Below are 56,259 nucleotides of genomic sequence, written 5' to 3'. Positions count from 1 at the left end.
GCTCGCCGCCGCGCTGCCCGGCGTCACCTTTGATCAGGCCGGCGCCCTGCTGGCCCGCGTCGGCGGCAACCCGGGCTTTCTGGTGGACCTGATCGCCTATGCGCGCACCACCCCGGACACCTTCGAGCAGGACGACCCGTCCGCGGCACTCACCCTGGAAGGGTTCCAGGACTTGCTCGAAACCTCCGCGCTGGATCAGCGGAACCTCATCGAGAAACGCTTCCGCGAGCTGGACAAAGACCTTCAGCAAACCCTGGCGCTCGCCAGCTACCAAGGCGCCCGCTTCCTGGAGGAACTGCTGCTGGAGGCCGCACGACGCCTGGAGGATGCGCGCTGCTCAGGCGACCAACTGCGGCGTGCCCATGACCCACACGCGGTGATCGAGCGCGTCACCACCGACCCGACGCCGCCCGCCAGCGAGTTCCGGCACCGCAGTTGGTACGAGGTCGCGAACGACTACCTCGGCAAGCCGCAGCAACGGACGCGCAGCCGCGCCTTCGCCGAGCAGCTCCGGGCGGTGCTCACCGACTGGCGCACCACCGGCCGCCTCGCCGAGCTGGACGCCCGCGACCAGATCCTCGCCCTGAACCTGCTCGCCGGCGAGCTGCGCCGCGCGCTGGATATCGGAGCTAGTGTTGCCGATGCGCAGACTCCGCATCTTCTCCGAGCCACACGCGCGGACCTGGTGCGCTTGCACCAGGCTGCCGGCGATACGCGCCAAGCTGCCACGGCCGCCGGCGAGCTGCTGCAAGGCACCTGGGACCGGGTCCAGGCCGGCCAGCCCCAGTTGCTGGTCTTGAAAGGAGAACCCGGCCTCGGCAAAACCCGGCTGGTTCAGGCCATCTACGAGTGGCTGAGCACAGCGCAAGACGCCCGCGATCCGGACGGATACTGGCCTGACCGCATGAGTATCAGTAGGCGCCCGCTGGATACCAGTCACCGCCTGCTGGATGTGAACCCGGAGCTTTCGGTAACCGACGGCCCTCCCGCCCGCATCCCCTGGCTGTGGTGGGGTCTTAAGTTCTTCGACAATCGCTACCTGCGAGGCTTCGCCACGCCCTGCGCGCTGGTGGACGCCATGGCCTATCTGCAACCTCACCTGGAGCCCGTGGTCCGAGTTCGGCATGGCCGCGAATCGACGACCGAGGCTGCCAAGACCACCGTCCGCATCTGCGCCAGCCTCGGCATCGTCGGCACCGCCTTGGACGCACTAGGCGTCGGCGACGTCAGTCGCCAGCCCGCCACGCTTGGCTCGAGGCTACCTTCGATCGGCGAGCAACGTTCCAGCACGCGCTTGGATGTTGTAGACAAGTTGCGTGCTCTGTTCCGCGACGTGCTCTGGTGCGGTGGCGCGAGCGCGCGTGATATGTCCAAGAAGGACTCCATCCCCTGCATTCTGGTCCTCGACGACGCCCAATGGGCGGACGTCGACACGCTGCGCTTCGTCGAGAGCCTTTACTACGATGCCCTGCGCGACCGGTCACCGCTGCTCGTGCTCTGCACCCTCTGGCAAAGGGAATGGGACCTGCAGCAACAGCAGGCGCGCACGCCGAATCCCGACCCAGAGCCACGCTCTATCGCCGACCTCTGCCAGCGCATCTCTGCCCTGCCCGGCAGGGGAGCCACCGACTGCTGCGAGGTCATCACGCTGCACCCGCTGCCTCACCAGAACCTGCGCCCGGTGCTGGCTGCCGCACTACCCGGCGTCTCCGAGGCTCACGCCGACGTGCTGCTCGCCCGCATCGGCGGCAACCCCAGTTTTCTGATGGACCTGATCGCTTACGCCCGTTCGAAGCCGTGGCTTTTCGAGCGCAAAGACACCAGCGCAGCACTCACGCCGAAGGGGCTCCGGGAGTTGGTTGAGACAACGGATCTGGACCATCTCCATCTCAGCGAGAAACGTTCCCGCGAACTCGACGGAAAGCCATAACGAAACCTTGGGGCTTGCGAGCAAGGCATGCGCTTGCACCTCGCGACACCGCTCCCGCGGTGTCGCGCCTCTGTGGGCGCTCCGCGCCTTGGGCAGCAAGACCCGCCAGCACGCCCGCCCGAGCAGACGGCGCATGGCGCGGAGCGCCGACGGACGGGTGACACCGTGGAACGGTGTCACCAGATGCCGAGTCGGGGGCGGTCCGCGCCTCGAACCCCATGCCCTTTGCCAACCGGCACCCGGTCTCCCCGGAGTGTATGCTGACCCGCAACCTGCTGAACGCGAGGTAATACCGATGACGCAAAAGACCGAACAGGTGCTGGCCGATGCCCTGCGGCTCGACGCAAACGCGCGGGCCTTGATTGCGGAGACGCTGCTGGAAAGCCTCGATGGTGAGAGCGACGCCGAGGTCTCCGACGCCTGGCGGACAGAGATCCTCCGTCGCGCCGCGGAGCTCGACAGCGGCGCCGTCACGGCGCTTGACGGCGACCAGGTGATGCGGGAGCTGAGGGCCAAGTACGGCCGATGAGAGTCCACTGGCACCCGAGTGCCCGTGACGAGGCCGACCTGGCTGCGGCCTTTTACCAGCGTCAGCGGGAGGGCCTAGGCAGGCGCTTTCTGGACAGCCTGGACGACGCGGTGGCCAGAGCCTCCGCACGACCCGGCATCTACCCAACGCTGGCGCCCGGCATTCGCAAATGCAGGCTTAAGACCTTCCCGTATGCCTTGGTCTTCCGAGGCGAGCGCGAGATCCAGATTCTCGCCGTCATGCATGCCAGGCGCACACCGGACTATTGGCGGAATCGCGCCTAGTTGCTGGCAACTCGCGACACCGCTGCCTCGGCGTCGCGCCGCTGCTTTGAGCATCAACCTCACCGGAGTTGCCATGCACAACATCATCACACCCCACGCAGTCGTCGCTCTCACCAAAGACCTGCCGGAGCATGGCCTGCTGGCCGGCCAGGTGGGGACCGTGGTGGAGACGCTCGGGCCGGAGATCTTCGAGGTGGAGCTCAGCGACGACGAGGGCCGCGCCTACGCCTTTGCGCCGGTGTCGGCGGACCGGCTCTTGCTGCTGCGCTGGTCACCCGCGGCGGCGGCGGCGGACTGAAGTCCGCCATCCCCGGGTGCCGACTGAAGTCGGCGTACCCGGGAGCGGGCGCGCTACGCTCCCGCGCTCGTGCTGCGGCTCTGCCGCGGCATTCCGTCCCGGCGGCGCTGCCGCCCGCGTCGCGCCCTTTGCGGCGGAGCCGCCAAGAGGCCCTGCCGAGGCAGGCTCGCCACCAGTCCCAACATCGCCGGTGTCCCCGGCTACTCGCCCGTCGGATCGAAGTGCCCCAGCACATCCATCCGCTGATGCAGCACGCCGATGATGTCGATGCCACCATCGCGGATCAGATAGAAGATGACATGCGCGCCCTGCGGGAAGCTGTGGTATCCGGCCTTGATGTCCGGGTGCGGCTTGCCGAGCCCGGGATGCTCGGCCAGCCAGCGAAACTGCTTTGTCGATCTCGCACAGTTACGTGTCGCGCTGCTTTCGGCCCCAGGTCTTGAGGGTGTAGCGGGCGATGTTGCGCAGGTCCTTGCGTGCCCTCGGCGTGACCCGTAGCGCCGCGCTCACGCCTCCCGGTCCGATTCCGCCAATACGGCTTCGATGGAATAGTCTTCGACGATCTCACCGTTCAGCGCTTGGGCTTCGCCCTCGGCGAGGTGTGCACGCAGCGCCGCGAGCTTGCTGTTGCGCTCCTCCATGTGCCGCAGTGCGTCGCGGATGACATCGCTTGCGGAGCCGTAGCGACCGCTTGCGACCTCGCGCTTGATGAAGGTCTCCCAGTGCTCGCCCGGGCTCAGACTCGTGCTTGCCATGGTCGGGTTCTCACTAGCTTGCTTGACGGCGCCAGATGTTTGCTGATGAGTCAAGTTTCGATGGGGCGTCGGACTGGCGAGCAGGGCAATCGCATCAGATTCTTATCATATACTTTTAGACTTGACTGGAGGAATCTCACATACTCGCCTGATGTTAAGAACCTTGTGAGGGCTTGCCCGTGGAACTAGTCGCTCCGGACCGCTCGCTTGTGGGCCACTTCGAGTCGCTTGAGGACCCCCGCTGTCCGCTCAAGCGGCGGCACATCCTCCACGAGATGATCGTTATCGCCATCGCCGCGATCCTGTGCGGGGCCGACGGCTGGGTCGCGATTGCCCAGTGCGGGCGCTCGAAGCGGACCTGGTTCGAGGGCTTTCTGAGGCTGCCCCACGGCATCCCCTCGCACGATACCTTCGGGCGCGTGTTCGGCCTGCTGGCGCCGGCGGCGTTCGAGGCCTGCTTTCGCGCCTGGGTGGAGTCGATTCGCGCGCTGCTGCCCGGGGAGATCGTGGCGATCGACGGCAAGACGCTGCGCCGCTCGCACAACCGCGGCGCCGGACTGGCGGCGTTGCACATGGTCAGCGCCTGGGCGACGCACAACCGCCTGGCGCTCGGGCAAGTCGTCACCGACGCGAAGTCCAACGAGATCACGGCGATTCCGCGCTTGCTCGAGCTGCTGCACATCGAAGGCTGCATCGTGACCATTGACGCCATGGGCTGTCAGACCAAGATTGCCGCGCTGATCGTCGCCCGCGGCGGCGACTATCTGCTGGCGCTCAAGGGCAACCAAGGCACGCTGGCCGCGGAGGTGGAGGAGACCTTCATCGACGCCGACGCCAAGGACTATGACGGACTGCCCTCGCAGGTCGTCGAGACCGTCGAGCGGGGTCACGGACGCCGCGAGCGGCGGCGCTACCGCACGCTCGGGCAGCTTGACGGCCTCTCCAACGGCGCCGCGTGGAAGGGCCTGAACATGCTCGGCATGGTCGAGTCCGAATGCGAGCGCGACGGCAAGATCACGCGCGAGACGCGCTACTACATCGGCAGTATCGGCCTCGATGCGCAGACCTTCGCCAGCGCCGCGCGCGGGCATTGGGGTATCGAGAACAGCTTGCACTGGTCGTTGGACGTCGCCTTCCGCGAGGACGAGTCGCGCGTGCGCGACGAAAACGCCCGCGAAAACCTGGCGGTTCTGCGCCACTTCGCGCTGAATCGACTCAAGAACGACGACACCAAGCTCGGCATCGCCAACAAACGCCTGCGCGCCGGCTGGGACGATACGTATCTGCACAAGCTGCTCTTCGAACCACCCGACCTGCGGACGAAAATCAAAACATCAGCATCTCCGAATATTCGTGCCGGTTGATGCGATCGCCCTGGACTGGCGAGGCGCGTCGGGATCGGGGTCGAAATCGAAATCGAAATCGAACCGAGTGCCAACCGATCGCGATCCCGATCCCGATAGCGATTTCGACAGCGATGAGCACGACTCGTCGGTCTGAGGCTCTGCCTCGCTAGTCGTTTTGCGCAAAGACGAATATCGAGTTTGCGTTGCGATCGTGTGCCGCGCAAGCCCAGAGGGGCTTGAAGGGCTTGGCCAACAGCGCTTCCGCGTTGGTGCTGCGACACGCCGGCGCTACCCCCGCGCAACAACGCACGCCCGCGTCCGCGATGCCGGCGCCGCACCACGTGTCAGCAATATTCGAGACCTAACATTGACAGTGTCAGGTTCGGCGCCATACTGACCAAACGCCGCAGCGAAGGTTGTCTGCCGGCAAGATTCCAGCGGAGGTTCGACAAGTGGCTCAAGCCCTTCATATGTCCGAACAAGACGTTACGCCAAAACTGCACGCCCTGCTGCGCGAGCATCGCGACGAATGGCGCGGTTTTCTCGATCGCTTTGCGCCCCCCGGATCGTGGCTTCGGGCGCTCTGCCGATGAACGCCCCCGGCCTGCTGGACCGGGCCGATGCACGCGAGCTTGGCGCGCGCCTCAAGGCCGCGCGCACCGCCGCGGAGGTGACGCAGGAGGTCGCGGCAGCGCGCATCGGTGCAGCCCGCACGACCATCGTCGCCATCGAGCGCGGGGACCGGCGCCTCGGCGGCGAGGAGCTGCTCGCGCTGTGCGAGCTGTATGGCGTTTCCGTCGGCCGGATGCTGCGCGCCGACACGGTGCGGGTGGACCTGGCGCCGCAGTTTCGGCGCACGGCCCAAGCCGAGGCGGACCCGGCGGCCGGCGAGGCGACGCGCCTGTTGCAGGAGTCGGCGACGCGCTACGTGGAGCTGGAGCGGCGGCTCGGGCGCCCGCTGGAGCCGGACTATCCGCCGCCGCGGCGCATCCAGCGCGGCCAAGCGCCGGAGCAGGCGGAGGACGCGGCGGCCGAGCTGCGCGCCCGGCTCGGCCTCGGTCAGTCGCCCATCCCGGACCTGCTGAGCCTGATCGAGTCGGAGCTGCGGATTCGGCTGTTCGTGCTGCCGCTGCCGGCACGCATCTCGGGCGCCTATGCCTGCCACGAGGAGATCGGCGCCTGCATCCTGATCAACGCCAACCATGCGCCCACGCGACAGGCCTGGACCGCGGCACACGAGCTTGGTCACTTCATGACCGACCGGCACTCGGCCGAGGTGCTGCGGGCCGATGCCGGCTTTGATGACCCCGCGGAGCAGTTCGCGAATCGGTTCGCCTCCGCGCTGCTGATGCCGGCCCCGGCGGTCCGGAGTCGGTTTCGGGAGCTGACCGAGGCGCAGGGTAGGTTCTCGCCGCGCGCGCTGGTCTATCTGGCGTTGGCGTTCCACGTCTCGGTCGAGGCGGCGGCACGGCGGTTGGAGCAATTGCGCTTATTCAAGAAAGGCACCTTCGAAGCGCTGCAAGCGGCCGGGCTCAACGCCGCCGCCGTGCGCGGCATCGCCGGCAACGGAACGGACGCAGCACCGGCGTCGGCAGCGGTGGGCCGATTCCTGCCGCGCTATACGCAGATTGCGTTGGAGGCGTACGAGCAGGAACTGATCTCCGAGGGCGAGCTTGCGCGCATGCTGCACCTCGGGCGGATCGAGACGCGCGAGCTGCTGGATGAGCTCGATGCCTGGATTGATGCGGTGGACGACGCGCAGGGTCTGAACGGGTCGGCAATCGGTGAGGCGGTCCGGCATGCCGGAGCCTAAGACGGAGCCGGCCCTGGTCATCGACGCCAGTGTCCTGATCAATCTGTTGGGCTCTGGCGCGGCCGAAGCGCTGCTGCAGGCGCTGGCGCCCGCGATTCTGATCGAGCAGCGCGCATTCTCGGAGGTCTTGCGCGATCCCAGCCGCAATCTCCCCGCCCGCGACAAACGAGCGTTGTTGCTGGAACGACAGCTCCTCCAGGTCCGGCAACTGGCGGGAGACGCGATCGAATGCTTCCTGGAGCTGGTCACGGAGCCATACGGCCTCGATGACGGGGAAGCGGCAACCATCGCCTGCGCCGTCGATCTCGGCGCCGTCGCGGTGCTGGACGAGCGCAAGGCGCGACGCGTCGCCCGCGAACGGTTCCCGTCATTGGCCGTCACCAGCACGGCCGGGCTGTTTCGCGCCTTGCTGGAACAGGAGCGAATGGAGACCGGGCATGTTCGAACCGTGCTGCTCGCGGCGCTGCAACGCGCCCGCATGTCTGTCCCGAGCGACGAGATCGACTGGGTCATCGGCTTGCTCGGCATCGAGCTGGCCAAGGAATGCCCGTCCATCCGCCGCAGCGCGATTCGACGCTTCGCTCGGGGCTAGCTCCCACGCGCCGCGCTGGCTGACTGCGGGCCGATTGCCCGGCGGCAGGCGACCCCTGTACGTCGCCCACGGCCTCGGCGATGCGGCATCAAACGAGCTCATGAGCCGCGGGGTGCAAGCTCACCGACCTCTTCGACGTGCTGTCGGAGGAGGCCGCGAACCCGGAGCTTCGCGCAGAGATCGCAAAGATCAGGGCGCTCGGCCTGAGCTTGCTGAAAGGTGAGCCCATCGCGGCGTAGCCATTGATTTTGAGGCCGTTCCAGAGCTCCTGCGAGTATCCCGCGACGACCGACGTCGGCGGGCAAGCGCGTCGCCCCAGCACACCGCCGCCGGCACCCCGGGAACGAGAGGCTGCCGCGCGGTCAATCACGGACAGGGCGCCTCGGGCAGCCAGCTCGCGAGCGAGTCAGCGGTGACCCCCGCGGCGGCAGGTGCCAAGCACACGACGTTTTGGCCGATGATGCCGATGGCGACGAGCGCGCCGGCTTCCGCCCCCTTCAGCTCCATCTTCGGGATGCGAAACTCGATCGTGCTGCCGGCCGCCGCTTGACCCGGCCGGTCCACGGCGAGCACCTCCGCCCGAACCACCTGCGCATCGGGCAGCGAGCCCCCGAGAGATGGCGACCGACCGATGCCGAAGAGGCCACCGCCCTCCCGCTTGACACGTGTAAGCCGAATACCCGCGCGCTGCTCCAGGGCGCGCTCGGCGCGCCACTCCCATCCGAATCTTGTCAATGGATCGGCCATGGCGAAGGGTTCCTCTCCAAAAAGGTTCAATAGGGTCAGCCCTGGGATAAGCAATGCCGCGGCCAGGCCGCGAAACCGCCGGCGGTGCACGCTCATGGCGCTGCGATGACAATGGCCATGTTGCCCCCCACTGGAGTGAAGCCGACATGCCCCGAATAGCTTTGGCAAATATCGGCCCGCTGCCTGACCAGCTGCTTGTAGAGGTTATCCGGCGTATCGAGCCCGGGGATGCCGGAAGCCAGAATCTCGGCATGGCGGAACGCGCCCGACGCGCGGGTCGAGCAATTCTTGCCGAGCAGGCGGAACGTACCGGGGTCCTCGGCCAAGCGGTCCCAATAGTCGTCGAAGCGCCCCGCCTGTGCGCTGGAAACGCGCACCACAAGCGCCGTCGAAACCAGACCGGCGCCACGCGCGACCGCCGCATCGACGTAGTAGGGTCGATGCACCTTGAACGCGTCCAGGTCGTAAACCTCCCCGCGAATACCGATAAGAACCGCGGCAAAGATGTAGCCGCTCCCCTCGCCAGCCTCGCCGAAATAGCCTACCGGCTGGCCGTTCGAGCGGGCACAATCCGCGTGCTGTTCCAGCTTGCCGGGCGAATGTTCGGCGGAGGTCTTTCCTCGCACGATCAGCGCCACCTTGTCACCCGCAAACGTGATGTATTGGTCAGCCAAGCCAATGCCCTCCCGTAAACGTAACCTAAGCGATACCGCGCAACGGAAACATGAACTACAGCGAACCGCAAGGGCAATAGTTACTTGCGCCGACCGATGCCCATGCCCTGAGACGCCTGCGTGAGCGCCGTCCCCGCCGCGATGCGGCAGCCAGGCCGGCCGCCGCCCGGACACCACTGCGCCGGGGATGAGGTCGGGGGCAGACGTCGTCCAAGCGCCCCCGCAAATACCCTCGCCCCCCAGCTGGCATCGATCGACATCCCCCTATGCCAACGGAGGCCAATCCGGCATGAGCGTCGAGCAAACACAAGCGCCGACAGCACAGCTCCCCGCCCCACGCACCGCCCGTCTGTTCCGCAACGGTGCCAACCAGGCCGTACGCCTGCCGCGAGACCTGAAGATCGACGCCGACGAGGTGCTGATTCATCGCGAGGGCAACCGCATCGTACTGACGCCGAAGCCCCGCTCCGGGGACGGCTACTTCGCCGGCGCGCGGCGACTCGGGGACGATTTCCCCGACACCATTGGCGACGCGCTAGCGCAACCCAGAGAGAGTCTCTGATGCGCTGGATGCTGGATACGGACATCTGCATCTTCATCATGAAGCACCATCCGCCACAGATCCGCGTACGACTGCGGCAGCGGGCTCACGCTCACGACGGTACCCGCACTGCCCAAAACCCCCTAAGCTGAGCCCATCGCAACCGGCAAGCAGAGGCTGCGCAATGCCCACGGCGACCGCAAGCTCACCCCAAGCCGCCCCCCGCTCACGGCCAAGGATCTCTGGCAGCACGGACCAAAGGTATCGGGAGAGCTCGTCCGCGGGAGATTTATCGAGATGCCACCCACCGGCCATCCGCACGCCAGCATTGAAGCAAATGTCGCGCTGGAGCTCGGAAACTTCGTGAAGCAACATGCGCTCGGCCGGGTCATGACCGGCGAAGTCGGCATCATCACGCAGTACAACCCCGACAGCGTTCGCGGCGCCGATGTCGTTTTCATCTCCAACGAACGCCTTGCCCGAGTGCAGGCCGAAGGCTACCTCGACGTTCCCCCCGAGCTGTTCGAGTAGGCGATGGAGAACCGCAGCCTGTTGCCGATGATTTCGCGAAAGCACAAGATCGACCTGGCGACCTACCCCCGCCGCGGCCTGTTCAATGCCTTCAAAGACCGGGACATGCCCTGCTTCAGCCTGACCTGCAACCTGGATATCGCGCCGCTCCTGGCGCGGCTGCGAGGCAGCGGGCATCGGTTCTCCATCACCATGAGCTACCTGCTGACCGTGGCGGTGAACCGCGTGCCGGAGCTGCGCCACCGGCTCATCGATGGGGAGCCGTGGGAATTCGAGCGGGTGGACCCGGGCTGGACGGTGCTGCTGGCGGACAAGACCTTCTCCTTCTGCGATGGCGTATTCGACGCCGACTTCGACACCTTCCATGCGGATGCCGAGCGGCGCACCGCCGCGGTGCGCGAGCGGCCGGACCATGCCACCGGCGACAAGCACCACATGTTCTTCATCACCAGCATCCCCTGGCTCAGCTTCACCGCGATCAATCACCCCTACGACGCGCAGTACGCCAGCATCCCGCTGCTGACGCTCGGCAAGTACTTCCGGCAGGGTGAGCAAGTGCTGCTGCCGCTGGCAATCCAGGTCCACCATGCGCTCGTGGACGGCTGGCATGTGGCACGCTTCTACGACGAGATGCAGCAACTGGTGGCGGACGCTGCCATCCCCTCGGCAGCCGATCGCGGCCGGCCCTGCCGGGACGGCGGGTGAGTAGGAAGGCAGGTTTCTGCCGCGCTCCGAATCGGCTGCCGCACGCGCCGCAGGAGCGGCGCGCAGATGTGGGACACCCCTGGAGAGACTGGGCAAGATTCGGTCATCGGGTGGGCACTGTGTGAGCATGCCCACCATGGGGCGTCCACAACTTACTGAAAGATGGGCACGCTTCGCTTTGCCCATCCTACCCTGGGGCCGCGGATCGGGCGTCTTCGCGAATGCTTGCCCGGTCTCTGGAGCGGTGCCACGAGCGGGTCTCCGGTCTTTCCGTCCGGCCCGGGTGCCCCGGCTACCCGCCTGCCGGATCGAAAGTGGCTGAGAACATCCATCCGCTGATTCTGGAGCGCCGCTCGCAGGGCCTCGGTCGGCGAGAGCCGCGCGCTGCTTGTCGCCAGCCTGCGGCCGGCGGCGCGGACTGAAGTCGGCGCACCGAGCGCCCGGCGCTAGGGCAGCGCGGCATCGATCGAGTCGGCGGTCAGCGCGCGCTCGAACCAGTCCAGCAGCGTCTCGGCATCGGCGGCCTCGATGCGCTCGCGCACGGCGTCGCCGGGGCGACCGAATCTCTGCTCGAGCAGGCGCAGCAGCATTGCGGCCTCGCCCTGCTGGCGGCCGAGGTCGATGCCCTGCTTGATGCCTTGCTCACGGCCTTGCTCACGGCCTTGCTCACGGCCTTGCTCGCGGCCTTGCTCGATGTAGCGGTCGATGAAGGTTTGCATGATTGGCTCTCCGGTTGCGGTCTGTTGCAAGAGCTCACGGACGTCGGGCTCGTCCACGCGCTTGGTGCCCTGGACGTAGTAGCGCAGCAGCGATTCGAGGATGTCGACCGCGGTGTCGCGGTCTTCGATCTGCTCGATCAGCCTGATGAGCTGCCGCAGCCGCTCGATGGGCTCGCGGCTGAATATCCAGCGCAGGGCCAGTTGCACCAGTCGGGTCAGCACCGCGCCCTTGACCTCGGCATCGGTGTGCTCGGACAGATCGACCAGGTCGTAGCTGAAGCTCGGGATCAGCCCTTCGATATCCCGCGGCAGCGGCTTGACGAGACTGTGGAAGCTGGCAGGCACCTTCCATGCTTCCTTGCCGTGGTAGATGACGATCGGATAGACCGGCGGCAAGCTGTCGGCGTCGGGGCGCTGCTTGCGGTATTGGTCGCCCTGAGCGGCGATGTAGCGAAGGAGCTGGAGCAAAGTCCAATACTCCGGATGGGACTTGTGCTCGAACAGCAGGTAGATAAAGAGCTCGCCGTCGCGGTGGCGCACGCGGTAGACGAGGTCCGAATAGGCCGTGCGCAGCTCGCGCGAGACGTAGGTGTCTTTCGCGATCTCAAGCGAATCGAGATCGATCTCGGCCAGCAGGCCGGGCGGCAAACGGCTGCGCAGGAAGTCGCGGGCGACCTCGCGGCGGCCGAAGCTCTCGCGGAAATAGGTATCGTGGGGGGAGGAAATTTGGTCCATGGCGGGGATTTTAGCCGTTCAGGCGCTCGCGTCGATCCGAAAAGCCTCCGCCGGAGGCTCGAGAAGCGGCGCAAGCGCTTCAGATATCCGTGCACGGCCCGTACCGCCACTATCGCCAGCGAACGGGGAAATCGGCGCCTCGGCCGGGAGGCACCGCCGGCCCAGTGCGCCGTAGATTGCGGTTAAGCTGTCGATCCATCCGGCCGCTGCCGCGGCAAGCTCCGCCGCCACGCAACCGCACGGATGTCGGCAAGTCCAACCTCGGCGCACACGTGCTTCGACAGCTCCCCGGCGAAGACCGCATGCACACCCTGTTCGACCGCCTCCCGGAGCGCCTGTTCTCGCCCCTGGCCGGCGCCAACCGGCGCATCTACGGGGCCTTGCTGCTAGACCTCTATCCGCTATTCTTCGATCAGGTGCATGCAGACGTGTTTCCGTCGCGGGAGACGGTGCGCCACGAGATCGAGGAGCGGCTCGCGGTGCAGGCCGTGGTCTGGCAGCAGGAAACGGACACCGACGACGCGCCGGACCGGGCCGAGCCGCCGGCAGAGCTGACACCGGCCGCGGCGGCCTACCGCCGCCTGCTGGACGCGGGCTGGCTGGAGGAGGAGCTGGACGGCTATCGCACCCGGGTCACGGTGCCGCCGGCGGTGGGCGTGCTGTGGGCGGCGCTGGTGGAGATCGCGCGGCCGGATCGGGTGTTCTACGGCGGCATGGTCCTGTCCATTTACAACAACCTCCAACGCGCCTTCGAGGAGCCGGCCGAGCAGGTGCTGGCCCTGCGCCAGGCGGCGCGCGAGGCGCAACGCTTTCTGACCCACCTGAACACCATGATCTACGGGCTGAAGGGCCTGCTCGGCGAGATCGCGGCGAGCCGCGACCATCGCACGGTGCTGAGCAGCTTCTTCGACAGCTTCGTCGAGCGCATCCTGGTGCAAGACTACAAGCGTCTCAAGACGCGCAACAACCCGTTCCGCTTCCGCCAGCAGATCCTGCACCGGGCGCGCGAGCTGGAATACGACCCCGCCCGCCGCGCGGCGCTGGTGGACGGCTTTCTCGCGCAGACGGGCGCCAGCGACCGCGCCGAGGCGCAGACCGCCATCGACGCGGACATCCGCCGGCTGCGGCAGGTGTTCGAGCAGCTCGACGGCCACCTCGCGCGCGTGGACCGCTATCGCGAGCGCCTGGAGCGGCGCGTCGCCGACACGGTGCGCTATCTGGATCATGGCCGCCCCGGCCAGGCCGCGCGCATGGCCGAGCTGTTGCAAGGGCTCGGTCCGGTGCTGGTCGACCTCGACGACGGCGACGACGCCCCCGTGCCCCTGCCGGTGCTGGCGCTGCTGCCACTGGCGCCCCACGGCTTAAAGGAGCCCGCCCGTCAGCGCACCCCGCCGCTGCCGCGCCCGCTGCGCAGCCGGCCGATGGACCCCGCCGCCCGCGCCCGGCAGCAGGCCTTGCGCGCGTACCTGGACCGCCGCCGCATCGACCCCGCGCGCATCGCGCGCTACCTGGACGCCCAGCTCGGCGTGCGCATGAGCGTGCACGGCGCACAGCTTCGCATCAGCGGCGTCGAGGACTTCATCGCCTTCACGCACTGCCGGCACCTGGCCTACCTGCCCGGTGGCGAGGCGCTGCGCCGCGCTTACCGCATCGAGCACCCGCCCGGCGACATCGACAACGCCTGGGTGCGTTGCCCGGCCTTCATCGTGCACCGGCGAGGCCCGCCGCATGCTCCGTGACCTGCGCCAGGTCTGCGAGCGCGACGAGTCCGGCGAGCCGGAGGATTTCCGCGCCGCCGCCCGCGCCCTGCTGACGCAGCAGTTCCTGCTGCTGGAGCGGCCCCGCGACCGCGGCGCCTACCGGCTGGTGGCGAACCACTTCGACTACTTCACCGACCTGCTCGACGCGCTCGGCTGGACGCTGCACCGCGACGACCAGCTCGGCATCATCGGCGTGCTGCCGCTGGAGAGCGAGGCCCACGCGCGGCTTCGCCTCGCCGACACCCTGCTGCTGCTCTGCCTGCGCCTGCTCTACGAGGAGGGCGTGGAGCGATTCGAGGTCCGCGACGGTGCCGTCTACACCGCCACGGAGACCCTGCTCGGTCGCTATGAAACCCTGCTCAAGCGACCGCGGCCGCGGCGGCCCGAGCTGATGGACATCCTCGCGCGGCTCCGCCGGCACGCCCTGATCGAGATCGGCGACGAGGACGAGACCGGACTACCGCTGCTGCGCATCCTGCCCACCATTCGCCTGGTCACCGGCACGCGCGTGGCCGAGCGCATGCGCACCTTCATCGACGCGGCGGCGGCAGCCGAGGACGGCGGCGACGAGGCCGAGGACGACGGCGACGGCGACGGCGACGGCGACGGCGCCGAGGACCGGGACGAGGCCCCCGACGCAGCATGAAGCGCCTGGTCCGCCTGCTGCTCATCAACTGGTACCGCATCGAGCAGGCCAGCATCGCCATCGACGGCCACACCGCCGTGATCGGCCCCAACGCCTCCGGCAAGTCCTCGCTGCTCGACGCCGTGCAGGCCGTGCTGGTGGGCGCGGACAAGCGCTGGTGGCAGCCCAACGCCAGCGCCGGCGAGAAGAGCACCCGCAGCCTGCGCGACTACTGCCTGGGCGTCGTGCGCGACCCCGACAGCGCCGAGCTGTCGGCGGCCTTCCGGCCGCGCGAGCAGGCGCTCACCTACCTCGCGCTGGTCTTTCACGACGACGGCGGCGGTGCGCCGGTCAGCATCGGCCTCGCGCTGCATGCGCGGCTCGATGAGTCGCAGGAAGCCATCGACGGCCGCTTCATCGCCGACGGGGCCGACCTGCTGCTGCCGGACCTGCTGGACCGCACCGAGTCGGGCCACCAGCCGAAGCCCTGGAAGCGCCTGCGCGAGGAGCTGCGCGGGCGCCTCGGCGAGCGCCTGCGCGTCTACCCGCAGGCCGGCGAATACCAGCGCAACCTCTGCGCCGTGCTCTCGGACGGCCGCCGCTACCTGGACGAGCGCCGCTGGCTGCGGGCGCTGCGCAACGCCATCACCTTCGCGCCCATCCGCAACGTCTCGGACTTCGTGCGCGAGTACGTGCTGGAGCGCCGCCCCATCGAGGTTCGCGCCCTGCAGCAGGCGCTGGCCAACTACCGCGACATCCAGACCCGCACCCGGGAGGCGCGCCAGCGCGAGGAGGCGCTGGCCGGCATGGACAAGGACTACCGCCGTGCGGAACAGGCCGAGCGGCTCGCGCTGGCGCTGCGCTGGGTCGCCGCCGAGGCCGGCTTCAATGCGCTGGAGGCCGAGGCCGTGCCGCTGCGCGATGCCCTGTCGGCGCTGGCCAAGGCCATCGCCGAGCTGGCCGAGCGCATCGGTGCGCTGGAGCAGCAATGGCAGGCCGCGGACGCTGCCCTGCAACAGGCAACCGAGCGCCTGGCCGCCACCGACGTCGAGCAGCAGCGCGCGCGCATCAAGGCCCAGCGCCAGAGCGCGACCCAGGACCTGGCCCGCATCGAGCAGGCCATCGACGGCGCCCGCCGCGGGCTCGGCAAGGTGCATGCCTTGCTCGATCAGGCGGCGCAGCTCCACGACCCGCCGCTGGTCGCCGCACTCCAAGCCCTGACCCGGCAACTGCCGCGGGACGACGCGCTGCTCGCCGCCACCTGGCCGATGGCGCCGGCGGACGTGATGGCGGCGGTGCACCCGCTGCAACCGCTGCTGGCACAGGCAGTGGAGCGGCTGCGCGAGCGCCTGGAGACCCTGGTGGTGGAGGAGGCCGAGCTGCGCCGCGAGCTGACCGCGCTCAAGGCCCGCATCGACCGGCTGGAACAGGGCGCAAGCGATCTCAAGCCCGCCACCGAGCGGCTGATCGGCCTGCTGGCCGAGCACGGCATTCCCGCGGTGCCCCTCTGCGACCGGCTCGACGTCGGCGAAGAGCACTGGCGCGACGCCCTGGAGGCCTTCCTCGGCGGTCTGCGCGAGGCACTGCTCGTCGCACCGGAACAGGTGCGCGAGGCGATCCGGCTCTACCGCAACGAAGGGCGACGGCTCGGCATCCACGGCAGCCGCGTCATCAACACCTTGAAGACCGACGACTGGCGCCACCGCCGCGAGCCCGGCAGCCTGGCCGAGATCGCCGTCAGCGATGATCCGCACGCGCTGGCCTACCTGAACCGCCAGGCCGGCAACGTGCTGCGGGTCGACACCGAGGACGAGCTGCTGCGCTGCGAGCGCGCCATCACCGCCGACGGCATGCTCGCCAGCGGCGGCTCGGTGCAGCGCTTGCGCCCGGAGGAGCCGATGCTCGGGCGCGCGGCGCGCGCCCGGCGCCTCGAACAACTGAAACAACGCTTCGTCACCGACGGCGAGGCCCACTACGCCAAACAGCAGGACAAGCAGGCGCTGCAACGGCTGCGCGAGGAGCAGGCGCAACCCCTGGCCCGGCACATCGACGGCCTGCCGGACCTCACCGCGCTCGCGGCCGAGCGCGACGACCGGCAGCGGCGCCTGGAGCAGCTCGCCGCCGAGGAGCAGGCCCTGCAGGACGACACCGAGTACCAGCGGCTCAAGCAGGCTGTGGCGGACCGGCGCGCCGAGCGCGAGGCGCTGCGCGCCGCGCAGGATCAGGCCAAGTCCGCGCACGCCGAGCACGGCAAGCGCCAACAGGCCATGCAGCTCCGAGCGGACGCCCTGGCAGCGCAGGCCGAAGCAGCCGCAGCGCAGCGGAGCCTGCTCCAGCAGACCGACGGCTTCGACGCCCAGCTCGCCGCCGAGCGGCTGGAGCAGCTCCAGACGCAGGCCCTATTCCAGAACGAGAACGCCGACGCCTGGCGCGCGCTGGGCGCCGAGGCGCAGCGCCGCGCCGGCACCCAAGAGAGCACGGCCAACAAGGCCCGCGAGCGCGCCCGCGACGCCCTCAACGAGTATCTGCACCGCTGGTCCGCCGAGGACCGGCCGGCGGTGCTCGGCGGCGACGATCACCGCGCCCGCTCCGCCTGGGTCGCAACCGAGCTGACCCGCGTGCGCGACACCCAGCTCGCGCGCTACGAGACCGAGGCCGAGACGGCGCTGCGCGAGGCCGAATTCGCCTTCCGCGCGGACTTCGTCGGCAAGCTCCAAGAGAGCTTCGGCCTGCTCGACGAGCAGCTCAAGGAGCTGAACCGCAACCTGCGTAACCGGCCCTTCCACGGCCAGTATTACCACTTCACCAAGCAGCCGGAGCCGGACCTGAAGGACGTGCTCGCCTGGGTGCAGGCCTGGAGCCCCGAGCAAGGCGGCGACGTCGGCGGCCTGTTCGATGCCGCCAACGACCCGAGCCATCCGCACCGCGAGGCCATCGCCCGCGTGCGCAGCCTGCTGATGGAGGCCGGCGGCGCCGATCCGGCCGCCGGCTCGGTTGCGGACCGCGCCGGCGCCGGGCGCGCCGGCCGGGACTGGCACGAGCGCCTGTCGGACTACCGCAGCTATTTCCATTTCGACGTGCGCATGAGCGACCGGCGCGACGGCGGCGGCAACCCGGAGCTGCTCTCGCGGCGCCTCGGCAAGGGCTCCGGCGGCGAGCACCAATCGCCCTTCTACGTGGCCATCGGCGCCGCGCTGGCGGCGGCCTACCGCATCGAGCGCGACGCGGCCGAGGGGCTGCGCGGCGGCATGGCACTGGCCATCTTCGACGAGGCCTTCTCGAAGCTCGACGTGCAGAACAGCGCCGCCGCCCTGGGCTTCCTGGACGGCCTCGGCCTGCAGGTGCTGCTGGCCGCACCGGATGAGAAGTACGGCCAGATCGCCGAGCACGTGGACAGCATCGTCAACGTCTACCGCGACGGCGGCGACGTGCACATCGACACCGAGCGCATCAAGCCCGAGGCGCGCCGGGCGCTGGCCGCGGACAATCCACTGCGCACCGCCGCGGAGCCCGTGGATGACCGCGACCCGGGCAACGAATCGAGTCCCGCCTCGTGACACCGCTCTGCGTGTCGCGCGACATCGCCTGGCGCGCAGGCGTCTCGTCGCCAACTGGGACCGCCGGCTTTCCAGCCGGCTCGCCGCCGGCGCGGCTCGATGCCGCGCCGGCGGCGTCGGGCCAAGGCGGGATGCGCAGTACCCTGTCTGGCAGCACTGCATGGGTCATCCATTGGCCCCAGCGCGCGCGGCCGGCTGAAAGCCGGCGCTCCCAGTGGGGCCGACTCTCCGTCCATGCTGATTGACCAGCAAAGCCAACGACATGCACCCCGTCGCCCGCGACCTCCTGCGCAAGCTCCCCGATCAGGCCGACCGCGGCGGGCGCCCCAGCGTCGCGATCACCGAGCGCTCGGCCCGCGCGTACTTCCAGCTCCCGAGCCCAGCCGAGCGCGAGCTGATCCACGCCGCACTCGAAAACGCGGAGGCCGCCGGCGCCGTCACCCTCGACCGGGGTCGCGGCGCCGCCTCCCGCGACCTGCTCCGCATCCGCCTCGCCGATGCCGACCGACTGGCCGCGCAGCTCGGCGAGCCGCGGGCGGCGGAGCTGGCCGAACGGGTCCGAGATCAAGTACTACCCCTGCTTCAGGGCGCCCCGGACTGGCTGCGCACCGCCCTAGACGACGCCCTCGCCCGCTGGTGCCGCGGTGCCAGCGCCTTCGGAACACCGGCGGCGGACACCGAAACGGCCCGGCGCCTGTTCCAGGTCGCACGGGCGGTCGCGGCCGGCGAGCACCGCGAGCTGGACCTCCGCCGGTTCAGCGTCCGCCTGCTCGGCGACACCAAGGCGGTGGAGCGGCTCCTCGGCCGGCTCACGGGCCTGCTGCGCCGCAATCCGGACTGGGCCGACATCGACGACGATGCGCAGCTCCGGCAGGCCCTGGGGCTGGAGAAGTTCCCGCCGCCGGTCTTTCTCAAGGGTCCGTTGCGGCTGCGCTACGGCGCCGACGCAGCGGGCGCCTGCGACTTCAACCTGGCACCGCTCCAACCCTATGTGGCCATTGCCCCGGACGCCGTCCACGCAGTCGGGCTCAACGCCGCGCCGCCCTACCTGCTCACCATCGAGAACCTCGCGAGCTTCCAGCGCCACGTGCGCGAGGTGGCCGACCGCGGCCTCGTGCTCTACACCGCCGGCTTCCCGGCCCCGGCGCTGGTGCGCTTCCTCGGCAAGCTGGACGCCGCGCTGCCCGCGGCCTGCCCGTTCTTCCACTGGGGCGATCGGGACCCCGGCGGCCTGGGCATCCTCGATGCGGTCGCCAAAGCCTGCCCGCGACATCCGGTGCAGCCGCACCTGATGGACACCAGCCTGCCGGATTGCCCGGCCTTCACGCCCGAGGAGCTGCACCGACTGCAACGCCTGGCCGCCGGCGACAGCCATGTCGCCGCCATCGCGCGCCGCTGGATCGAGACCCGTCCGGGTCGCCTGGAACAGGAGGCGGTCGACCCGACATCGCCGGTCGCCGGCCGCGCCTGATCTTGGCGCAGCGTTCATGGTAACTGGCGACCAGCGCCACCCCGGAGCATGAAGGCGCTGCTCGCCATGGCCGTTAGCGGGCAATCTTCACGCGCAAGCGCGATGCGCCCCGGCACGGTGTACAAGACACGCTCGAGCATCCGCCGCGGCGCATGGATCGGCGGGCTGATCGGGCATGAGCCCGCCGCCGGCATGGACCCCATCGCCCGCGGCTCCGACGTTGGTTCTTTTCGCACGCTGCCCGGTTCAGAGCAGCCGCCGCAGGGCGGCGACGCCTTTTAGGAACCTTTTCAGAACAACTGATACCCCGGACGCTCACGTTAGGCTGCCCCGTCGTCGCGATCGCGATCGGGATCGGGATCGGGATCGGGATCGGGATCGGGATCGGGATCGAAAGCCTGCCCCTAGCCGCATCACGCTCGAACACGCGTCTCGTACAAGGCAGCTCAGCGTCGATTTCGATAGCGATGGCCCACCGTCGGGTTCCGCCACGCTGACCGGGTTGACAAGTGTACTGGTTGTTTACCAATTCTCTCTTATCGATCCCGGGCTTCATGTCCCCACCGACTCCCGACCTCGCCGGCACGGCCGTTGCTTTGATTTGGAGCGGCAGCCTGCCAAACCCTGCGCGGGCGTGGCCGGCAGTGCACACATGCATCGCGCCGCCCGCGGCCGGTACCATCAGGAGCAAGTCATGACTGAAACCATTTCCACCTACGGCTCGGCCCGGCGCCCCGGCGTCGCGGCACCGACCGATCGGCCACTGGCCTGGGATAATCTCGAGCACGTTTCCTGGGGCGCGATCTTCCTGGGGCTGGTGATCGCCCTCGCGGTACAGGTCCTGCTCGGACTACTCGGCATCGCCGTCGGCTTCGGCGTGCTCGACCCGTCCGATCCAGCCGGCGCCGAGGCCTGGGGCGTGGGCAGCGCCATCTATTTGATTTTCGTGCAGATCGTGTCGCTGTTCCTCGGCGGCTACATCGCCGCGCGCCTGAGCCCGGCCTTCACCGATCGCAGTGCGATGCTGCACGGGGCGTCGATTTGGGCGCTATCGACCGTGATCATGGTCTGGCTCGGCACCACCACCGCGGGCATGCTGCTGACCGGCATGAGCAACGCCGTGGCGAGCATCGGCAACGCCGCGGGCCAGACGGTGCAGGCGGTGCTGCCGGACGATCTGGAGCTGCCGCAGATCGGCTTCGACGACCTGCCTCCGGACATGCAGCAGGCGCTGCGCGAGCGCGGCATCACGCCGACCAACCTGGAACAGGAGGTCGGGCGCATCGTCAACCAGGTCGTCTCGCCGCAGGAGCGCCAGGCGGTGATGCAGGCGCTGCAAGAGGCCGCGGTGGACATCGCGCAGAACCCGGGCGATGCCGGGGCGCGGATCGACGAGACCGTGGACGAGATCTTCGGCCAGGGCGGCGTACTGACCCAGCAGGACGTGCAACAGTTGGAGCAGGCGCTGCAGACTCGTCTCGGGCTCAGCAACGCCGAGGTCCAGCAGATCAGCAACCGGATCGAGCAGGCCGTCGAGGACGCCCGCCAGGGTGCCCGCGACGCCTTGCAGAGCGCGCAGCAGCAAACACTGGCGGTGGCGGAGGGTGCGAGCGACACCGTCGCCTCCGTCGCGCTGTGGACCTTCATCGCCAGCCTGCTGGGCTTGATTGCCGCGGTCGCCGGCGGCTGGCTCGGCGAGGTCAAGCAGCCCCGCACGCGAGCCATTTGACCCACCCCCGTGGCCCGGCAGAGCTCCCGGCCTGCCGACGCACCGACAAAGGCCGCCTCGCGGCGGCCTTGTGACCTGAAACGATGCCGGCCTTCGGGCTGGCGTCGGCTTCCGGGCGCCGTCGTCAGTTCTTCGACTTGTCCACGAGCTGCTTCTCGCGAATCCACGGCATCATCTCGCGCAGGCGCTCGCCCACCTGCTCGATGGCGTGCTCTTGTCCCAGGCGGCGCATGGCCTTCAGCGACGGCGCGCCGGCCTGGTTCTCGGCAATGAATTCCTTCGCGAAGGTGCCGGTCTGGATCTCGGTCAGGATGCGCTTCATCTCGGCCTTGGTCTCGGCGGTGATGACGCGCGGGCCGCGGGTCAGGTCGCCGTACTCGGCCGTGTTGCTGATGGAGTAGCGCATGTTGGCGATGCCGCCCTCATAGATCAGGTCAACGATCAGCTTGACCTCGTGCAGACACTCGAAATACGCCATCTCGGGGGCGTAGCCCGCCTCGGTGAGGGTCTCAAAGCCGGCCTGGATCAGCGCCGTGAGACCGCCGCAGAGCACGGCCTGCTCGCCGAACAGATCAGTTTCGCACTCCTCGCGGAAGCTGGTCTCGATGATGCCGGCACGCCCGCCGCCATTGGCGCTGGCGTAGGCCATGGCGATGTCCCGCGCGCTGCCGCTCGCGTCCTGGTAGACGGCGATGAGGCTCGGCACGCCGCCGCCCTGGGTGTAGGTGCTGCGCACCAAGTGGCCCGGGCCCTTCGGCGCGATCATGATCACGTCCAAGTCCGCGCGCGGCTCGACGGCGCCGAAGTGGATGTTGAAGCCATGCGCGAAGGCGAGCGCCGCGCCCTGCTTGATGTTCGGCGCGATGTGCTCGCGATAGAGCGAGGCCTGGTGCTCATCTGGCGCCAGCACCATCACCACATCGGCCCCGGCGACGGCTGCGGGAATGTCCTGCACCTCCAGGCCCGCGTTGGCGGCCTTGGCGGCAGAGGCACTGCCCGGACGCAGGCCGACGACAACCGACACGCCCGAGTCCTTCAGATTATTGGCATGGGCGTGGCCCTGGGAGCCGTAGCCGATGATGGCGACCTTGCGCCCCTGAATCAGCGAGAGGTCGGCGTCTTTGTCGTAGTAAACGTTAATGGTCATGTGACGGGATCCTGGTTCGATTCTGAACGGTGATGGGAGGTGCAGGGCGGGCTGGCGGTGCTTTTGACGAGGGCCGAGGGCCGAGGTTCGGGCCGTCGCCTCGGCCCTCGGCCCTTACTCAAACCGTCAGCCCCTTTTCACCGCGGGAAATGCCGGTGGCACCGGAGCGCACGACCTCGGTGATGAGCGCCTCCGGCACGGCCTTGATGAAGGCATCAAGCTTTTTCGATGCGCCCGTGAGCTCGACGACGAAGCTGAGATCGGTCACATCGATGATCTTCGCGCGGAAGATGTCGACCAGCCGCATCAGCTCATCGCGGTCCGGGCGGGCGGCCCGCAGCTTGATCAGCATCATCTCGCGCTCGATGTGCTCGCCCTCGGAGAGGTCTTGCAGCTTCACCACGTCGATGAGCTTGTTCAGTTGCTTCTTGATCTGCTCGACGATGTCGTCGTTGCCCCACGTGACCAGCGTCATGCGCGAGAGCGTCGGCTCATCCGTCGGCGCGACGGTGAGGGACTCGATGTTGTAGCCGCGGGCTGAAAACAGTCCGGCAATGCGCGACAGCGCACCGGACTCGTTCTCGACCAGCATGGAAAGGATATGTCTCATTCGTTCGATTCTCGGCGATTTGGGCCGTCGTTGGCGCTACGGCGATGCTTGGCAGTCAAGTGCGCAGTGCGTCGGCGGGGCGGCCCGCACTTCGCACAACGCACTTCGCACTTTGCCGCCAAGACAGAGTGCGACGGCCACTGCCCTACTCCAGAGTCATTCCCGTTGGGCTCTATGCTAGCTCCCGCTCGGACATCGTCGGCGGCAGCTCCATCTCGTGATGGCCCTTGCCGGCGGCAATCATCGGGTAGACGTTCTCGGTGGGGTCGACGATGACGTCGAGGAACACGAAGCGATCCCGCATCGCGAAGGCTTCGCGCATCGCGGACTCCAGCTCGTCGGGCTGTTCGACCCGCATGCCGACGTGACCGAAGCTCTCGGCGAGCTGCACGAAGTCCGGCAGCGCATCAACGTAGGAATGCGCGTAGCGGCTCTCATAGAAGAACTCCTGCCACTGCCGCACCATGCCCATGTAGCCGTTGTTGAGCAGGATGACCTTGATGGGCAGGCCGTACTGCTTGCAGGTGGCCATCTCTTGGATGCACATCAGGATGCTCGCCTCGCCCGAGATGCAGGCGACGGGCGCATCGGGATACGCGAGCTGCACGCCCATGGCCGCCGGCAGGCCGAAGCCCATGGTGCCCAGCCCCCCGGAGTTGATCCACCTGCGCGGCTTGTCGAACGGATAGAACTGCGCCGCGAACATCTGGTGCTGACCCACATCGGAGGTCAGAAACAGCTCGCCGTTGGTGACCTTGTACAGCGTCTCCACGGCAAACTGCGGCTTGATGACCTGGCTCGTGCGGTCGTAGCGCAGGCAGTCGATGCCTTTCCACGCGTCGATCTGCTGCCACCAGGCCGCGAGCGCGTCCTGATCCGGCGTCCGCCCGAGCTCAGCGAGCACCGCGAGCATGTCGGTCAGCACGCTCTGCACCGGACCGACAATGGGCACGTGCACCTTGACCGTTTTGGAGATCGAGGACGGATCAACGTCCACATGGATGATCTCGGCGTGCGGGCAGAAGTGCTCGATCTTGCCGGTCACGCGGTCGTCGAAACGGGCGCCGATGGCGATGAGGCAGTCCGTCTCGTGCATGGCCATGTTGGCTTCATAGGTGCCATGCATGCCGAGCATGCCGAGGAACAGCTTGTCCGTCATCGGATAGGCGCCCAAGCCCATCAGCGTGCTGGTGATGGGGTAGCCCAGGGCCCGCACGAGCGCCGAGAGCTGCGCCGACGCATCCCCGAGCACGACGCCGCCGCCGGTATAGATCACCGGGCGCTTGGCGGCGAGCATCTTCTCGACGGCCTTCTTGATCTGCCCATGGTGGCCGCGCAGCGCCGGGCTGTAGGAGCGCATGTGCACCGCGGCCGGATACTCGTAGGGGATCTTGATGTTGGGGTCCGTCACATCCTTCGGGATGTCCACCACCACCGGGCCGGGCCGGCCGGAGCTCGCGATGTAGAACGCCTTCTTGATGGTCAGGGCGAGGTCCTCGACCCGCTTCACCAAAAAGTTGTGCTTCACGCACGGGCGCGTAATGCCGACGGTGTCGACTTCCTGGAAGGCATCGCTGCCGATGACCGGCGTCGGCACCTGACCCGTGATGACCACCATCGGGATGGAGTCCAGGTGCGCCGTGGCGATGCCCGTCACGGCATTCGTCGCGCCGGGGCCGGAGGTGACCAGGCACACGCCCACCTTGCCGGTGGCGCGGGCATAGCCGTCCGCCGCATGCGTGGCACCCTGCTCGTGGCGGACCAGGATGTGCTTGATCGCATCGCCGCGCTTGAACAGCGCGTCGTAGATATGCAGCACGGCGCCGCCCGGATAGCCGAAGACGAACTCGACGCCCTCGTCGATCAGCGCCTGGATGGTGATCTCGGCGCCGCTCAACAGCGGCGGGGCGACGTCCGGCGCCGCGCTCGCGCGAGCCGGCGGTTGCTGGTCCGTTTGGGACTGATCCACTGAAGCTGACCTCATCAAAAGCCTGCGTGCGGGTTGCGAGCAGTGGCGGCGGCAGCCCGGTTCGGCAAGGCCGCCCCGCGCTTTGCGCATCGCCGGCTGCACGCGACGCAACGACACGACGCATCGGTCGCTCGCGGCCCGCGCGGTGACGGGAGCTGCCGCTAACGCAAGCGCACGTTTCGTGCTGGGAAACGGGCAAAAATACGGCAAGCATTCGATCGGGGTCAAGCGCTTAGCGACTGAGGAGGTAAAGCAGCGTTCCTTGCACCGACGCTGACGACAAGCATTGACGCGCTGCACGGCGGCTGCCGATACTCGCTCCGTGCCAGCGACCTCAAGGCCGTACCCTAGCCGATGTCCCCTTCGACACCCGCGCCACAGCTCGCCGCGCCGCGGCTGCGCCGGGCCACGCGCCCGGCGCTTGCGTTGGCCCTCGGCGGTCTGCTCGCGCTCGGCGCGGCCGGTGCGGTGGCGCAGATCTACCGCTACGTGGACGAGAGCGGCGAGACGGTCTACTCCCAAATGCCGCCGCCCGCGGGCGATGCCACCAAGATTACGCCGGACCCGGGCCCGAGCGAGGCGGAAACCCGGGCCGCCACCGAGCGCCTGCGCCGCCAGCTCGAGATCGACTTCGACCGCCGCCACGAGGCCGAGCGGCAGGCCAAGCTTGAGGCCGAAGAACAACAAACCGCCAAAGAGCGCGCGGACGCGTGCCGCGCCGCGCGCCGCAATCTCGACACCTTATCGAACCTCGGTGGGCGCTTCCTCGCCCTGCCCGATGGTCGCACCGTCAAGCCGGACCCGGCGCAGCAGGCGCAGCTCATCGAGGAAGCACGCCAGCAGATCGAGGCGCTTTGCGACTGAGCCCGGCGCCCACATCGGGTTTTCGGATCCGGCCACCCGGCCCAATCTCAGGCCTGCAAGCTGTTCGGAGACCAAAACCATGCCCACGCTGATCATTAAGACCAACGCGAGCCTACCGGACGACCAGACCGCGCTGCTCAAGGCCGCATCCGGCGCCGTCGCCGAGCTGCTCGGCAAGCCGGAGGGCTACGTGATGGTGCTGCTGGAGCCCGTCGCCGCCCTTTGCTTCGGCGGCGACACCGCGCCCGCTGCCTACCTGGAGCTGAAGAGCCTGGGCCTGCCGGAGGATTGCACGCCGAACCTGTCGGCGGCGCTGTGCGGCTTCGTCGAGCAGCATCTCGGCGTGCCGAAGGGGCGCGTCTACATCGAATTTGCAGCGCCGCCGCGGCACCTCTTCGGCTGGGACGGGCGCACCTTCGGCTGAGGCCCGGCCCGGCGCATGCCGGACCCGCCGGCCCGCAGCCTAGCGCGGGCCGGTCTTCTGCGCCCGCAGCGCCCGCAGCAACAGCGGCATCGCAAGCCCCGTGGCAGCAAGCCCCACCCCGCCCAGCGCGAGATAGGCACCGGGCGCCGAAAACGGCGGAATGACGCCGACGTAGCCCAGAATGCCGAGCACCAACAGCAGCGTGCCCAGCAGGTCCAGGAGCAGCGCCGTCACGAGATCGCGGGTCAGTTGCATGGGGTTGGCTCCGGTGATCGTTGCGTCGCGTGGGCGGGCGCAAGCACCCGCCGGCTCACCGGCGGTGCAAACGCAGCCGCTAGTTTAGCGATTCGCCGCGGAGGTCCCTAAACCGGGCTTCCTTCATCGTCATCGCGACCAAGCTTCGCAACGACGCTGGGGCGAGGGGCCAAGGGCGAGGGGCCAAGGGCCAAGGGCCAAGGGAGCCCCCCTCGGCCCTCGGCCCTCGGCCCTCGGTCCTCGACCTCAGCGCATACCGGCAGGGCTCTGCGGCTCGTTGCCGAGCCGCAGCTTGTCCCACCTCGGGCTCGCCGCTAGACTTGATCGTTTTGCGTCACTTGGGCGACCCCGCCATGCGCACCTCCCGCTTCCCGCTCCAGACCGTCAAAGAAACCCCGGCCGATGCGGAGATCGCCAGCCACCGGCTGATGCTCCGCGCGGGCATGATCCGCAAGCTCGCGGCCGGGCTCTACACCTGGCTGCCGCTGGGGCTCAAGGTACTGCGCAAGGTGGAGCGCATCGTGCGCGAGGAGATGGACCGCGCCGGCGCCCTGGAGGTGTCCATGCCCGCCGTGCAGCCGGCGGAGCTGTGGCAGGAGTCCGGGCGCTGGGAGCAGTACGGGCCCGAGCTGCTGCGCTTCAAGGACCGCCACGCGCGGGAGTTCTGCTTCGGCCCGACGCACGAGGAGATCATCACGGAGCTGGCCCGCGGCGAGATCCGAAGCTACAAGCAGCTACCGGTCAACTTCTACCAGATCCAGACCAAGTTCCGCGACGAGGTCCGGCCGCGCTTCGGCGTGATGCGCGCGCGCGAGTTCCTGATGAAGGACGCCTACTCCTTCCATCTGGATCACGCCTCCCTCGAAGACACCTATCAGGTGATGTACGAGACCTACAGCCGCATCTTCCGCCGCTGCGGGCTCGACTTCCGCGCCGTGCAGGCGGACACCGGCAGCATCGGCGGCAACGCCTCGCACGAGTTCCACGTGCTCGCCGCCTCGGGCGAAGACGCCATCGCCTTCGCGACCGACAGCGACTACGCGGCCAACGTCGAGCTGGCCGAGGCCGTCGCCCCCGCCGACGCCCCGGCGACAGCGAGCGAAGACGCGCGCATCGTCGACACGCCGAAGGCCAGGACCATCGCCGACCTCGTCACGCAGTTCGACCAGCCCATTGAGCGCACCGTGAAGACGCTGGTGGTCGCCGCGGCCGATCCCGAGACGGGCGACGAGCAGGGCCTCATCGCGCTCCTCGTGCGCGGCGACCATGAGCTGAATGGCGTGAAGGCCGAGAAGCTCCCGCGCGTCGCAAGACCGCTGCGCATGGCCACCGAAGAGGAGATCCGCGCCGCCGTCGGCGCCGGCCCCGGCTCGCTCGGGCCCAAGGACCTGCCCATTCCGTGCATCGCCGACCGCGCCGCCGCGGTGGCCGCCGACTTCAGCGCCGGCGCCAACACCGACGGCAAGCACTGGTTCGGCCTCAACTGGGGCCGAGACCTGCCGCTGCCGGAGACGGCGGATCTGCGCAACGTGGTCGAGGGCGACCCGAGCCCGGACGGGCACGGCCGCATCACCATCGCCCGCGGCATTGAGGTGGGTCACATCTTCCAGCTCGGCACCAAGTACTCGCAGGCCATGAAGGCGACGGTGCTCGACGAGGCCGGCAAGGCGGCCACCATGACCATGGGCTGCTACGGCATCGGCGTGTCGCGCGTCGTCGCCGCCGCCATCGAGCAGCATCACGACGAGCGCGGCATCATCTGGCCCGCGGCCATCGCGCCCTTCGAGGTGGCGCTCTTGCCGATGAAGTACGACAAGTCCTTCCGCGTGCGCGAGGCCGTCGAGGATCTGTATCAGCGCCTGACCGCCGTCGGCATCGAGGTGCTGCTCGACGACCGCGACGTGCGCCCGGGCTTCATGTTCGCGGACATGGAGCTGATCGGCATCCCGCATCGCGTCGTCGTCGGCGACAAGCACTTGGACGCCGGCAACGTCGAGTACAAAGGCCGCAGCGACGCCGACATGCAACTGATCTCGCTGGAGGAGATCGTGCCCTACCTGGAGCGGCGCCTCGCCGGCTGACACGAGCCGCCCCGCCCGCCCCGCGCCGCGGCGAGCCTGCCGCGCGCCACTCACCTGGGACCCCGCATGAGCAGAACCGAATCCTTCGACCGCGAGCAGTTGCTCGCCTGCGGCTATGGCGACATGTTCGGCCCCGGCAACGCGCAGTTGCCGGTGCCCAACATGCTGATGATGGACCGCATCACCCACATCGCCGACCACGGCGGCGCCTACGGCAAGGGCGAGATCGTCGCGGAGCTGGACATCCAGCCGGAGCTCTGGTTTTTCGGCTGCCACTTCCCGGGCGACCCGGTCATGCCGGGCTGCCTGGGGCTCGATGCCATGTGGCAGATCGTCGGATTTTATCTCGCGTGGATCGGCAACCCCGGCCACGGCCGGGCGCTCGGCGTCGGCGAGGTCAAGTTCACCGGCCAGGTGCTGCCAACGGCCAGCAAGGTCACCTACCGCATCTGCATGAAGCGGGTCATCACGCGCAAGCTCGTGCTCGGCATCGGCGACGGCGTCATGGACGTGGACGGCCGGGAGATCTACACCGCGAAGGACCTGCGCGTCGGGCTCTTCACGTCCACCGAGGGCTTCTGACGCGGCCCGCCCCCGTGCTGCAGCCCACCACACCCAACCGAGTGCCCGTGGCATCCCGGTGGCATCTCGCGCACGCGGTGGCGGCGGTGGCCGGGCTCGCGCTGATGCTGGCAGGGCTCGCCGGGCTCATCGATGCCCGCGGCGGACTCGACATCGACAGCACCCGCGTCGGCAGCGCGCCGGTGACGCTTTTTCAGGCCAAGTGCGCAGCGCCGGGGCCAGTCGTCGTCGTCGCCCACGGCTTCGCGGGCTCGCGCCAGCTCATGCACCCCTTCGCGGCGACCCTCGCCCGCAACGGCTACCGTGCCGTGGTGTTCGACTTTCCGGGCCATGGCCGCAACACCGCGCCGCTCGGCGGTGAGATCGGCGAGCCGGAGCGTGCCGATGCGCTGCTGGCGTCGCTGTCCGATGTGGTGGACTACGCCCGCGACCTGCCGGGCGGTGACGACGGGCTCGCGCTGCTCGGGCACTCCATGGCCGGCGACATCGCCACCCGTTACGCGAGCGCGCACCCCGGCGTGGACGCCATCGTCGCGGTGTCGCCCTACCTGTCCCTGCCGCTGGACCAGTTGCCGCTGGTGAACCTGCTCTTCGTCTACGGAGAGTGGGAGCCCGGCATTATCCAAGACCAGGGCCGCGAGGCGGTGGCCGCCGTCGCCGGCATCGATCCGGAGAGAGTAGACGCCGACGTCACCTACGGCAGCATGGACGACGGCAGCGCGCGCCGGCTGGTCATCGCCGACGCCGTCGAGCACATCGGCGTGCTCTACAGCGCCGCGTCGCTGCGCGCCGGGCTGGACTGGCTGGACGCCGTCTTCGGCCGCGCCGGCGCCGCGGACGCGGCTGACGCCGGCATCGACCACCGCGGCCCCTGGCTGGGGCTCTATTACCTGGGCGTGCTGCTGTTGGCCTGGCCACTGGCGCTCAAGCTGCCGATCGTGTCCGCGGCGCGCCAAGGCGCCGGCATGGCGACCGACTGGGGCTGGCGACGCTTCTGGCCCATCGCGGTGCTGCCCGCGGTGCTGACGCCGGTGCTGCTCTGGCCGATGCCGACGGACTTCCTGGCCATCGCCATCGGCGACTACATCGCGCTGCACTTCGGGCTCTACGGGCTGCTGACGCTGGCGCTCTTGTGGCGTGCCGGCGCCCTGCCGAGGCTGGGCGGCGCGTCCGTCGCGGCACTGCTCGGCGCCATCGCGCTCGTGGCGCTGTTCGAGATGCTCGCGCTGTCGCTGCCGACGGACCTGTTCGTCTCAAGCTACCTGCCCGCGCCGCACCGGCTCGGCACCGTTGCGGCGCTGTTCGCAGGCACGCTGATCTGGTTCACCGCCGATGAATGGCTGACGCGCGGCCCCCACGCCGCCCAGCTCGGCTATGCCTTCACCAAGCTGCTGTTCCTGGTGTCGCTGATGCTGGCCGTGGCGCTGAACCTGAACGAGTTGTTCTTCCTGGTCATCATCATCCCGGCCATCCTGATGCTGTTCGTGGTCTACGGCCTCTTCAGCGGCTGGATCTACCGCCGCACCGGCCAGCCGCTGGTGGCCGCCGTGACCAATGCCTTCGCGTTTGCGAGCGCCATCGCCGTGAGCTTTCCGCTGTTGGGTTGAGAAAGCGCCGCGAGGGCGCCCGTTTGCAGCCACCCGGCATCCCCAACGCTTGCCCCTGAAGCGATTGCCGCCCACAATCGCTTCAGCTTCTGGAGCGAATCCCCCGTGCAAGCGCGTCCGACCTGGATCTGGCAGCAGCCCGACTGGCCCCGCTTTCGCTGGGACGACGCGCGTCTTGCGCCGCTGCTTGCCCGCGCCCGTCTCAGCCAAGGCAAGGTGCTCGGCGCCGCCCGCCTGCTGGACACTGACCTCACCCGGGAGGCCGTGGCCGCCATCCTGGTGGAAGACGGCGTCACCACCAGCGCCATCGAGGGCGAGCGGCTCGACCCCGCCGCCGTGCGCTCCTCCGTCGCCCGCCGCCTGGGGCTCCCGACGGCCGGGCCGCCGACGCCGAGCCGCGCCGTGGACGGCCTAATCGACGTCCTGCTGGATGCGACCCGCCACCACGACCAGCCGTTGACGGTGGAACGTCTCTGCGGCTGGCAGGCGGCTCTGTTCCCGACCGGCTATTCCGGGCTCCACGCGATTCGAGCGGGCGCACTGCGGGGTGACGCACCGATGCAGGTCGTCGCCGGTGCCATCGACAAGGAGCGGGTGCACTTCGTTGCGCCGCCGCGCGACGGGCTGGAGGCGGCGCTGGCCGCATGTCTGGCCTGGATCAGCGAACCGCCCGCCACGCTCGACGGTCTGCTTCGCGCCGGCATCGCCCACCTCTGGTTCATCACGCTGCACCCCTTTGAAGACGGCAACGGCCGCCTGGCGCGGGCGCTCACCGACATGCTGCTGTGCCGGGACGAAGCGCAGCCGATGCGCCTGTTCAGCCTCTCGGCGCAATTCCTGCGCCAGCGCGAGGCCTACTACACCATCCTCGAACAGACCCAGCGCGATGGCTTGGACGTGTCAGACTGGCTCGCCTGGTTCCTGCAACAGGTGGAGGCCGCAGCGGACCAAGCCGAGCAGACCGTCGCCACCACCCTGGCCAAGGCCCGCTTCTGGCTGCGGCACCAGGGCACCGCTCTCAACGAGCGCCAGCGCAAGGTGCTCAACCGGCTGCTCGACGCCGGCCCCGGCGGCTTCGAGGGCGGCATCAACACCCGCAAGTACATGGGCCTCACCAGCACCAGCCGCGCCACCGCCTACCGCGAGCTGGCCGATCTGGTCGCGAAGGGCTGCCTGCTGCCCGCCGGCAAGGGCGGCAGGAGCAGTGCTTATGAGGTCGCGTGGTAGCGCCGACTCCGCCCATCGGCTCACCGCCATCAGAACCGCAGAGCCACCGTCGACGCCATCGTGCGTCGATTCGTTGAGTTGCGTCTTATCAAGAACCGCGAGTCGATGAGTTGCAGCGGTGATGCAGCCTGCGCCGGCTTGACCGCAATGCCGTCGTGATGCTCGCGGGCTCGGGGCTGCTGGCCGGCGTCCTGCACCGCCCCCCGAGATCCACGTGCGGGTTGCGCTATCATCCCCGTGACCGCAAGCGCTCAAAGGGCAGGCACAGGAGTGACACGTGATAGAGTCTACGAATCTGCGCAATTTCGGCCCCATGCACGATGTCGCATGGGCGGGGCTCGGGCCGATCAACTTGGTGATCGGTGAGAACGGCTCGGGCAAGACCTTTCTGCTGAAGGCGCTGTACGTTGCCATGCGCACGCTGGAGGGCTTCCGCCGCGGTGCGGATCAGAGCTCCCTCGCCGATATCCTCTGGCAGAAGCTCTATTGGACCTTTCAGCCGGATCGCATTGGCGACCTCGTGACCAAAGGCGCGGATGCGCCGCTGGCCTTCGCGATGACGCTGGGCGAGGAAGCATTTTCCTACCAATTCGGCAAGGACACCACCAAGCAGATCTCCCAAATCGCGAGCAGCGCGCCCAGGCTTGACAGCAATTCCGTGTTTCTTCCGGCGAAGGAGGTGCTGTCGCTGCATTCTGTCATTCTTGAGTCCCGCGAGCAGGATAAGGCGTTCGGCTTCGATGACACCTATCTCGACCTTGCCCGCGCGCTGCGGGTCTCGCCGACGCGCGGGCGCAATTTTGCGGAGTTTGCGCAATCGCGGGCCAGTCTGGAAGAGCTCTTGAACGGCAAGGTCGAGTACGACACGGATGGCGAGAAGTGGTACTTCCGGCGCGGCAATCAGAAGTTTCCCATCGGCGTTACGTCCGAAGGGACCAAGAAGATCGCCATTCTTGATACGCTGCTGGGCAACCGCTACCTGAGCCCGGAGTCAGTCATCTTCATCGACGAGCCCGAGTCTGCCCTGCACCCCGTAGCAATCTCGAAGCTGCTCGACATCATCGGCGTGCTCGCACGCCGGGGCATTCAGTTCTTTGTCGCCAGCCACTCCTACTTCGTGGTCAAGAAGCTGTTCCTCATTGCGCAGCAGGAGGGCATGTCGATCCCGATCATGTCGCACGCGGCCGATGTCGGATGGCTCGCGGCAGACCTGCGCGATGGCATGCCGGACAACCCGATCATCGACGAGTCGATTCGGCTCTACGAACAAGAGGTCGAGGTCAGCCTCGCATGACGAACCCGGAGCCCTTCGAAGAATCGGGCATGACGTTCGGGCCGTTTCCGCCCGGCTGCGCATTCCGCATCGAAAAGAGTTGTCTCTATCAAGCGATGAGCGGAGATGGCAGCGGCGTCAAGGTGGCCGAAATGCTGCTGCTCAGGGGCTCGTCGGAGGACAGGACGCCCGCGATCTGGATCATCGAGGCGAAGCAGAGCTTCCCGCGCCCCACCAGCCGAGCGGATTTCGAGAAGAACGTCGAGCGCATCCGGTGCAAGCTGGCGGATTCGTTGTCGCTGTTCTTTGCCATGCGACTCGGTCGCCATGCCGACGCGCTCGCGGAGTTGCCCGACCAGTTTCAGGCCGTTGATCCGGGCGCGGTAGACATCAAGCTGGTGCTGATCGTGAAGGGGCACCGCGAAAAATGGCTGCCGCCTCTGAACGACATGCTGAACAAGGCCCTGCGGCCGCTCGTGAGGGTGTGGGGGCTGAAGCCGACCGCGGTCACCGTAACCAATGATGATGGAGCACTGAGACATGGGTTGATTTCCGCTGTCGGCGTAACCTGAGCGCGACAGCGGCCATCGCGGTTGCGCTCAAGGCCCGCCCATACACTCGCCGCCCGCAATCGCCCCCCCCATAGCGCCCGCCGAAGTTGACCGCCATCGTCAGGCGCTCGCCGTTGTGCAGAACTTCGATCGTTACCTTCTCGCCGACCCCGTAGCCTCCAGCCGTTCGATGGGCTCTGCCATGGACTCAACCGGCGCGCCGTCGATACGCTGAAAGACATCGCCCGGGATCACGTCGCCGACGCCCGACACGCGGGTGTTTTGGAGACCGGCGCCCGCTGCCGGAGAAACTGCCCGACGCGTGGAAGATGGCGATGTTGATGCCGAGAGCCGACCCGCGCCGTCCAGCAGCGAGCCGCTGGAGTTGCGTGGGTTGCTTCTCGCGACACCGCTCCCGCGGTGTCGCGCATCTCCGGGCGCTCCGCGCCCGGTGCCTGGGCTGCGCCTGTGCTGGCTGGAAGCACCGGGGCGCAGAGCGCCCCCCCAGAGACGCGTAGCACCGCGGAGCGGTGTTACGAGAAAGGCGGTTCCAAGGGGGAACTCCGACTTCGACCGGCCCGTGCGCCGACTTCAGTCGGCCGGCCGCAGCAGCTAGCCAAGCAACGCCTGCCAGGTCGCGGCCGGCAGCCCCGCGTCAATGCCGAGGCTCGCGATGCGCTCATCGATCCCGGCGGGGTCGCGGGTCTCCGCGAGCAGCGCGCGGGCTTGCCCGATCCGCTCCGCCGCCAGGTCGAAGCTGGAGCCGCGGCGGCTCACCTCGATGATGGCCTGCGTGCGCTATCCCATGCGGTTAATGTCGCGCGCGCTCAATCCAACTCCCCATAGCGCCCGCCGAGGGTGACCTCCATCGCGAGGCGCTCGCCGTTGCGCAGCACGTCGAGCGTCACCTTTTCGCCGACCTCGTAGCCCTCCAGCCGTTCGATGAGCTCGGCCATGGACTTGACCGGCACGCCGTCGATGCGCTGAATCACATCGCCGGGGATGACGTCGCCGGAACCGGACACATGCGTACCCTGAAGCCCGGCGCGCGCCGCCGGGGACTGCGGCTCCACGCGCAGCACCAGGACGCCTTCGATGCCCAGCTCGGCCAGCAGCGGGCGGCCGATGTCGTCGTCGCCGTAGAAGCCGATGCGCGGGCGCACGTATTCGCCGTGAGCAATGAGCTGCGGCACGACGCGGTTCACCGTGTCCACCGGCACGGCGAAGCCGATGCCGGAGAAGCTGCCGGACGGGCTGAAGATGGCGGTATTGATGCCGATCAGCCGGCCCGCGCTGTCGAGCAGTGGGCCGCCGGAGTTGCCGGGGTTGATGGCGGCGTCGGTCTGGATCAGTCGGCGGATCTCGCCGGCCTGCTCGGAGGCGATGGTCCGATCGATGGCCGAGACGACGCCGGTGGTGAGGCTGTAGTCGAAGCCGAAGGGGTTGCCGATGGCGAGCACCTTCTGCCCCACCTTAAGGTCCGCGCTGCTGCCGACGGTGACCGGTTGAAGGCGCGCGGCAGAGGCGCCGATGCGCAGCACGGCGAGGTCATGCTCCGGGCTCGCGCCGACGAACTGGGCGTTGTAGCTACGCCCGTCGCCGAAGCCGACGCGGGCGCTGCGGGCCTCCTCGATGACGTGCCAGTTGGTCACCACGTGCCCCTTGCGGTCCCAGACCACGCCGGAGCCGGTGCCGCGGCGCACCTCGGTGAGATTGCGCGTCCACGGACCGGCGAGCGCCGCGGTGGTGGCAATGTAGGCCACCGACGGGCTCACGGTCTCGAAGATGGCGATGGTCGCCTGCTCGTCCCCCGCAAGCTCCCCGCGCGCGGCGACGACACGCGGCTCCGCCTGGATGCTGACGAACAGATCATCGAGCCAGGGCCGCGCCGCCAGCGACGCGAGGAACAGGATCGCGGCCCAGAACAGCAGGCGCGACATGTGGAAGCCGTTCATGGGTTTGGCGTGCGCTTTGGCAGGGGGTTAGCGTGAAGATTGAAAAAACTGCCGGGCGCAGGTGCAACCCGACGTCGGCGCGACCCCATCCGACATCAAGCATGTTGCCGTCCGGAGGCCCAGCAGCCTAACCCGTCCCGCCCTGAGCGCGATTGTCGGATCGCAAGGACTAATGGAACGCGGGCGAGTATACTCACCACGTCAGCGTCATGGTATTTGGCGGTAATCGGCGTGCCGCGCACCCATCCTCGCCCTATCCGACCCTGGGACGCCGTTATCTTCGGCGCTCCCCGCGCGCCGCGGAGTCGACTGCGGGGCGGACATTCGCGTGACCAAGCAACAACCAACGCAACCGGAGCTCTTACAGATGGTCAAGAACATTGGTATCCAGGATCGCAACATCCGCTACGCCGCAGGCGCCCTGCTGATTCTGGCAGGCCTTTTCCTCGGCATGAACTGGCTGCTGATCATCCTCGGCGCCGTCGCCGTCGGCACCGCCTACATGGGCACTTGCCTGGCCTACGTGCCGTTCAAGATCAGCACCATCAAGGACGGTGACAAGACCGGCCAGTAACGGCCAGCGACAGGCGGCTGCGCGCGTGTAAATCCCACCGCGCAGGCACGCAGCAAGGCCCCGGTGCGCGCCCGCGCGCCGGGGCCTTTTTTTGGTCTCAGCGGATGTAGCGGCGCACCGCTGTGCGCGCGCCGAATCGCCCCCACCTTGCCCGCATGCAAAGAGACCCAGTCAGCATCCCGGCCGCTTCATCAGAAGCCGCACCGGCCGCACCGGACCTGCTCATCGAGGCCCGGGCGCTGGTGAAGCACTTCCCAGGCGTGAAGGCCGTGGACGGCATCGGCTTCGGCGTGCGCCGGGGCGAGTGCTTCGGCCTGCTTGGGCCGAACGGCGCCGGCAAAACGACGACGCTGGAGATGCTGGAGGGCATCCAACAGCCCACCGCCGGGCAGGTGCTTTTCCGCGGGAAGCCCTTGGGCGAAGGCTTTCGCGAGGCGATCGGCATCCAGTTTCAGGCGACGGCGTTGCAGGATTTCCAGAGCGTCGGCGAGTCGCTGACCATGTTCGCGCGGCTCTACCAGCACACCGCGGACCGCGAGGAGCTGATCCGGCTCTGCAATCTGCGCGAGATCCTGTCCCGCGACACCCGCAAGCTCTCCGGCGGCCAGCGCCAGCGGCTGCTGCTCGCCATCGCGCTCGTGAACGACCCGGACTTGGTGTTTCTCGATGAGCCCACCACGGGGCTCGATCCGCAGTCCCGGCGCAACTTCTGGGGGCTGATTGAGACCGTGCGCGCCCGCGGCAAGACCGTGCTGCTCACCACGCACTACATGGAAGAGGCCCAGCGGCTCTGCGACGAGATCGCCATCGTCGACCACGGCCGCATCATCGCCCAAGGGGCGCCGATGGCGCTGGTGCGCGAGCACTTCGCCGCCGCCGTCGTGCGCCTGCCCGCCGACGCCTGGCCCGCCGACGAGCCGCTGCCCGACTACGCGACCCGCGCCGACAACGAGATCGAGCTGCACACGGACGACGTACCGCCGGTGCTCGACTACCTGGAGCGCATCGGCGCCGGGCTGACGGCGCTGCGGGTCGAGACGCCTAGTTTGGAAGACCTGTTTCTCAAGCTGACGGGACATAGTCTGCGGGCTTAAGCCGCAAGGGCCGAGGGCCAAGGGCCAAGGGTACCGACATGCTCTTCCTTGGCCCTTGGCCCTTGGCCCTTGGCCCTCGCTTGCAGCCTGCATAGGAATCGCCCCATGTGGAAACGCGTTGCCGCCATCCTCATCGCCCGCAACCGCGAGTTCTACCGCGACAAGGCCGGGCTCATCTGGAACATCATGATGCCGGTCATGATGATCGTCGCCTTTGCGTTCATCTTCGGCGGCGGGCCGGAGGACCTGTTCAAGGTCGGCGTGCTCGGCGATCCGCAGACGGCCACCGACGAGTCCGGCTTCCTCGCAACGCCGTACCTCGATTTCGTCCCGCTCGCGGACGAGCCCGCGGCCGTGACCAAGGTCGCCCGGCACCAGCTCGACCTGCTCATCGACGCGCGCGGCGCCGGCGGCAGCATCACGGGCTACTGGGCGAATCCGGAGTCGCCGAACGGGCAGATCGTGGAGCGGCTCCTGATCGGCGCCCATGCCACCGCCGGGCTGCCGCCGCCGGAGCGACGCACCGCCGCCGGCGACGCGCTCAGCTACGCCGACTGGGCGCTGCCCGGCGTGCTCGCGATGAACGTCATGTTCTCCAGCCTGTGGGGCGTCGGCTGGGTTGTGGTGCGCTATCGCAAAAACGGCGTGCTGCGCCGGCTCAAGGCGACGCCGCTCAAGCCCCTGGAGTTCCTGTCCGCGCAGGTGCTCTCGCGGCTGTTGGTCGTCATGGCCTCCAGCACGGTCGTCTATCTCGGCGCGCTGGTGATCCTGGACTTTCCGATGCGCGGCTCCTACGCCGCGCTTGCGCTCATCTACATCGCCGGCGCGCTCAGCATGATCAGCCTGGGTCTGCTCGTGGCCGCGCGCCTGCGCACGGAGGAGCTCGCCGACGGGCTCCTCAACCTCATGGCTTGGCCGATGCTGCTGCTCTCCGGCGTCTGGTTCTCGATGGAAGGCACCAGCACCGCGGCGCAGTGGCTCTCGCAGCTCATGCCGCTGACGCATGTCGTCGGCGCCGCCCGCGGCATCATGATCGACGGCGCCGGCGTGCTGGACGTGCTGCCGGAGCTGCTCCTGCTGCTGACGCTGGCGGCAGCACTGCTCGCGGCGGCGGCACGGCTCTTCCGCTGGGAGTAACACGCTACGGCGAGGCGCCTGGGCGTTAAGATGATCCCGGCAGGCCGCCGTCCACTGACGAGACGTCAAGCCCGGCACCCCGGTCCGCCGCCAACCGCCGCCTCAACCGATCAGATCCAGGCAAGCGAAATGAGCGCGCATCCTCAACAACGCCCGACCCTGTACGAACAGCTTGCAGCCCTGCCCCCGGGCCTGACCGGGGAGATCCTCGACGGCCAGCTCCATACCCAGCCGCGCCCGACCGGCCCGCATGTCTTCACCGCGTCCGAGCTGGGTTACGAGCTGATCGGCCCGTTCGAGCGGGGGCGCGGGGGACCGGGCGGATGGTGGATCATCGACGAGCCCGAGCTGCACTTCATCTGCAACGCCGAGGTCGATGTGCCGGACTTGGCCGGCTGGCGGCGCGCACGCATGCCGACCTTGCCGGAAGGGCACCGTTTCACCGTCGTGCCGGACTGGGTCTGCGAGGTGCTTTCGCCCGCCACCGAGAGCAAGGACCGCGACATCAAGATGCCGATCTACGCCCGGTTCGGCGTGGCTTGGGCCTGGTTGATCGATCCCGGCAAGCACACCCTGGAAGCCTATGCGCTGAAAGACGGCACTTGGCGGGAGATCGGGCGCTTTGCCGGGGCGGCGCGCGTGTCGGTGCCACCGTTTGCGGCCGCCGAGATCGCCCTCGACGATCTTTGGGCGCCCACTTGAACCTCGCCCCGTCTCGCGCGTTGCTGCCGCTTCCGCCTACGCCGGTCTTCGCAGCGTCGCGGCCAGCGCCTTCGTTCCGGCGTCAGGCCAGGATGGGCTGACGACAGGCTCGGCCACGGCTGTGGATGGGGGTTTCGGCCAAGGCTCGCCCGCCGGAAGGCGCAACTGTCGTCCTTTATCGGGCACGTAAACCCCGCCCGTTTCGGGCTAAACTCCGTCCGGCTGACGACGAATAACAACGCAGCCCGGCCGGTCGCCGGGCGACGGCATCCATGAGGAGGAAGCCTTGGCCAGCATTCGCTTGCAGGCGCCGCTCACCGGCGTCGTGGTGCCGCTGGAGCAGGTACCGGACCCGGTCTTCGCGCAGAAGATGGTCGGCGACGGGGCGTCCATCGACCCCATCGACGAGCTGCTGCTCGCGCCCTGCGACGGCCGCATCACGCAACTGCACAAGGCGCACCACGCGGTGACGCTGACCACGGCCGACGGCATCGAGGTGATGATGCACATCGGCCTGGACACCGTGCACCTGAAGGGTGCGGGCTTTCGGCCCCGGGTCGCCGAGGGCGATGCGGTGCGCACCGGCGACCCGCTGATCGAATTCGACGCGGACTTCCTCGCGACCCACGCCAAGAGCCTGCTGACGCAGGTGCTGGTGACCAATGTCGAGCGCGTGACCTCGCTGGCGCGCGCCTCGGGCATGGTCAAGGCGGGCCGGGATCTGTTCCTGACGCTGGAGACGACGGCCGCCGGCGAGGCGGCGCAGGCCGCCGGCAAGACGGCGAGCTCCGAGGCCATCCTGATCCCCAACCCCACCGGCCTGCACGCGCGCCCGGCGGCGGTGCTGGCGAATCTCGCCAAGCGCTACGCATCGCGCGTGCTGCTGCGTCGCGGCGACGACGAGGCCAACGCCAAGAGCGTCGTCTCCATCATGGGCCTGGAGGTGGCGCAGCACGACAAGGTGGTGCTCATCGCCACCGGCGCGGATGCCGAGGCCGCCATCGCCGCGCTGGCAGCGGCGCTGGCCGCCGGGCTCGGCGACGAGGGCACGGCCCCGGCCCGGGCGCCGGCGACGACGGAGCCGGACCCCGCCAATGCGCCGCCGCCTCGCCCGCGCTCCGATGACCCGAACCTCCTGCTCGGCGTCGCCGCGTCGCCGGGCTTGGGCGTCGGGCGCGTGTTTCAGTTGCGCCGGGACGAGGTCCAGGTGACGGAGGCGGCCACGGATGAGCCCCGCATGGAGCGCCGCCGGCTGGAGGACGCCATGGAGTACGCGAAGAACGAGCTGGAGGCCCTGCAGGCGGAATTGCACGCCAAAGCAGACCCCGCCAAGGCGGCGATCTTCGCCGCCCACCAAGAGCTGCTCGGCGACCCGGACCTGCTCGACATCGCCGACAGCGCCATCGCCAAGGGCAAGTCCGCCGCCTTCGCCTGGCAGCGCGCCTACAGCACCCACGCCGAGCGCCTCGCGCAGCTCAAGAACGAGATCATGGCCGGCCGCGCCGCGGACCTGCGCGACGTCGGCCGCCGCGTGCTCGGCATCCTGACGGGCCAGCCCGTGCAGGAGCCGGACATCCCGCAGGGCGCCATCCTCATCGCCGAGGACCTCAGCCCGTCCGATACCGCGAAGCTCGACCCGGCCAAGGTGCTCGGCTTTGCGACCGTCGGCGGCGGCGCCACGTCGCATGTGGCCATCCTTGCGCGCGCGCTCGACATCCCCGCCGTCGCCGGCATCGAGCCACGCGCGCTGGACTTGGCCGAGGGCCAGGAGGTGATCCTGGACGGCGCCAAAGGCCAGCTCCGCATCAACCCGGACCCGGCGGAGGTGGACCGCATCCTGACGGTCAAGCAGGGGCTCGCCGAGAAGAAGGGCGCCGACCTGGCCGCCGCGCACGCGCCCGCCGTCACCACGGATGGACATCGGGTCGAGGTGGTCGCGAACATCGGCGGCATTGAGGATGCGCGCAACTCGGTGCCGCTCGGCGGCGAGGGCGTCGGGCTCTTGCGCTCCGAGTTCCTGTACCTGGAGCGCCAAACGGCGCCGACCGAAGACGAGCAGACGCAGATCTACGCCGACATCGCCACCGTGCTGGAGGGCCGCCCGCTCATCATCCGCACGCTCGACGTCGGCGGCGACAAGCCCCTGCCCTACCTGCCGATGCCGCGGGAGGAGAACCCCTTCCTCGGCATCCGCGGCGTGCGCATCGGGCTCGACAAGCCCGAGATCCTGCGCACCCAAGTGCGGGCCATCCTCAGGGCAAGCGCAACGCCGGGCGCGAAGCTGCGCATGATGTTCCCGATGATTGCGACCATCGACGAGATCCGCGCCGTGAAGGGTCTCGTGGAAGAGGAGCGCGCGCACGTGCCGGACGCGGGCGAGGTCGAGCTCGGCATCATGGTGGAGGTGCCGTCCACCGCCGTCATGGCGCGGCAGTTCGCGAAGGAGGTCGCGTTCTTCTCCATCGGCACCAACGATCTCACCCAGTACACGCTGGCCATGGACCGCGGCCATCCGAAGCTCGGCGCCAAGGCCGATGCACTGAACCCGGCCGTGCTCCGCCTCATCGCGCTGACCTGCGAGGGCGCCCACGCCGAGGGCAAGTGGGTCGGCGTCTGCGGCGGTGTCGCGAGCGACCCGCAGGCGGTGCCGATTTTGGTGGGCATCGGCGTCGATGAGCTCTCCGTCAGCGTGCCCGCCATCCCGGCCGTGAAGGCCGCCGTGCGCGAGCGCTCGCTGAAGGACTGCCGCGCGCTGGCCGGGCAGGCGCTCGACTGCGCCACCGCCGCCGACGTGCGCGCCTTGGTGCCGAGCGCCTACTGATCCAACCCGCCGGGACACCTTGCCATCTGAGGACACCGCCATGCATCCACGGCACCACCCCGCCGCCGCACGCCTCGCCATCGCTGCGCTGTTGGCCTGCCCGTGCGGCCTGTCGGTCGCGGCGGACGCGCCGATGTACCGCTGCCAGCAGGGCGACGAGGTGATTTTCTCGCAGGAGCCCTGCGGGCCGGATGCACGCGCCATCGACGTGCAGTACGACGCACCGAGCGCCGCCGAGGCCGCCGCCGCGGACCAGGCGGCCGCGGCCGCACAGTCTGCGGCCGCGGCCGGCGTCGCGGACATCGAGCGCACCCAGCGCATCGAAGGCCTGGAGCGCGAGATCCGTCACTTGCAGGCCGAGCGCGACCGCGCCGTCAACGCGCTCGCCATCGAGCGCCAGCAGGGCACCGAGGAGCGCGCCGACGCGACCCACGGCATCGAGCTGCGGGGCGAGATGCGCGCGACGAACGACGACTACAACGCGCGCATCGAGGCGCGGGAGATCGAGCTGCAGCAGCTCCTCGCCCAATAGCCCAGCGGGCGCGGCGCCCCGGCGCCGACGGACACGGCGCGCACCGAAGCGCCAATGCACAGCGGAGACAACGACAATGAAGCCGAAAGCACTGAACCCGAAAGCAGTCTGGGATGCAGGCTTCGCGAACCTGCAGAAGATCGGCAAGGCGCTGATGCTGCCGGTGTCGGTGCTGCCGGTGGCGGGCATCCTGCTCGGCGTCGGCAGCTCGCTCGCGAACGCCGAAGGCCTGCCCGGATGGCTCGTCGCCGTCGGCGAGGTGATGGCCGCCTCGGGCGGGGCCGTGTTCACGATCCTGCCGCTCATCTTCGCCATCGGCGTCGTGCTCGGCTTCACGAAGAACGACGGCGTTGCGGCCATGGCGGCCACGGTCGGCTACTTCGTGCTCATCGCGGCGCTCGGCGTCATCGGGCTCATGTTCATCCAGTGGTTCGCCCCGGCGGAGGCCTTGGACTACCGGGACGGCAACGGCAACAGCGCCTACATCGAATACGACGCAGCGCGGGAACGCTTCGTCTGCCTGGATGCGGACGGCCGCACCCTCGGCAAGGTCCGCGTCGATGAAAGCGACGGCGAGGCGATCGTCTGCGGCAGCGGCAGCGACGCCGTGAGCGTGCCCTATCGCATCGCCGAGGCCGACGCGGCCGGCGGCGGCGCGCTCGCTTACTACGCCGCGGCAGGCGGCGCGGAGGCGCCCTTCCCCGTCGCGCGCAGCCGCGCGGAGATCAAAGAGGTCATGGGCATCGAGTCCATCGACACCGGCGTCTTCGGCGGCATCCTGATCGGCCTCATCGCCGCATCGCTGTTCAACCGCTACTACCGCATCCAATTGCCGGCCTACCTCGGCTTCTTTGCCGGCAAGCGCTTCGTGCCCATCGTCGTGTCCTTCGCGGCCATCGGGCTCGCGGCGGTGCTGGCGCTGGTCTGGCCGCCCATCGGCGGGGCCATCCGCGTGTTCGGCGACTGGGCGGCCTACGGCAACCCGGCGGCGGCGGTCACCATCTACGGCGTGGTCGAGCGCATGCTGCTGCCTTTCGGCCTGCACCACATTTGGAACGTGCCCTTCTTCTTCGAGGTCGGTACCTACATCGACCCGAAGACGGGTGAGGCGGTGCACGGCGTCATCAGCCGCTACTTCGCGGGCGACTATGCGGCGGCCATCCTCGGCGGCGGCTTCGTGTTCAAGATGTTCGGCCTGCCGGCGGCGGCGCTGGCCATCTACCACACCGCCCGGCCCGAGCATAAGGCACGCATCGCCGGCATCATGGGCTCGGCGGCGCTGACGAGCTTCCTAACCGGCATCACGGAGCCGTTGGAGTTCGCCTTCCTGTTCGTCGCCCCGCTGCTCTACGCCGCGCACGCGGTGCTGGTGGGCATCGCGTATCTGGTCACTTATCTGCTGGACGCGCGGCTCGGCTACAGCTTCAGCCACGGCTTCATCGACTTTGCGCTGTACTGGGTGAACAACATCCGGCCCTGGGTCGTGCTGCTGCTGGGACCGATCTTCGCGCTCGTCTACTACGTCGTCTTCCGCACGCTGATCCTCAAGTTCAATCTCAAGACCCCGGGCCGCGAGGTCGAGACCGCCGGTGCCGAAGACTACAAAGACATCGTGGCCGACGACTTTGCGAAGGAGCTGGTGCTCGCCTTCGGCGGCAAGAGCAACATCAAGGCGCTCGACGCCTGCATCACGCGGCTGCGCGTCGAGGTGGCGGACATCGGCAAGGCCAACCCGGACAAGCTGAAGGCCCTCGGCGCCGCCGGCGTGGTCGTCGTCGGCAACAACCTCCAGGCCATCTTCGGGCCGAAGTCGGACAACCTGAAGACGGACATGGAGGAGTACCTCGCCCACGCCGGCCCGGAGGCCGAGCTGCCCACCGGCGCCGCCGCCCCCAAGGTCCATTACAAGGCGGACGATCTGCTGCCGCGCGCCCGGGACCCGCAGGCCCCGCAGAAGGCCCGTGCCATCATCGCGGCCCTCGGCGGCACGGACAACATCCGGCTCACCGAGGCCGCCGCCGAGACACGGCTGCGTATTGCGCTCGACGACGAGGCCAAGCTCGACGAGCCGGCGCTCGCCGCCGCCGGCGTCGTGGCCGTCATGCACCTGCCGGACAAGGTGCTGCACCTGATCGTCGGGCTGAACGCCGATCAGTACGCCGCGGAGATGAAGGGGGCGTTGGCGGGGTAGCGGCCGAGACCGGCCGCGGCAAGCTCCGCGGCCATGCACCGCCACGGCCGCCTGCAACCGATGCCGAAGCCTACGCTTCGCGGTCGGGGCAGGCCAGCTTCAGCCCGAATGGAACGAAGACTTGGAAGTCTTGGGTATTGACAGTCAAGAACTCGGCCCCGGCGCGTATGGCAACGGCCGCGATCAAGGTGTCGGTCTTGAGGGTCCGCCGCCGTCCGGCCTGGTTGTACAGGGTCGAGGTGGATCATCCGTGCCAGCGGGTCCGCGCCAAGTCGTCTTCGCGGCGTGCCTCCCGCAACGTCGCGATGAGCTTCTCTGTCTCCTCTCGACTCCTCGGTGCGGGATGGGAGCGGTAATGGGCCAGCACCCCTGCCGGCGACGGATCATCGACAGCGGCCTCCGAGGCGGCGGCACGCCTCACAGAGCGGCGGATAACCTCCGCCTGCGATACCTCCCAAGTCGCCGCGAGCCTCCGGATCAGGTGCGCCGTCTCGGGGTCCAGTGCGTATGTCGAGCGATCAGACATGATGGCCTCGGCTTTCCTCCGTCTCTTGGCAGAGCAGTATGGCATGACGCGATGGCGCGCCTCTAAGGCGCATCGGATTCCATCGGCCTGTCGCGATGCATGGGCGGTTACAATGCGCCCCCGCGCTCGCGGCACCGGTGCGGAACCCACCCTCCACACGCGCGTCGAAACCGTTCATGCCGCCGCCGCGCGCCGCCAGCACATCACGAGGTCTTATCCATGCTGCTCAAAATCGCCCGCGAAGGGCTCGGACGCGCCATCGCGTTCATCGATCACGCCACCCGCCCGACGCCCATGCAGCGCACGCCCGAGGCGCAAAGCCAAGTGGCGGAGGCCGTCGCGTCCATGGCGCTGTATCAGTACTTCGCCTGCCCCTTCTGCATCAAGACCCGCCGGGCGCTGCACCGGCTGAACCTACCCATTGAGCTCCGCGACGCGCAGCGCGACCCCGAGCACCGCGCCACGCTTGCCCGCGAGGGCGGGCGCATCCAGGTGCCGTGCCTGCGCGTCGATGGGCCGGACGGCACGCAGTGGCTGTACGAGTCGAACGACATCATCGGCTTTCTGCAAGCGCGCTTCGGTGCGGATGCGGTGGCGGAGCAGGCGGGCTGAGGCGCCCTCGTGGACAGCGCGGCGAAGACCGCCCCGAGCCCGCGGCACCTGCCGACGGGGCTCGGCATCGCGCTGCTGCTCTGTTCTGCCGCCGCCGCTGGGGCGGACGCCCCGCCGGACGCCCCGGCGGACGCCGTGGCAGAAAGCCCAGCGCCGGTGCCCGGCATCCCGTTCGCGACCGACATCGAGACGCTGGAGCCCATTCCGCTGCGCCGCGCCATCTCCCGCGCGGAGGGTCGCATCAGCGATATTGGGAAGAACCGCGCTGCGGAGCTGAACGGGCTTGAGGCCGCCGTCGGGCTCGCCGAGGCGCGCACGGCCGCGGCCACCGAGACAGCCGAGCCGAGCGCGGACACCGCCACCGCCCCGGACAGCCGCTCCGATCCGCTGCTCGACCCGGCCGAGCGGGCCGAGCGCCGACGCGCCATCCTGAGCCGCTACGCCGGCGAGCTGGCCGAGGCCCGCGCCGAGCTCAAGGCGCTGCTCAAGCAGCAGGCGCGCATCGACCCCGACGCGCCCGATCAGCAGCGGCTGCCGGAGGCGGCCACCGCCGGTAGGTGAGGCCGGGAGCAAGGGCCAAGGCGGGCTTCCTTGGCGCTCGGCCCTCGGCCCTCGGCCCTCGCCCCTCCGACGCTTAGGTGTTTCAGTCCTCAGGCTCGAACAGCAGCCGCCAGCGGTAGGGATCGAACCAGAGCTCGATGCGCGTAATGGCGCCGTCGGCGACCGTCGCCCACTGCACGGCGCGGGTGGACACGCGCTCGCTGAGCTGGGTGTCGAGCACCAGCCAGTGGCAGACATCGGCACCGTCCACGAAAACCCGCCGACGCTCAATGCCGCGCAGGATGCCGCCCGTCATCATGATGTACTCAAGGAAGGCGGCCCGATCGGCGATGTTGGCGATGGGACTTTCGTAGCGAAAGCCGCCAGTCGCAATCAGACCAGCGACCGCGTCGTGATCATGCGACGCCAGCGCGTCGAGATAGCGCTCGACGACGACTTGTGGGGCTTGGGGCGCCTGGATAACTGAGGGTTCGGTGCCTGGGGCGGCATCGTGCGGCATCTTCGGGCTCCGGTCCACGGACGTGACGACAGAGCCCGATTCTAACGGGAACACCGCGGCAACGCGGTAGCGCGCTTGGGAATCGGCGGCTCCCATGGCCGATCAGCGCGGAAGACGGTCGGCATCCGGACCAGGAGGGCCAACGAGAAAGGCCAAGGGCCAAGGGCTTGCTCCTTAGCCCTCGGCCCTCGGCCCCCAAACGGTCTCGCGGCAAGCCCTGACGACGCAGAGCCCGCGCCGCTCTCAGTCGTCGCGCCCGCCACCCAGCAACGCCGGCACCTCGCGGCGGCGACCCGGCCGGCCATGCCTGGGCGTGCGGGAGTCATCGCCGCTCGGCTTGCGATGCACGTAGCCGTGCTTGGCCGGTTGCGCAGTGCCGCGCTCGCCGTTGCCCTGGGACCGGGCACCAGCGCCACCCGCGACCTGGCGCTCGCCAGCCTGTCCGGCGCCGCGGCCTTGGCGAGCACCCTGCCCGTCGTTGCCGCGCCGGGGCGCGCCACCCTGATCGGATCGCCCATTGGATCGCCCGCCGGCGCGCTGCCCGCCGCCGCCGCGCAGGATCGGCTCTGCCGGGATGCGCGGGTCCGGCGCGTAGCCGTCGAGCACCACCTTCGGCACCGGGCGCCCGAGCACCCGCTCGATGTCGCGCAGCAGCTTGTGCTCATCAACGCACACCAGCGAGATGGCCTCGCCCTCGTTGCCGGCACGGCCCGTGCGGCCGATGCGGTGGACATAGTCCTCCGGCACGTTCGGCAGCTCGTAGTTGACCACGTGCGGCAGTTGGTCGATATCGAGCCCGCGGGCGGCGATGTCGGTGGCCACCAGCACGCGCACGTCGCCGGCCTTGAAGCCAGCCAGCGCCCGCGTGCGCGCGCCCTGGCTCTTGTTGCCGTGGATGGCCGCGGCGCTGAGGCCGTCCTGCTCCAGTTGCTCAGCCAGGCGGTTGGCGCCATGCTTGGTGCGGGTGAACACCAGCACCTGACGCCAGTCGTTGCTGCCCACCAAGTGGCTCAGCAGCTCGCGCTTGCGCTGGCGGTCCACCGGGTGCACCACCTGGCGCACGAGCTCGGCGGCGGTGTTGCGGCGCGCCACCTCGATGAGCTTGGGGCTGTTCAGCAGGCGATTCGCAAGATCCTTGATCTCGTCGGAGAAGGTCGCCGAGAAGAGCAGGTTCTGCCGGGACTTCGCGGCCGGCAGCAGCGCGAGCACGCGGCGGATGTCGTGGATGAAGCCCATGTCGAGCATCCGGTCCGCCTCGTCGAGCACCAGGATCTCGACCCGCGACAGGTCCAGCGTGCCCTGCCCTGCATGATCCAGCAGCCGGCCGGGGGTCGCGACCAGGATATCCACGCCGCGGCGCAGGCGGTCGATCTGCGGATTGATCTTGACACCGCCGAAGATGACGGCCGAGGTCAGCGGCACATGGCGGCCGTAGGTCTCGACGCTCTCCTGCACCTGCGCCGCAAGCTCGCGCGTCGGCGTCAGCACCAGCGCGCGCACGGGGCGCAGTCCACGTCGGCCGGCGGACGGAGCGGGCCGCGCCAGCAGCCGATCGAGCAGCGGCAGTGTGAAGCCGGCGGTCTTGCCGGTGCCGGTCTGGGCGCCGGCCAGCACGTCGCTGCCGGCGAGGATAATCGGGATGGCCTGGCGCTGAATCGGCGTCGGCTCGGTATAGCCCTGCTCGCGCACGGCACGCAGTAGGGCCTCAGAGAGACCCAAAGCATCAAAAGACATCGGACGGACTCCAGTGTCGCCCGCCTGGCATCGCGCGCAATGGATGCGCCGCGTGGCCTGGAGCCGGTCCGGGCTGGTGTAAAGGCTTGCTTGGCAGAAACGAGAGCTGCGGGCCGGGGGCTTGCCCCCAAGACGCCCCGCAGGGCAGCACGAACGGCTGAAGCGGGATTCGGCGGCAGTGACCTTATGGGCGGCGCCGCGGTGGTGCCGACCGGTAAGGCACCCGAGCGCGCAAGCCTACCAGAAACCAATCTCCGCTGTCCGGGATTCTCGCCAAGGCGCGGGCTCCGTGCGTAGCCAGGGCTTCCAGCCCTGGTGGTGCCAGGCCAGGATGGCCTGACTAAGCAGGCGACCGCTGCTGCGCTCGGAGTTATGATCAAGGCCGTTTCGGGTATGTACATCGGTCGCACCCAGACGCGCAACACGGCCACCGGCGAGCGCTATTCCACGCATCGCCTGGTGCGCTCCGAGTGGGCCCGCGTTCGCCGCGGCGGCGGCGTGGTCGATGCGCGCGAAGACGGTGAGGCCGCGGGCCTCCACCTCCGCCTGGAGCTTGTCCATGGTGGCGGCGGCATCGTGGGGGCTTTCGAGCACGCGCACGCCCGCGGCGGCCCCGACGGGGAGCGCGTGCAGGGCGAGCAGGGTCGTGGCGGCGAGGGCAAGGCTGGTTCTCGGTGCGTGCATGGCGGTTCTCCAGGCTCGATGACAGTGGCGGGTGCGCCGGGGCGAGCCGTCAAGCACAGATCGCGGCAGGACTAGCGCGCATGCCTGACCGACGCCGGCTGGCGGCAGACGGTCATCGCTTGGGGGGGTTGTCACGCAATCTCATCGATCACGCTGGGCCCCTCGCTTGGTCAACATTGTGATCAACCAGGGCAGGTGGCGCGAAGAGCGCTGAGCAGGGATGCGACCGCCTTGTCAGGCAACCACTTCACCCGGCCCACCTGCGGTCAGGGCCTTGATGACTGGCTTGGCGTGTGCTTTTCAACGAAGGCTGTTCTTTGTGCGACTCCCGAACCGCCAACGAGTATCCGACGGGCGCACGCCCATCGAATGATGTAACCGATCATGCCGAATACTGCCGCCTTACCGCTGGTCTGGGCCGGGCCCATCCTGCGTCGCGTGAGCCGCGACCGGATCAGCCTCTGGCTCGCGGTCCGCGAGCCCGTGCGTGCGCGCCTGGAGCTAGCACCGCAACCGCAACAGGAAGCGCTGCCGGCACCCGACCATGGCCAGCCGCAAGCGCAGACCTACATCTTGGAGCCCGGCGATCCATCCTGCCGACGACTGCGCGCCGGCAACACGCTGCACTATCTTCTGATCGACCTGACGCTGACTCACCCGCTTCCAGCCGAGCAGTGGATTGCCTATCGCTTGGACTTGATGCCGCTCGCCGAACCCGAGCAACCTTGGCAGGACAGCGCAATCTGGGCGGCTGATCTCTGCTATCCAGGCCGGTCATCGCCAGGCTTCAAGGTGCCGGGACAGGTTCGCTCCCTGCTGCATGGCTCCTGTCGCAAGCCGCATCATCCAGGCGGGGATGGACTGGCGCGGGCTGACCGCCTGCTTGCCGATCTGCTGGCCGGCTCGCCAAGCCCGGCAGCGCCGAATCCATCAACCGCCACGGCGCAGGATGCGGACGCGGCGCCGGCCTGGCCATCGCTGTTGATGCTCTCCGGCGATCAGGTCTACATGGACGATGTCGCCGGCCCGATGCTGCGCGCGATCCACGCGCTGATCAAGCGCCTCGGCCTGCCGGACGAGTCGCTGCCGGAGCTAACGCAGAGCGGGGTAGTCGATGCCCGCTCGCTCTATGCGCACCCAGCGGGCTACTACCGCCGCGAGCGGCTGCTGCCGCGGCAGCGCCGCAATGCGGACCTGCTCAAGGTGCTGTTCGGCGGCGTCGAGAAACCGATCTTCACCAGCGCCAATGCCCACAACCACCTGATTACCCTGGGCGAGATGCTGGCGATGTACCTGCTGGTGCTCTCGCCCGCGCCCTGGCGAGGGCTCGATCTTGATCCACCCTCCAGCCTGACGGCGGCGCAACGGGCACAGTTTGTGCGGGAGCATGCAAGACTCGGCGCCTTCATCGCCGCGCTGCCGGCCGTGCGTCGCCTGCTCGCCCATCTCCCGGTAGCGATGATCTTCGACGATCACGACGTCACCGATGATTGGAACCTGAGCCGCGCCTGGGAAGAAGTCGCCTACGGCCATGCGCTCTCGCGGCGGGTGATCGGCAATGCCCTGATCGGCTATCTGATCCATCAGGGCTGGGGCAACCGCCCCGAGGCCTTCAGCGATGAGCTCCTCGGAGCCCTGCAACGCAGCCTCGATCATCCCGGCAGCGCCGAGCACGAGGCCTGCGTGCAGCGCCTGTTGCGCTTCGGCGATTGGCATTATCACTGGCCGACGACGCCACCGCTGATCGTCATCGACAGCCGCACCCATCGCTGGCGCTCGGAGTCGCTGGCGAGCAAGCCGTCTGGTCTGCTGGACTGGGAGGCGCTGACCGATCTGCAGCAGCGTCTGCTTGGCCTGCCGGCGGTGCTGCTGGTCTCGCCGGCGCCGATCTTCGGCGTCAAGCTGATCGAGACCATCCAACGCATCTTCACCTGGCTCGGCTACCCGCTGATGGTCGATGCCGAGAACTGGATGGCACATCCGGGCGCGGCACACACATTGTTAAATATCTTCCGCCATCCGCAGACACCCGAGCACTTCGTCATCCTCTCTGGCGACGTGCATTACTCCTTCGTTTACGACGTCGAGCTGCGCGGAAACCGCCGCGGACCGGAGGTGTGGCAGATCACCAGCAGCGGCGTGCGCAATGCCTTCCCGGAGCGCCTCCTCACCGTGCTCGATCGGCTCGATGACTGGCTCTTTGCTCCGAGCTCACCACTGAATGTCTTTACGCGCCGACGGCGCCTGCGCATCCAGCCGCGCAAGCCGGAGGGGGCCGCAAGGGCTCGACGCCTGCTCAACGGCAGCGGCATCGGCTTGGTGGAGTTGGACGCCGACGGCCGACCCTGGCGGATTCGCGAGCTGCTCGCCGATGGGCCGAGCGTGCTCTTCCCTCTGTAGTCATGGTGAGAAACTGCATCCAGCACTGGACCGCGTCGTCGCTCGGGCGCCGCTCGCGTGGTCAGCGCTCGGCCAAGAGCAGCGCCCGCGTTGGCGCCGGATGGCCTTCGACAGTGCGGCTCGGGTCGGCGGGGTCGAGACACGCGGCGAGGGACTCGAAGCGCATCCACGGGGTGCTGCGCTGCTCGTCCGTCGTCGTGCGGGTGACGTCGGCCACGGCAATGCGCCGGAAGCCCGCCTCCGCGAGCCAGCCGCACAGCACATCAAGGCCGGGAATCGCATGCACGTTGCGCATCCGTGCATAACGACCCGGCGGGTGTAGCAGATCTGTCGCGCCTGCGCCGGGCCGGCGCCCGTCCAGCACCAGCGTCTCAAGCACCAGCTCGCCGCCGGGGCGCAGTGCCTGGTGCAGACTCGCGAGGTGCGCGGCGGCATCCCGGCGATGGTAAAGCACGCCCATGCAGAGCACCGTGTCGAAGGCGCCCGCGGCCGGCAGGTCCGTGTCCGCCGCCGGCAGCACGGCGACGCGGTCCTGCCGCAGATAGCGGTTGACGGCGAGAAACTGGAGCACGAACCTGAGCGTCGGGTCGATGCCGAGCACCAGTGCCGCGCCGGCGCCGAGCGCCCGATAGCCGTAGTAGCCGTTGCCGCAGCCGACATCGAGCACGCGCCGGCCGGCGAGCGGTGCGGCGGCCTCGGCGAGCCGCGCCCACTTCCAGTCCGAGCGCCATTCCGCGTCGATGTGGATGCCATGCAGGCAGAACGGGCCCTTGCGCCAGGGATGCAGCGCGTCGAGGCCGGCCCGCAGCGCGGCCCGCGTCGCGCTGTCCGGCGGTGCGCCCGGCGTCGCGCCGACGCAGGGGACGTTGAGCCGGACGGCAGCGGGGGCGATGTCCGGCAGTGCGTCCAGCGCCGCGAGCCAGGCCGGCAGGTCGCCGTGGCGCTCGGGGCGCAGGCGCTCTGCCGTGAGCGCCCGCAGCGGGGCGGCCCAAGCGGCGGCGGGTGTGGCGGCGAGGCGGCGGAAAAAGGGCTCGAACAGCGGCGCTGTCATGCGCGTCCGCCAACCCGCAGCACCGGCATCAGCGCGCCACCCAGCCGACGAAGTTGAGACACTGAAACCAGCGCTCGACAAAGCGGAAGCCGGCCCCGCGCAGCCGTTGCTCGTGGGTCTCGATATCGTCCGGGATCAGCACCTGCTCCAGCGCGGCGCGCTTGCGGGCCATCTCCATGTCGCTGTAGCCCTGCGCGCGCTTGAAGTCCTGGTGCAGCTCGTCCATCAGCATGTCGATGTCGCGGTCGGGCCAGACCACCTTCTCCACCAGGATCAGCGCACCGCCGCGCACCAGCCCCTTGCGCAGGCGCTTGAGCAGGTGGAACCGCGAGCGCTGCGGCACGAACTGGAGCGTCAGGTTCAGCACGATGAGCCCGGCGTCGGCGACCGGCACGTCCGCAATGTCCGCGCAGACAGGCGTGATGCGCCCCGCCGCCACCGGCGCCGCGAGCCGCGCGCGCAACCCGTCGAGCATCGCCGGCGCATTGTCGACGGCGACGATGCGCGCCTCCGGCAGTCGCGCCAGCAGCGCCGCCGAGGTCACCCCCAGGGAGCAGCCCAGGTCGTAGATGGGCCGCCCCGGCACCGCGACCCGCACCGCCAAGAGCCCGATGGCGCGCAGCAACTCGGGCCAGCCGGGCACGGAGCGGCGGATCATGTCCGGGAAGACCTGGGCCACGGCGGCATCAAAGACGAAGTCCGTCAGCGGTGTGGCCGCCGCAAACAACGCATCCGTGGGGTCGATGAGATCAGTAGGCTCGGGCATCGATGGCTCCGCAGTGGCAGGCGGCCGCGAGGGCCTCGCGCGCTCAGGCGACCTGGGCGGGTCGGGCCGGCCGCCGCCCGGGGCCTGCCCGCGATTCACTAAACCAAAACACAAGCGCCCATCGGTATTGCTACGATAGTCCGTTGTCAGCGCTGTCCACAGCCCACCGGAGCAATACTACAGATGAACGACACCGCCCCTGCCCAGGCCCTCGACGACGGGTCAGATCTCGCCGTGGACAGCGCCTCCGCCGCACCTGCGGCCCCGATGAACCTCGAAGACCCCGCGTTGTACCTCAACCGGGAGCTCACCTGGCTCGCGTTCAACCGCCGCGTGCTGCACGAGGCGGAGGACCCCCGCACGCCGCTCCTGGAGCGGGTCAAGTTCCTGGCCATTGTCAACAACAACCTCGACGAATTCTTCATGAAGCGCATCGGCGGGCTCAAGCAGCAGATCGCCGCCGGCGTGCATACGGCCACCGTGGACGGGCGCACACCGCTCCAGCAGGTGGCGCAATGCCGTGCCGTGCTCGCCGAGATGCAGGCGGACCAAGAGCGCATCTTCCATGAGCTGATCGCGGAGCTCGCCGAGCACGACATTCGCCTCGTCACCATCGACGGGCTGCCAGAGGACGCCCGCGCCCAACTGCGCGAGCAGTTCCGTCGCGAGATCTTCCCGATGATCACGCCGCTGGCCATGGACCCGGCGCACCCCTTCCCATTCATCTCGAACCTGGCCCTGAACGTGCTTGTGACGCTGCGCTACCCCGGCGGCGGCGAGGCCTACATGGCACGCGTCAAGGTGCCCGTCAGCAAGGACATCAGCAAGCGGCTCATACGTGTCGAAGGCGCCAACACCTTCGTCACGCTGGAGGACCTCATCGTCAACAACCTCGACATGCTGTTCCCGGGCATGGACATCGATAGTTGCGAGCTCTTCCGCGTGACGCGCAACGCCATCGTCGAGCCCGACCAGGAGGCCGCCAACGACCTCTTGGAGCTGATCGAGACAGAGCTGCGCGAGCGCCACTTCGCGCCCATCGTGCGCCTGGAAGTCCAGGCCGGCATGGAGAAGGTGCACCGCGGCATGCTCGCCGCGGAGCTCGGCCTGAACGAGGACGAAGATGTCTACGAAGTCCCCGGCATGATGGCCAAGCGGGACCTGTTCGAGCTGGCGGGGCTCGACCTTCCGGCGCTCCGCGACAAGCCGCATCGCCCCGGCGACCACCCCGTGCTCGGCAACGACCGGCGCAACATCTTCCACATCATCCGCGAGGCCGGGCCGCTGTTGCTCCAGCACCCCTACGAGTCCTTCGCCACCACCGTCGAGCGCTTTCTGTCCACCGCGGCAAAGGACCCGAAGGTGCTCGCCATCAAGATGACCCTGTATCGCACCTCCGGCGGGGCGATTCTGGACTCGCTCATCACCGCCGCGCAGAACGGCAAGCAGGTGGCGGTGCTGGTGGAGCTGAAGGCGCGCTTCGACGAGGCCGCCAACATCGGCTGGGCGCGGCGGCTGGAGGCCGAGGGCATCCATGTCACCTACGGCGTCATGGGGCTCAAGACCCACAGCAAGCTCATCTTCGTCGTGCGCCGAGACTATTCGCAACTGCGCCGCTACTACCACATCGGCACCGGCAACTATCACGGCGGCACGGCCAAGCTCTATACCGATCTCGGCATGCTCGGCTGCGACGAGAACATCGGCCAGGACTTAACCGAGCTGTTCAATTACCTCACCGGCTATTCACCACCGCCGAGCTACCGCAAGATCCTCGCCGCGCCCTATACGCTCAAGCGCGGCATCCTCGGCAAGATCGAGCGCGAGATCAGCATCCACGAGGAACAGGGCGGCGGCGGCCACATCCAGATGAAGATGAACGCGCTGGAGGACGCCGACATCGTCCGCGCGCTGTACAAGGCCACACGCGTCGGCGTGAAGCTGGATCTCATCGTCCGCGACACCTGCCGCTTCCGCCCCGGCATTCCGGGCCTGAGCGAAACGGCGCAGGTCATCAGCATCGTCGGCCGGTTCCTGGAGCACGCGCGCATCCTGTACTTCAGGAACGGCGGCGACGAGGAATACTACATCGGCTCTGCCGACATGATGGGTCGCAACCTCGAGAGCCGCGTCGAGGTGCACGCGCCGGTGGAAAGCCCGGAGCTGCGCCAGGAGCTGAGGCTCATCCTCGACGTGCAGCTCGCCGACAAGCGCTCCGCCTGGGACATGGACGCCGCCGGCAGCTACACCCAGCGCACGCCGGACGAGACCAACTCAAAGGGCGCGCAAGAGACCTTGATGGGCGTCGCCGAAAAGCGCCTCGCCGCCGCCGCCAAGCACAAGGAAAAGACGCTGCGCTCGCGGCTCCTGAGCCACTTCGAGCGGCGCGTGGCGGAGAAGGGCTGACGGCCTTGATCATCGTACCGGCCGCGATGACCCGAGGTTCTGCTCGTGACACCGCTCCTGCGGTGTCACGCGCTCTTCGGCGC

The 56,259-nt window shown here is 68.8% G+C and carries 52 protein-coding genes (1 of these 52 only partly in view); 35 read left to right on the top strand and 17 right to left on the bottom strand.

Annotated features, from left to right (window positions below):
- From ML01_RS13595 to ML01_RS13580, 4 genes are all read left to right on the top strand, one after another.
- Nucleotides 1-1,930 carry the 3' portion of an AAA family ATPase gene (locus ML01_RS13595; RefSeq protein WP_058555947.1) on the top strand. It extends 995 nt beyond the left edge of the window, so only the last 1,930 of its 2,925 coding nucleotides appear in the window; its start codon lies off the left edge, out of view; it ends in the stop codon at nt 1,928-1,930.
- 295 nt (nt 1,931-2,225) lie between these two features.
- Nucleotides 2,226-2,459 (top strand): addiction module protein, encoded by a 234-nt coding sequence (locus ML01_RS29630; protein ID WP_058555946.1) that lies wholly within the window; start codon nt 2,226-2,228, stop codon nt 2,457-2,459.
- Complete coding sequence (locus ML01_RS13585; protein ID WP_058555945.1) at nt 2,456-2,743, top strand: type II toxin-antitoxin system RelE/ParE family toxin; 288 nt, start codon at nt 2,456-2,458, stop codon at nt 2,741-2,743. Before ML01_RS29630 ends, ML01_RS13585 begins: the two co-directional genes overlap by 4 nt.
- A gap of 73 nt (nt 2,744-2,816) precedes the next feature.
- Nucleotides 2,817-3,041, top strand: a complete 225-nt coding sequence (locus ML01_RS13580) for a DUF4926 domain-containing protein (RefSeq protein WP_058555944.1) — start codon at nt 2,817-2,819, stop codon at nt 3,039-3,041.
- Between the two features lie 200 nt (nt 3,042-3,241).
- Here ML01_RS13580 and ML01_RS30625 read toward each other — a convergent pair whose 3' ends face one another.
- Together ML01_RS30625 and ML01_RS13570 are read right to left on the bottom strand one after the other, a co-directional pair.
- The gene (locus tag ML01_RS30625) at nt 3,242-3,379 is read right to left on the bottom strand and encodes a type II toxin-antitoxin system RelE/ParE family toxin (protein WP_254045251.1); all 138 of its coding nucleotides are present in this window, start codon (nt 3,377-3,379) and stop codon (nt 3,242-3,244) included.
- 168 nt (nt 3,380-3,547) lie between these two features.
- A complete protein-coding gene (locus tag ML01_RS13570) occupies nt 3,548-3,796 on the bottom strand; it encodes a type II toxin-antitoxin system ParD family antitoxin (protein WP_058555943.1) in 249 nt (82 codons plus the stop codon).
- A gap of 179 nt (nt 3,797-3,975) precedes the next feature.
- Between ML01_RS13570 and ML01_RS13565 the strand changes: the two genes are divergently transcribed.
- The 3 genes from ML01_RS13565 to ML01_RS13555 all read left to right on the top strand — a co-directional run bounded on the left by ML01_RS13565 (nt 3,976) and on the right by ML01_RS13555 (nt 7,547).
- Nucleotides 3,976-5,160 (top strand): ISAs1 family transposase, encoded by a 1,185-nt coding sequence (locus tag ML01_RS13565; RefSeq protein ID WP_058555942.1) that lies wholly within the window; start codon nt 3,976-3,978, stop codon nt 5,158-5,160.
- Nucleotides 5,161-5,731: 571 nt separating this feature from the next.
- Nucleotides 5,732-6,955 (top strand): XRE family transcriptional regulator, encoded by a 1,224-nt coding sequence (locus tag ML01_RS13560; RefSeq protein ID WP_058555941.1) that lies wholly within the window; start codon nt 5,732-5,734, stop codon nt 6,953-6,955.
- Nucleotides 6,942-7,547, top strand: a complete 606-nt coding sequence (locus ML01_RS13555) for a hypothetical protein (RefSeq protein ID WP_058555940.1) — start codon at nt 6,942-6,944, stop codon at nt 7,545-7,547. The genes ML01_RS13560 and ML01_RS13555 overlap by 14 nt, the downstream gene beginning before the upstream one ends.
- A gap of 366 nt (nt 7,548-7,913) precedes the next feature.
- Here ML01_RS13555 and ML01_RS13550 read toward each other — a convergent pair whose 3' ends face one another.
- Together ML01_RS13550 and ML01_RS13545 are read right to left on the bottom strand one after the other, a co-directional pair.
- Nucleotides 7,914-8,390: a hypothetical protein gene (locus ML01_RS13550; RefSeq protein ID WP_156427716.1), complete on the bottom strand. Its 477-nt coding sequence runs from the start codon at nt 8,388-8,390 to the stop codon at nt 7,914-7,916.
- Entirely contained in the window at nt 8,387-8,968 is a 582-nt protein-coding gene (locus ML01_RS13545; RefSeq protein WP_058555938.1) for a hypothetical protein, read from the bottom strand. The genes ML01_RS13550 and ML01_RS13545 overlap by 4 nt, the downstream gene beginning before the upstream one ends.
- A 289-nt stretch (nt 8,969-9,257) precedes the next feature.
- Between ML01_RS13545 and ML01_RS13540 the strand changes: the two genes are divergently transcribed.
- The 3 genes from ML01_RS13540 (at nt 9,258) to ML01_RS13530 (ending at nt 10,745) form a co-directional block, all read left to right on the top strand.
- Nucleotides 9,258-9,530 (top strand): antitoxin, encoded by a 273-nt coding sequence (locus ML01_RS13540; protein WP_058555937.1) that lies wholly within the window; start codon nt 9,258-9,260, stop codon nt 9,528-9,530.
- A 135-nt stretch (nt 9,531-9,665) separates the two neighbouring features.
- Complete coding sequence (locus ML01_RS30620) at nt 9,666-10,040, top strand: Uma2 family endonuclease (RefSeq protein WP_082674254.1); 375 nt, start codon at nt 9,666-9,668, stop codon at nt 10,038-10,040.
- Between the two features lie 3 nt (nt 10,041-10,043).
- The gene (locus tag ML01_RS13530) at nt 10,044-10,745 is read left to right on the top strand and encodes a chloramphenicol acetyltransferase (RefSeq protein WP_058555935.1); all 702 of its coding nucleotides are present in this window, start codon (nt 10,044-10,046) and stop codon (nt 10,743-10,745) included.
- A 446-nt stretch (nt 10,746-11,191) separates the two neighbouring features.
- On the opposite strand, the gene ML01_RS13525 is transcribed toward ML01_RS13530, so the two are convergent.
- Complete coding sequence (locus ML01_RS13525) at nt 11,192-12,199, bottom strand: Rpn family recombination-promoting nuclease/putative transposase (protein WP_058555934.1); 1,008 nt, start codon at nt 12,197-12,199, stop codon at nt 11,192-11,194.
- A gap of 302 nt (nt 12,200-12,501) precedes the next feature.
- Here ML01_RS13525 and ML01_RS13520 point away from each other — a divergent pair, with 302 nt between their 5' ends.
- The 6 genes from ML01_RS13520 to ML01_RS13495 all read left to right on the top strand — a co-directional run bounded on the left by ML01_RS13520 (nt 12,502) and on the right by ML01_RS13495 (nt 21,341).
- Nucleotides 12,502-13,938, top strand: a complete 1,437-nt coding sequence (locus tag ML01_RS13520; RefSeq protein ID WP_058555933.1) for a Wadjet anti-phage system protein JetA family protein — start codon at nt 12,502-12,504, stop codon at nt 13,936-13,938.
- On the top strand, nt 13,928-14,605 hold the full coding sequence (locus tag ML01_RS13515) for a DUF4194 domain-containing protein (protein WP_058555932.1): 678 nt from the start codon (nt 13,928-13,930) through the stop codon (nt 14,603-14,605). Before ML01_RS13520 ends, ML01_RS13515 begins: the two co-directional genes overlap by 11 nt.
- On the top strand, nt 14,602-18,141 hold the full coding sequence (locus tag ML01_RS31200; RefSeq protein WP_058555931.1) for an SbcC/MukB-like Walker B domain-containing protein: 3,540 nt from the start codon (nt 14,602-14,604) through the stop codon (nt 18,139-18,141). The genes ML01_RS13515 and ML01_RS31200 overlap by 4 nt, the downstream gene beginning before the upstream one ends.
- Nucleotides 18,142-18,403: 262 nt before the next feature.
- Complete coding sequence (locus ML01_RS13505) at nt 18,404-19,612, top strand: Wadjet anti-phage system protein JetD domain-containing protein (RefSeq protein ID WP_156427715.1); 1,209 nt, start codon at nt 18,404-18,406, stop codon at nt 19,610-19,612.
- Between the two features lie 48 nt (nt 19,613-19,660).
- Nucleotides 19,661-19,894 (top strand): hypothetical protein, encoded by a 234-nt coding sequence (locus ML01_RS13500; protein ID WP_058555929.1) that lies wholly within the window; start codon nt 19,661-19,663, stop codon nt 19,892-19,894.
- A 412-nt stretch (nt 19,895-20,306) separates the two neighbouring features.
- Entirely contained in the window at nt 20,307-21,341 is a 1,035-nt protein-coding gene (locus ML01_RS13495; RefSeq protein ID WP_156427714.1) for a hypothetical protein, read from the top strand.
- Nucleotides 21,342-21,465: 124 nt separating this feature from the next.
- On the opposite strand, the gene ilvC is transcribed toward ML01_RS13495, so the two are convergent.
- The 3 genes from ilvC to ML01_RS13480 all read right to left on the bottom strand — a co-directional run bounded on the left by ilvC (nt 21,466) and on the right by ML01_RS13480 (nt 25,082).
- A complete protein-coding gene (ilvC, locus tag ML01_RS13490; RefSeq protein WP_173865174.1) occupies nt 21,466-22,482 on the bottom strand; it encodes a ketol-acid reductoisomerase in 1,017 nt (338 codons plus the stop codon).
- A gap of 124 nt (nt 22,483-22,606) precedes the next feature.
- On the bottom strand, nt 22,607-23,098 hold the full coding sequence (gene ilvN / locus ML01_RS13485; protein ID WP_058555926.1) for an acetolactate synthase small subunit: 492 nt from the start codon (nt 23,096-23,098) through the stop codon (nt 22,607-22,609).
- 172 nt (nt 23,099-23,270) lie between these two features.
- Nucleotides 23,271-25,082, bottom strand: coding sequence for an acetolactate synthase 3 large subunit (locus tag ML01_RS13480; RefSeq protein WP_082674253.1), 1,812 nt, complete (start codon nt 25,080-25,082; stop codon nt 23,271-23,273).
- Nucleotides 25,083-25,421: 339 nt separating this feature from the next.
- Here ML01_RS13480 and ML01_RS13475 point away from each other — a divergent pair, with 339 nt between their 5' ends.
- Together ML01_RS13475 and ML01_RS13470 are read left to right on the top strand one after the other, a co-directional pair.
- A complete protein-coding gene (locus ML01_RS13475) occupies nt 25,422-25,931 on the top strand; it encodes a DUF4124 domain-containing protein (RefSeq protein ID WP_082674252.1) in 510 nt (169 codons plus the stop codon).
- A 79-nt stretch (nt 25,932-26,010) separates the two neighbouring features.
- Nucleotides 26,011-26,355 (top strand): phenylpyruvate tautomerase MIF-related protein, encoded by a 345-nt coding sequence (locus ML01_RS13470; protein ID WP_058555924.1) that lies wholly within the window; start codon nt 26,011-26,013, stop codon nt 26,353-26,355.
- A gap of 39 nt (nt 26,356-26,394) precedes the next feature.
- Here the strand turns inward: ML01_RS13470 and ML01_RS13465 are convergent, their stop codons facing one another.
- Nucleotides 26,395-26,610, bottom strand: a complete 216-nt coding sequence (locus tag ML01_RS13465) for a hypothetical protein (RefSeq protein WP_058555923.1) — start codon at nt 26,608-26,610, stop codon at nt 26,395-26,397.
- Nucleotides 26,611-26,963: 353 nt separating this feature from the next.
- Between ML01_RS13465 and ML01_RS13460 the strand changes: the two genes are divergently transcribed.
- The 6 genes from ML01_RS13460 (at nt 26,964) to ML01_RS13435 (ending at nt 33,952) form a co-directional block, all read left to right on the top strand.
- Nucleotides 26,964-28,691 (top strand): proline--tRNA ligase, encoded by a 1,728-nt coding sequence (locus ML01_RS13460; RefSeq protein WP_058555922.1) that lies wholly within the window; start codon nt 26,964-26,966, stop codon nt 28,689-28,691.
- Nucleotides 28,692-28,757: 66 nt separating this feature from the next.
- On the top strand, nt 28,758-29,273 hold the full coding sequence (gene fabA, locus ML01_RS13455) for a 3-hydroxyacyl-[acyl-carrier-protein] dehydratase FabA (RefSeq protein WP_058555921.1): 516 nt from the start codon (nt 28,758-28,760) through the stop codon (nt 29,271-29,273).
- 47 nt (nt 29,274-29,320) lie between these two features.
- The gene (locus ML01_RS13450; protein ID WP_254045248.1) at nt 29,321-30,880 is read left to right on the top strand and encodes an alpha/beta hydrolase; all 1,560 of its coding nucleotides are present in this window, start codon (nt 29,321-29,323) and stop codon (nt 30,878-30,880) included.
- 105 nt (nt 30,881-30,985) lie between these two features.
- Nucleotides 30,986-32,107, top strand: a complete 1,122-nt coding sequence (locus ML01_RS13445; RefSeq protein ID WP_058555920.1) for a Fic family protein — start codon at nt 30,986-30,988, stop codon at nt 32,105-32,107.
- A gap of 313 nt (nt 32,108-32,420) precedes the next feature.
- Nucleotides 32,421-33,401 (top strand): ATP-binding protein, encoded by a 981-nt coding sequence (locus ML01_RS13440; protein ID WP_216819176.1) that lies wholly within the window; start codon nt 32,421-32,423, stop codon nt 33,399-33,401.
- Nucleotides 33,398-33,952, top strand: coding sequence for a hypothetical protein (locus ML01_RS13435; protein ID WP_058555918.1), 555 nt, complete (start codon nt 33,398-33,400; stop codon nt 33,950-33,952). Before ML01_RS13440 ends, ML01_RS13435 begins: the two co-directional genes overlap by 4 nt.
- Nucleotides 33,953-34,543: 591 nt before the next feature.
- Here ML01_RS13435 and ML01_RS28755 read toward each other — a convergent pair.
- Together ML01_RS28755 and ML01_RS13430 are read right to left on the bottom strand one after the other, a co-directional pair.
- Nucleotides 34,544-34,708 carry a hypothetical protein gene (locus tag ML01_RS28755; protein ID WP_156427713.1) on the bottom strand — a complete coding sequence of 55 codons (165 nt, stop codon included), beginning with the start codon at nt 34,706-34,708 and terminating at the stop codon, nt 34,544-34,546.
- 50 nt (nt 34,709-34,758) lie between these two features.
- Nucleotides 34,759-35,886 carry a S1C family serine protease gene (locus tag ML01_RS13430; RefSeq protein WP_058555917.1) on the bottom strand — a complete coding sequence of 376 codons (1,128 nt, stop codon included), beginning with the start codon at nt 35,884-35,886 and terminating at the stop codon, nt 34,759-34,761.
- Nucleotides 35,887-36,253: 367 nt separating this feature from the next.
- Here ML01_RS13430 and ML01_RS13425 point away from each other — a divergent pair, with 367 nt between their 5' ends.
- From ML01_RS13425 to ML01_RS13395, 7 genes are all read left to right on the top strand, one after another.
- On the top strand, nt 36,254-36,460 hold the full coding sequence (locus ML01_RS13425; protein ID WP_058555916.1) for a DUF2892 domain-containing protein: 207 nt from the start codon (nt 36,254-36,256) through the stop codon (nt 36,458-36,460).
- 155 nt (nt 36,461-36,615) lie between these two features.
- Nucleotides 36,616-37,554, top strand: coding sequence for an ABC transporter ATP-binding protein (locus ML01_RS13420; protein ID WP_082674251.1), 939 nt, complete (start codon nt 36,616-36,618; stop codon nt 37,552-37,554).
- 105 nt (nt 37,555-37,659) lie between these two features.
- Nucleotides 37,660-38,691 carry an ABC transporter permease gene (locus ML01_RS13415; RefSeq protein ID WP_058555915.1) on the top strand — a complete coding sequence of 344 codons (1,032 nt, stop codon included), beginning with the start codon at nt 37,660-37,662 and terminating at the stop codon, nt 38,689-38,691.
- Nucleotides 38,692-38,820: 129 nt separating this feature from the next.
- Entirely contained in the window at nt 38,821-39,393 is a 573-nt protein-coding gene (locus tag ML01_RS13410) for a Uma2 family endonuclease (protein ID WP_058555914.1), read from the top strand.
- A gap of 286 nt (nt 39,394-39,679) precedes the next feature.
- On the top strand, nt 39,680-42,214 hold the full coding sequence (gene ptsP, locus ML01_RS13405) for a phosphoenolpyruvate--protein phosphotransferase (RefSeq protein ID WP_058555913.1): 2,535 nt from the start codon (nt 39,680-39,682) through the stop codon (nt 42,212-42,214).
- 40 nt (nt 42,215-42,254) lie between these two features.
- Nucleotides 42,255-42,746, top strand: a complete 492-nt coding sequence (locus ML01_RS13400) for a hypothetical protein (RefSeq protein ID WP_058555912.1) — start codon at nt 42,255-42,257, stop codon at nt 42,744-42,746.
- 76 nt (nt 42,747-42,822) lie between these two features.
- Nucleotides 42,823-44,937: a PTS transporter subunit EIIC gene (locus tag ML01_RS13395; RefSeq protein ID WP_058555911.1), complete on the top strand. Its 2,115-nt coding sequence runs from the start codon at nt 42,823-42,825 to the stop codon at nt 44,935-44,937.
- Between the two features lie 244 nt (nt 44,938-45,181).
- On the opposite strand, the gene ML01_RS13390 is transcribed toward ML01_RS13395, so the two are convergent.
- Entirely contained in the window at nt 45,182-45,463 is a 282-nt protein-coding gene (locus tag ML01_RS13390; protein WP_058555910.1) for a hypothetical protein, read from the bottom strand.
- A 219-nt stretch (nt 45,464-45,682) separates the two neighbouring features.
- Between ML01_RS13390 and ML01_RS13385 the strand changes: the two genes are divergently transcribed.
- Both ML01_RS13385 and ML01_RS13380 read left to right on the top strand, forming a co-directional pair.
- Entirely contained in the window at nt 45,683-46,075 is a 393-nt protein-coding gene (locus tag ML01_RS13385; protein ID WP_058555909.1) for a glutaredoxin, read from the top strand.
- Nucleotides 46,076-46,084: 9 nt separating this feature from the next.
- Nucleotides 46,085-46,636: a hypothetical protein gene (locus tag ML01_RS13380; RefSeq protein WP_058555908.1), complete on the top strand. Its 552-nt coding sequence runs from the start codon at nt 46,085-46,087 to the stop codon at nt 46,634-46,636.
- A gap of 82 nt (nt 46,637-46,718) precedes the next feature.
- Here ML01_RS13380 and ML01_RS13375 read toward each other — a convergent pair whose 3' ends face one another.
- The 3 genes from ML01_RS13375 to ML01_RS13365 form a co-directional block, all read right to left on the bottom strand.
- A complete protein-coding gene (locus ML01_RS13375; protein WP_162268021.1) occupies nt 46,719-47,135 on the bottom strand; it encodes a nuclear transport factor 2 family protein in 417 nt (138 codons plus the stop codon).
- Nucleotides 47,136-47,378: 243 nt separating this feature from the next.
- Nucleotides 47,379-48,869, bottom strand: a complete 1,491-nt coding sequence (locus tag ML01_RS13370) for a DEAD/DEAH box helicase (RefSeq protein ID WP_058555907.1) — start codon at nt 48,867-48,869, stop codon at nt 47,379-47,381.
- Nucleotides 48,870-49,106: 237 nt separating this feature from the next.
- Complete coding sequence (locus ML01_RS13365) at nt 49,107-49,553, bottom strand: hypothetical protein (protein WP_058555906.1); 447 nt, start codon at nt 49,551-49,553, stop codon at nt 49,107-49,109.
- Between the two features lie 384 nt (nt 49,554-49,937).
- Here ML01_RS13365 and ML01_RS13360 point away from each other — a divergent pair, with 384 nt between their 5' ends.
- Nucleotides 49,938-51,953: an alkaline phosphatase D family protein gene (locus tag ML01_RS13360; protein WP_058555905.1), complete on the top strand. Its 2,016-nt coding sequence runs from the start codon at nt 49,938-49,940 to the stop codon at nt 51,951-51,953.
- A gap of 61 nt (nt 51,954-52,014) precedes the next feature.
- Here the strand turns inward: ML01_RS13360 and cmoB are convergent, their stop codons facing one another.
- Together cmoB and cmoA are read right to left on the bottom strand one after the other, a co-directional pair.
- A complete protein-coding gene (cmoB, locus tag ML01_RS13355; RefSeq protein WP_058555904.1) occupies nt 52,015-53,004 on the bottom strand; it encodes a tRNA 5-methoxyuridine(34)/uridine 5-oxyacetic acid(34) synthase CmoB in 990 nt (329 codons plus the stop codon).
- Nucleotides 53,005-53,032: 28 nt separating this feature from the next.
- The gene (gene cmoA / locus ML01_RS13350) at nt 53,033-53,770 is read right to left on the bottom strand and encodes a carboxy-S-adenosyl-L-methionine synthase CmoA (protein WP_058555903.1); all 738 of its coding nucleotides are present in this window, start codon (nt 53,768-53,770) and stop codon (nt 53,033-53,035) included.
- Between the two features lie 183 nt (nt 53,771-53,953).
- On the opposite strand from cmoA, the gene ppk1 reads away from it, so the two are divergent.
- Nucleotides 53,954-56,176 (top strand): polyphosphate kinase 1, encoded by a 2,223-nt coding sequence (gene ppk1, locus ML01_RS13345; protein ID WP_058555902.1) that lies wholly within the window; start codon nt 53,954-53,956, stop codon nt 56,174-56,176.
- Nucleotides 56,177-56,259 lie beyond the last annotated feature (83 nt).

The organism is Thiohalocapsa sp. ML1 (genome assembly GCF_001469165.1).
In the GTDB taxonomy this organism is placed as follows: Bacteria; Pseudomonadota; Gammaproteobacteria; order Chromatiales; family Chromatiaceae; genus Thiohalocapsa.
Note: the sequence above shows the minus strand (reverse complement) of the source record. Positions and strands in the feature narration are given on the sequence as shown.

What these genes read in the sequence shown, in the direction of transcription:
- ML01_RS29630 (WP_058555946.1), top strand. Translation starts at nt 2,226, where the DNA reads ATGACGCAAAAGACCGAACAGGTGCTGGCCGATGCCCTGCGGCTCGAC.
- ML01_RS13585 (WP_058555945.1), top strand. Translation starts at nt 2,456, where the DNA reads ATGAGAGTCCACTGGCACCCGAGTGCCCGTGACGAGGCCGACCTGGCT.
- ML01_RS13580 (WP_058555944.1), top strand. Translation starts at nt 2,817, where the DNA reads ATGCACAACATCATCACACCCCACGCAGTCGTCGCTCTCACCAAAGAC.
- ML01_RS13570 (WP_058555943.1), bottom strand. Translation starts at nt 3,796, where the DNA reads ATGGCAAGCACGAGTCTGAGCCCGGGCGAGCACTGGGAGACCTTCATC.
- ML01_RS13560 (WP_058555941.1), top strand. Translation starts at nt 5,732, where the DNA reads ATGAACGCCCCCGGCCTGCTGGACCGGGCCGATGCACGCGAGCTTGGC.
- ML01_RS13555 (WP_058555940.1), top strand. Translation starts at nt 6,942, where the DNA reads ATGCCGGAGCCTAAGACGGAGCCGGCCCTGGTCATCGACGCCAGTGTC.
- ML01_RS13550 (WP_156427716.1), bottom strand. Translation starts at nt 8,390, where the DNA reads ATGAGCGTGCACCGCCGGCGGTTTCGCGGCCTGGCCGCGGCATTGCTT.
- ML01_RS13540 (WP_058555937.1), top strand. Translation starts at nt 9,258, where the DNA reads ATGAGCGTCGAGCAAACACAAGCGCCGACAGCACAGCTCCCCGCCCCA.
- ML01_RS13530 (WP_058555935.1), top strand. Translation starts at nt 10,044, where the DNA reads ATGGAGAACCGCAGCCTGTTGCCGATGATTTCGCGAAAGCACAAGATC.
- ML01_RS13525 (WP_058555934.1), bottom strand. Translation starts at nt 12,199, where the DNA reads ATGGACCAAATTTCCTCCCCCCACGATACCTATTTCCGCGAGAGCTTC.
- ML01_RS13520 (WP_058555933.1), top strand. Translation starts at nt 12,502, where the DNA reads ATGCACACCCTGTTCGACCGCCTCCCGGAGCGCCTGTTCTCGCCCCTG.
- ML01_RS13515 (WP_058555932.1), top strand. Translation starts at nt 13,928, where the DNA reads ATGCTCCGTGACCTGCGCCAGGTCTGCGAGCGCGACGAGTCCGGCGAG.
- ML01_RS31200 (WP_058555931.1), top strand. Translation starts at nt 14,602, where the DNA reads ATGAAGCGCCTGGTCCGCCTGCTGCTCATCAACTGGTACCGCATCGAG.
- ML01_RS13505 (WP_156427715.1), top strand. Translation starts at nt 18,404, where the DNA reads ATGCACCCCGTCGCCCGCGACCTCCTGCGCAAGCTCCCCGATCAGGCC.
- ML01_RS13500 (WP_058555929.1), top strand. Translation starts at nt 19,661, where the DNA reads ATGAAGGCGCTGCTCGCCATGGCCGTTAGCGGGCAATCTTCACGCGCA.
- ML01_RS13495 (WP_156427714.1), top strand. Translation starts at nt 20,307, where the DNA reads ATGACTGAAACCATTTCCACCTACGGCTCGGCCCGGCGCCCCGGCGTC.
- ilvN (WP_058555926.1), bottom strand. Translation starts at nt 23,098, where the DNA reads ATGAGACATATCCTTTCCATGCTGGTCGAGAACGAGTCCGGTGCGCTG.
- ML01_RS13480 (WP_082674253.1), bottom strand. Translation starts at nt 25,082, where the DNA reads ATGAGGTCAGCTTCAGTGGATCAGTCCCAAACGGACCAGCAACCGCCG.
- ML01_RS13475 (WP_082674252.1), top strand. Translation starts at nt 25,422, where the DNA reads ATGTCCCCTTCGACACCCGCGCCACAGCTCGCCGCGCCGCGGCTGCGC.
- ML01_RS13470 (WP_058555924.1), top strand. Translation starts at nt 26,011, where the DNA reads ATGCCCACGCTGATCATTAAGACCAACGCGAGCCTACCGGACGACCAG.
- ML01_RS13465 (WP_058555923.1), bottom strand. Translation starts at nt 26,610, where the DNA reads ATGCAACTGACCCGCGATCTCGTGACGGCGCTGCTCCTGGACCTGCTG.
- ML01_RS13460 (WP_058555922.1), top strand. Translation starts at nt 26,964, where the DNA reads ATGCGCACCTCCCGCTTCCCGCTCCAGACCGTCAAAGAAACCCCGGCC.
- fabA (WP_058555921.1), top strand. Translation starts at nt 28,758, where the DNA reads ATGAGCAGAACCGAATCCTTCGACCGCGAGCAGTTGCTCGCCTGCGGC.
- ML01_RS13440 (WP_216819176.1), top strand. Translation starts at nt 32,421, where the DNA reads ATGCACGATGTCGCATGGGCGGGGCTCGGGCCGATCAACTTGGTGATC.
- ML01_RS13435 (WP_058555918.1), top strand. Translation starts at nt 33,398, where the DNA reads ATGACGAACCCGGAGCCCTTCGAAGAATCGGGCATGACGTTCGGGCCG.
- ML01_RS13430 (WP_058555917.1), bottom strand. Translation starts at nt 35,886, where the DNA reads ATGAACGGCTTCCACATGTCGCGCCTGCTGTTCTGGGCCGCGATCCTG.
- ML01_RS13425 (WP_058555916.1), top strand. Translation starts at nt 36,254, where the DNA reads ATGGTCAAGAACATTGGTATCCAGGATCGCAACATCCGCTACGCCGCA.
- ML01_RS13420 (WP_082674251.1), top strand. Translation starts at nt 36,616, where the DNA reads ATGCAAAGAGACCCAGTCAGCATCCCGGCCGCTTCATCAGAAGCCGCA.
- ML01_RS13415 (WP_058555915.1), top strand. Translation starts at nt 37,660, where the DNA reads ATGTGGAAACGCGTTGCCGCCATCCTCATCGCCCGCAACCGCGAGTTC.
- ML01_RS13410 (WP_058555914.1), top strand. Translation starts at nt 38,821, where the DNA reads ATGAGCGCGCATCCTCAACAACGCCCGACCCTGTACGAACAGCTTGCA.
- ML01_RS13400 (WP_058555912.1), top strand. Translation starts at nt 42,255, where the DNA reads ATGCATCCACGGCACCACCCCGCCGCCGCACGCCTCGCCATCGCTGCG.
- ML01_RS13395 (WP_058555911.1), top strand. Translation starts at nt 42,823, where the DNA reads ATGAAGCCGAAAGCACTGAACCCGAAAGCAGTCTGGGATGCAGGCTTC.
- ML01_RS13390 (WP_058555910.1), bottom strand. Translation starts at nt 45,463, where the DNA reads ATGTCTGATCGCTCGACATACGCACTGGACCCCGAGACGGCGCACCTG.
- ML01_RS13385 (WP_058555909.1), top strand. Translation starts at nt 45,683, where the DNA reads ATGCTGCTCAAAATCGCCCGCGAAGGGCTCGGACGCGCCATCGCGTTC.
- ML01_RS13375 (WP_162268021.1), bottom strand. Translation starts at nt 47,135, where the DNA reads ATGCCGCACGATGCCGCCCCAGGCACCGAACCCTCAGTTATCCAGGCG.
- ML01_RS13370 (WP_058555907.1), bottom strand. Translation starts at nt 48,869, where the DNA reads ATGTCTTTTGATGCTTTGGGTCTCTCTGAGGCCCTACTGCGTGCCGTG.
- ML01_RS13365 (WP_058555906.1), bottom strand. Translation starts at nt 49,553, where the DNA reads ATGCACGCACCGAGAACCAGCCTTGCCCTCGCCGCCACGACCCTGCTC.
- ML01_RS13360 (WP_058555905.1), top strand. Translation starts at nt 49,938, where the DNA reads ATGCCGAATACTGCCGCCTTACCGCTGGTCTGGGCCGGGCCCATCCTG.
- cmoB (WP_058555904.1), bottom strand. Translation starts at nt 53,004, where the DNA reads ATGACAGCGCCGCTGTTCGAGCCCTTTTTCCGCCGCCTCGCCGCCACA.
- cmoA (WP_058555903.1), bottom strand. Translation starts at nt 53,770, where the DNA reads ATGCCCGAGCCTACTGATCTCATCGACCCCACGGATGCGTTGTTTGCG.
- ppk1 (WP_058555902.1), top strand. Translation starts at nt 53,954, where the DNA reads ATGAACGACACCGCCCCTGCCCAGGCCCTCGACGACGGGTCAGATCTC.